This is a genomic window from Mesorhizobium sp. M1342 (genome assembly GCF_040317955.1).
In the GTDB taxonomy this organism is placed as follows: Bacteria; Pseudomonadota; Alphaproteobacteria; order Rhizobiales; family Rhizobiaceae; genus Mesorhizobium.
Map to the genome: position 1 here is coordinate 1 of NZ_JAMYLI010000019.1, position 55,174 is coordinate 55,174.

Annotated in this window: 59 protein-coding genes and 2 pseudogenes (1 of these 61 cut by a window edge); 32 read left to right on the forward strand and 29 right to left on the reverse strand. The window is 60.4% G+C overall.

Annotation, left to right across the window (positions count from 1 at the left end; all coding sequences use genetic code 11):
• From NKH06_RS19995 to NKH06_RS20020, 6 genes are all read left to right on the forward strand, one after another.
• A partial coding sequence (locus NKH06_RS19995) for a c-type cytochrome (protein ID WP_352893737.1) occupies positions 1-650 on the forward strand: 650 nt, incomplete at its 5' end.
• On the forward strand, positions 647-2,620 hold the full coding sequence (gene ctaD, locus NKH06_RS20000) for a cytochrome c oxidase subunit I (RefSeq protein ID WP_352759842.1): 1,974 nt from the start codon (positions 647-649) through the stop codon (positions 2,618-2,620). The genes NKH06_RS19995 and ctaD, both read left to right, overlap by 4 nt.
• The gene (locus NKH06_RS20005) at positions 2,617-3,222 is read left to right on the forward strand and encodes a cytochrome c oxidase subunit 3 (protein ID WP_352552141.1); all 606 of its coding nucleotides are present in this window, start codon (positions 2,617-2,619) and stop codon (positions 3,220-3,222) included. The genes ctaD and NKH06_RS20005 overlap by 4 nt, the downstream gene beginning before the upstream one ends.
• A 133-nt stretch (positions 3,223-3,355) precedes the next feature.
• Positions 3,356-3,565 (forward strand): hypothetical protein, encoded by a 210-nt coding sequence (locus NKH06_RS20010; protein ID WP_352677669.1) that lies wholly within the window; start codon positions 3,356-3,358, stop codon positions 3,563-3,565.
• Positions 3,562-4,440 (forward strand): cytochrome c oxidase assembly protein, encoded by an 879-nt coding sequence (locus NKH06_RS20015; protein ID WP_352552143.1) that lies wholly within the window; start codon positions 3,562-3,564, stop codon positions 4,438-4,440. The genes NKH06_RS20010 and NKH06_RS20015 overlap by 4 nt, the downstream gene beginning before the upstream one ends.
• Positions 4,421-4,837 carry a c-type cytochrome gene (locus NKH06_RS20020; RefSeq protein ID WP_352552145.1) on the forward strand — a complete coding sequence of 139 codons (417 nt, stop codon included), beginning with the start codon at positions 4,421-4,423 and terminating at the stop codon, positions 4,835-4,837. Before NKH06_RS20015 ends, NKH06_RS20020 begins: the two co-directional genes overlap by 20 nt.
• 80 nt (positions 4,838-4,917) lie before the next feature.
• Here NKH06_RS20020 and NKH06_RS20025 read toward each other — a convergent pair whose 3' ends face one another.
• The 5 genes from NKH06_RS20025 to NKH06_RS20045 all read right to left on the reverse strand — a co-directional run bounded on the left by NKH06_RS20025 (position 4,918) and on the right by NKH06_RS20045 (position 8,999).
• A complete protein-coding gene (locus NKH06_RS20025) occupies positions 4,918-5,754 on the reverse strand; it encodes a hypothetical protein (protein ID WP_352677666.1) in 837 nt (278 codons plus the stop codon).
• Positions 5,751-6,143, reverse strand: coding sequence for a phage holin family protein (locus NKH06_RS20030; RefSeq protein ID WP_352442894.1), 393 nt, complete (start codon positions 6,141-6,143; stop codon positions 5,751-5,753). Before NKH06_RS20030 ends, NKH06_RS20025 begins: the two co-directional genes overlap by 4 nt.
• Positions 6,140-6,745 (reverse strand): hypothetical protein, encoded by a 606-nt coding sequence (locus tag NKH06_RS20035; protein ID WP_352442895.1) that lies wholly within the window; start codon positions 6,743-6,745, stop codon positions 6,140-6,142. The genes NKH06_RS20030 and NKH06_RS20035 overlap by 4 nt, the downstream gene beginning before the upstream one ends.
• Before the next feature lie 318 nt (positions 6,746-7,063).
• Positions 7,064-7,909, reverse strand: coding sequence for a manganese catalase family protein (locus NKH06_RS20040; RefSeq protein WP_352893741.1), 846 nt, complete (start codon positions 7,907-7,909; stop codon positions 7,064-7,066).
• Between the two features lie 172 nt (positions 7,910-8,081).
• On the reverse strand, positions 8,082-8,999 hold the full coding sequence (locus NKH06_RS20045) for a glycoside hydrolase family protein (RefSeq protein ID WP_023811919.1): 918 nt from the start codon (positions 8,997-8,999) through the stop codon (positions 8,082-8,084).
• 360 nt (positions 9,000-9,359) lie between these two features.
• Here NKH06_RS20045 and NKH06_RS20050 point away from each other — a divergent pair, with 360 nt between their 5' ends.
• Together NKH06_RS20050 and glf are read left to right on the forward strand one after the other, a co-directional pair.
• On the forward strand, positions 9,360-10,532 hold the full coding sequence (locus tag NKH06_RS20050; RefSeq protein WP_352893743.1) for a glycosyltransferase family protein: 1,173 nt from the start codon (positions 9,360-9,362) through the stop codon (positions 10,530-10,532).
• Between the two features lie 2 nt (positions 10,533-10,534).
• Positions 10,535-11,677, forward strand: coding sequence for a UDP-galactopyranose mutase (gene glf / locus NKH06_RS20055; protein WP_352893745.1), 1,143 nt, complete (start codon positions 10,535-10,537; stop codon positions 11,675-11,677).
• Between the two features lie 75 nt (positions 11,678-11,752).
• On the opposite strand, the gene NKH06_RS20060 is transcribed toward glf, so the two are convergent.
• On the reverse strand, positions 11,753-12,919 hold the full coding sequence (locus NKH06_RS20060) for a beta-glucosidase (RefSeq protein WP_352893747.1): 1,167 nt from the start codon (positions 12,917-12,919) through the stop codon (positions 11,753-11,755).
• A 205-nt stretch (positions 12,920-13,124) separates the two neighbouring features.
• On the opposite strand from NKH06_RS20060, the gene NKH06_RS20065 reads away from it, so the two are divergent.
• From NKH06_RS20065 to NKH06_RS20080, 4 genes are all read left to right on the forward strand, one after another.
• Positions 13,125-14,000: an MBL fold metallo-hydrolase gene (locus NKH06_RS20065; protein WP_352893749.1), complete on the forward strand. Its 876-nt coding sequence runs from the start codon at positions 13,125-13,127 to the stop codon at positions 13,998-14,000.
• Positions 14,001-14,339: 339 nt separating this feature from the next.
• Positions 14,340-15,074 (forward strand): Crp/Fnr family transcriptional regulator, encoded by a 735-nt coding sequence (locus tag NKH06_RS20070; protein ID WP_023811914.1) that lies wholly within the window; start codon positions 14,340-14,342, stop codon positions 15,072-15,074.
• 19 nt (positions 15,075-15,093) lie between these two features.
• A complete protein-coding gene (locus NKH06_RS20075; protein ID WP_023811913.1) occupies positions 15,094-15,330 on the forward strand; it encodes a DUF6894 family protein in 237 nt (78 codons plus the stop codon).
• Between the two features lie 201 nt (positions 15,331-15,531).
• Positions 15,532-15,813, forward strand: a complete 282-nt coding sequence (locus tag NKH06_RS20080) for a hypothetical protein (protein ID WP_164893089.1) — start codon at positions 15,532-15,534, stop codon at positions 15,811-15,813.
• 598 nt (positions 15,814-16,411) lie between these two features.
• Here NKH06_RS20080 and NKH06_RS20085 read toward each other — a convergent pair.
• The 3 genes from NKH06_RS20085 to NKH06_RS20095 form a co-directional block, all read right to left on the reverse strand.
• Entirely contained in the window at positions 16,412-17,362 is a 951-nt protein-coding gene (locus NKH06_RS20085; protein ID WP_245273233.1) for an NAD(P)/FAD-dependent oxidoreductase, read from the reverse strand.
• Positions 17,363-17,462: 100 nt separating this feature from the next.
• Positions 17,463-17,747, reverse strand: a complete 285-nt coding sequence (locus NKH06_RS20090) for a DUF6894 family protein (protein ID WP_023811910.1) — start codon at positions 17,745-17,747, stop codon at positions 17,463-17,465.
• 111 nt (positions 17,748-17,858) lie between these two features.
• Complete coding sequence (locus NKH06_RS20095; RefSeq protein ID WP_023811909.1) at positions 17,859-18,107, reverse strand: hypothetical protein; 249 nt, start codon at positions 18,105-18,107, stop codon at positions 17,859-17,861.
• A gap of 249 nt (positions 18,108-18,356) precedes the next feature.
• On the opposite strand from NKH06_RS20095, the gene NKH06_RS20100 reads away from it, so the two are divergent.
• Positions 18,357-18,941 carry a low affinity iron permease family protein gene (locus tag NKH06_RS20100; protein WP_352893752.1) on the forward strand — a complete coding sequence of 195 codons (585 nt, stop codon included), beginning with the start codon at positions 18,357-18,359 and terminating at the stop codon, positions 18,939-18,941.
• The gene (locus NKH06_RS20105) at positions 18,886-20,274 is read left to right on the forward strand and encodes a phospholipase D-like domain-containing protein (RefSeq protein WP_352442905.1); all 1,389 of its coding nucleotides are present in this window, start codon (positions 18,886-18,888) and stop codon (positions 20,272-20,274) included. The genes NKH06_RS20100 and NKH06_RS20105 overlap by 56 nt, the downstream gene beginning before the upstream one ends.
• Here the strand turns inward: NKH06_RS20105 and NKH06_RS20110 are convergent.
• The 4 genes from NKH06_RS20110 to NKH06_RS20125 form a co-directional block, all read right to left on the reverse strand.
• Positions 20,221-20,565: a hypothetical protein gene (locus NKH06_RS20110; protein WP_352442906.1), complete on the reverse strand. Its 345-nt coding sequence runs from the start codon at positions 20,563-20,565 to the stop codon at positions 20,221-20,223. The two genes, NKH06_RS20105 and NKH06_RS20110, sit on opposite strands and share 54 nt — an antisense overlap.
• Before the next feature lie 735 nt (positions 20,566-21,300).
• The gene (locus tag NKH06_RS20115) at positions 21,301-21,426 is read right to left on the reverse strand and encodes a hypothetical protein (protein WP_023811906.1); all 126 of its coding nucleotides are present in this window, start codon (positions 21,424-21,426) and stop codon (positions 21,301-21,303) included.
• A gap of 50 nt (positions 21,427-21,476) precedes the next feature.
• On the reverse strand, positions 21,477-21,770 hold the full coding sequence (locus NKH06_RS20120) for a hypothetical protein (protein WP_023811905.1): 294 nt from the start codon (positions 21,768-21,770) through the stop codon (positions 21,477-21,479).
• Positions 21,771-22,058: 288 nt separating this feature from the next.
• Positions 22,059-22,304, reverse strand: a complete 246-nt coding sequence (locus tag NKH06_RS20125; RefSeq protein WP_023811904.1) for a hypothetical protein — start codon at positions 22,302-22,304, stop codon at positions 22,059-22,061.
• Between the two features lie 702 nt (positions 22,305-23,006).
• Here NKH06_RS20125 and NKH06_RS20130 point away from each other — a divergent pair.
• Positions 23,007-23,516, forward strand: a complete 510-nt coding sequence (locus NKH06_RS20130) for a ferritin-like domain-containing protein (RefSeq protein WP_128305833.1) — start codon at positions 23,007-23,009, stop codon at positions 23,514-23,516.
• Positions 23,517-23,765: 249 nt separating this feature from the next.
• Here the strand turns inward: NKH06_RS20130 and NKH06_RS20135 are convergent, their stop codons facing one another.
• Positions 23,766-24,611, reverse strand: coding sequence for an SIR2 family NAD-dependent protein deacylase (locus NKH06_RS20135; protein WP_352442908.1), 846 nt, complete (start codon positions 24,609-24,611; stop codon positions 23,766-23,768).
• A gap of 41 nt (positions 24,612-24,652) precedes the next feature.
• The gene (locus tag NKH06_RS20140) at positions 24,653-24,961 is read right to left on the reverse strand and encodes a hypothetical protein (protein ID WP_023811900.1); all 309 of its coding nucleotides are present in this window, start codon (positions 24,959-24,961) and stop codon (positions 24,653-24,655) included.
• A gap of 564 nt (positions 24,962-25,525) precedes the next feature.
• Between NKH06_RS20140 and NKH06_RS20145 the strand changes: the two genes are divergently transcribed.
• Both NKH06_RS20145 and NKH06_RS20150 read left to right on the forward strand, forming a co-directional pair.
• On the forward strand, positions 25,526-25,702 hold the full coding sequence (locus NKH06_RS20145; protein ID WP_352442909.1) for a hypothetical protein: 177 nt from the start codon (positions 25,526-25,528) through the stop codon (positions 25,700-25,702).
• Positions 25,703-25,741: 39 nt separating this feature from the next.
• Positions 25,742-26,242: a metallophosphoesterase family protein gene (locus NKH06_RS20150; RefSeq protein WP_352442910.1), complete on the forward strand. Its 501-nt coding sequence runs from the start codon at positions 25,742-25,744 to the stop codon at positions 26,240-26,242.
• Between the two features lie 267 nt (positions 26,243-26,509).
• Here the strand turns inward: NKH06_RS20150 and NKH06_RS20155 are convergent, their stop codons facing one another.
• Entirely contained in the window at positions 26,510-26,941 is a 432-nt protein-coding gene (locus NKH06_RS20155; RefSeq protein ID WP_023811898.1) for a hypothetical protein, read from the reverse strand.
• Positions 26,942-27,045: 104 nt separating this feature from the next.
• On the opposite strand from NKH06_RS20155, the gene NKH06_RS20160 reads away from it, so the two are divergent.
• Both NKH06_RS20160 and ku read left to right on the forward strand, forming a co-directional pair.
• A complete protein-coding gene (locus tag NKH06_RS20160; RefSeq protein ID WP_352775712.1) occupies positions 27,046-27,231 on the forward strand; it encodes a hypothetical protein in 186 nt (61 codons plus the stop codon).
• Positions 27,232-27,726: 495 nt separating this feature from the next.
• The gene (gene ku / locus NKH06_RS20165) at positions 27,727-28,551 is read left to right on the forward strand and encodes a non-homologous end joining protein Ku (protein ID WP_023811897.1); all 825 of its coding nucleotides are present in this window, start codon (positions 27,727-27,729) and stop codon (positions 28,549-28,551) included.
• A gap of 725 nt (positions 28,552-29,276) precedes the next feature.
• On the opposite strand, the pseudogene NKH06_RS20170 reads toward ku, so the two are convergent.
• A pseudogene (locus NKH06_RS20170) lies at positions 29,277-29,929 on the reverse strand (hydrolase).
• Between the two features lie 156 nt (positions 29,930-30,085).
• Here NKH06_RS20170 and NKH06_RS20175 point away from each other — a divergent pair.
• The 7 genes from NKH06_RS20175 to NKH06_RS20205 all read left to right on the forward strand — a co-directional run bounded on the left by NKH06_RS20175 (position 30,086) and on the right by NKH06_RS20205 (position 36,152).
• Positions 30,086-30,979, forward strand: a complete 894-nt coding sequence (locus NKH06_RS20175) for a LysR family transcriptional regulator (protein WP_352893757.1) — start codon at positions 30,086-30,088, stop codon at positions 30,977-30,979.
• Between the two features lie 188 nt (positions 30,980-31,167).
• Positions 31,168-31,962: a sterol desaturase family protein gene (locus tag NKH06_RS20180; protein ID WP_352443140.1), complete on the forward strand. Its 795-nt coding sequence runs from the start codon at positions 31,168-31,170 to the stop codon at positions 31,960-31,962.
• Positions 31,963-32,064: 102 nt separating this feature from the next.
• Positions 32,065-32,763, forward strand: coding sequence for a DUF2161 domain-containing phosphodiesterase (locus NKH06_RS20185; protein WP_352795474.1), 699 nt, complete (start codon positions 32,065-32,067; stop codon positions 32,761-32,763).
• A 56-nt stretch (positions 32,764-32,819) separates the two neighbouring features.
• A complete protein-coding gene (locus tag NKH06_RS20190) occupies positions 32,820-33,227 on the forward strand; it encodes a DUF930 domain-containing protein (protein WP_032909322.1) in 408 nt (135 codons plus the stop codon).
• A 179-nt stretch (positions 33,228-33,406) separates the two neighbouring features.
• A complete protein-coding gene (locus NKH06_RS20195; RefSeq protein WP_023811892.1) occupies positions 33,407-34,069 on the forward strand; it encodes a TerC family protein in 663 nt (220 codons plus the stop codon).
• 132 nt (positions 34,070-34,201) lie between these two features.
• The gene (gene rimO, locus NKH06_RS20200) at positions 34,202-35,515 is read left to right on the forward strand and encodes a 30S ribosomal protein S12 methylthiotransferase RimO (RefSeq protein ID WP_128305838.1); all 1,314 of its coding nucleotides are present in this window, start codon (positions 34,202-34,204) and stop codon (positions 35,513-35,515) included.
• Positions 35,516-35,750: 235 nt separating this feature from the next.
• Positions 35,751-36,152: a hypothetical protein gene (locus NKH06_RS20205; protein ID WP_352893760.1), complete on the forward strand. Its 402-nt coding sequence runs from the start codon at positions 35,751-35,753 to the stop codon at positions 36,150-36,152.
• A gap of 45 nt (positions 36,153-36,197) precedes the next feature.
• On the opposite strand, the gene NKH06_RS20210 is transcribed toward NKH06_RS20205, so the two are convergent.
• The 8 genes from NKH06_RS20210 to NKH06_RS20245 form a co-directional block, all read right to left on the reverse strand.
• Positions 36,198-37,265: a BMP family ABC transporter substrate-binding protein gene (locus NKH06_RS20210; protein ID WP_023811889.1), complete on the reverse strand. Its 1,068-nt coding sequence runs from the start codon at positions 37,263-37,265 to the stop codon at positions 36,198-36,200.
• Positions 37,266-37,315: 50 nt separating this feature from the next.
• The gene (locus NKH06_RS20215; protein WP_031213469.1) at positions 37,316-38,236 is read right to left on the reverse strand and encodes an ABC transporter permease; all 921 of its coding nucleotides are present in this window, start codon (positions 38,234-38,236) and stop codon (positions 37,316-37,318) included.
• Entirely contained in the window at positions 38,236-39,366 is a 1,131-nt protein-coding gene (locus NKH06_RS20220; RefSeq protein ID WP_352893762.1) for an ABC transporter permease, read from the reverse strand. The genes NKH06_RS20215 and NKH06_RS20220 overlap by 1 nt, the downstream gene beginning before the upstream one ends.
• Positions 39,363-40,940, reverse strand: a complete 1,578-nt coding sequence (locus tag NKH06_RS20225; protein WP_352893764.1) for an ABC transporter ATP-binding protein — start codon at positions 40,938-40,940, stop codon at positions 39,363-39,365. The genes NKH06_RS20220 and NKH06_RS20225 overlap by 4 nt, the downstream gene beginning before the upstream one ends.
• Positions 40,941-41,073: 133 nt before the next feature.
• Positions 41,074-42,051: a quinone oxidoreductase family protein gene (locus NKH06_RS20230; protein ID WP_352794096.1), complete on the reverse strand. Its 978-nt coding sequence runs from the start codon at positions 42,049-42,051 to the stop codon at positions 41,074-41,076.
• A 44-nt stretch (positions 42,052-42,095) separates the two neighbouring features.
• Positions 42,096-42,914 carry a phosphatidylcholine synthase gene (gene pcsA, locus NKH06_RS20235; RefSeq protein ID WP_023811884.1) on the reverse strand — a complete coding sequence of 273 codons (819 nt, stop codon included), beginning with the start codon at positions 42,912-42,914 and terminating at the stop codon, positions 42,096-42,098.
• Positions 42,911-43,525: a DUF1326 domain-containing protein gene (locus NKH06_RS20240; protein WP_352721485.1), complete on the reverse strand. Its 615-nt coding sequence runs from the start codon at positions 43,523-43,525 to the stop codon at positions 42,911-42,913. The genes pcsA and NKH06_RS20240 overlap by 4 nt, the downstream gene beginning before the upstream one ends.
• A 14-nt stretch (positions 43,526-43,539) precedes the next feature.
• Positions 43,540-44,478 (reverse strand): DUF2182 domain-containing protein, encoded by a 939-nt coding sequence (locus NKH06_RS20245; RefSeq protein ID WP_352795463.1) that lies wholly within the window; start codon positions 44,476-44,478, stop codon positions 43,540-43,542.
• A gap of 70 nt (positions 44,479-44,548) precedes the next feature.
• Here NKH06_RS20245 and NKH06_RS20250 point away from each other — a divergent pair, with 70 nt between their 5' ends.
• The gene (locus tag NKH06_RS20250) at positions 44,549-45,760 is read left to right on the forward strand and encodes a UbiH/UbiF family hydroxylase (RefSeq protein WP_352893767.1); all 1,212 of its coding nucleotides are present in this window, start codon (positions 44,549-44,551) and stop codon (positions 45,758-45,760) included.
• Here NKH06_RS20250 and NKH06_RS20255 read toward each other — a convergent pair.
• Positions 45,737-46,699 carry an AEC family transporter gene (locus tag NKH06_RS20255; RefSeq protein WP_352893769.1) on the reverse strand — a complete coding sequence of 321 codons (963 nt, stop codon included), beginning with the start codon at positions 46,697-46,699 and terminating at the stop codon, positions 45,737-45,739. The two genes, NKH06_RS20250 and NKH06_RS20255, sit on opposite strands and share 24 nt — an antisense overlap.
• 125 nt (positions 46,700-46,824) lie before the next feature.
• Here NKH06_RS20255 and hspQ point away from each other — a divergent pair, with 125 nt between their 5' ends.
• Complete coding sequence (gene hspQ / locus NKH06_RS20260; RefSeq protein ID WP_023811879.1) at positions 46,825-47,148, forward strand: heat shock protein HspQ; 324 nt, start codon at positions 46,825-46,827, stop codon at positions 47,146-47,148.
• 72 nt (positions 47,149-47,220) lie between these two features.
• Here hspQ and NKH06_RS20265 read toward each other — a convergent pair whose 3' ends face one another.
• Positions 47,221-47,850, reverse strand: a complete 630-nt coding sequence (locus NKH06_RS20265; protein ID WP_013531658.1) for an invasion associated locus B family protein — start codon at positions 47,848-47,850, stop codon at positions 47,221-47,223.
• Positions 47,851-48,082: 232 nt separating this feature from the next.
• On the opposite strand from NKH06_RS20265, the gene NKH06_RS20270 reads away from it, so the two are divergent.
• On the forward strand, positions 48,083-49,903 hold the full coding sequence (locus NKH06_RS20270) for an extracellular solute-binding protein (protein WP_023811878.1): 1,821 nt from the start codon (positions 48,083-48,085) through the stop codon (positions 49,901-49,903).
• A gap of 17 nt (positions 49,904-49,920) precedes the next feature.
• Positions 49,921-50,601 carry a DsbA family oxidoreductase gene (locus NKH06_RS20275; RefSeq protein WP_023811877.1) on the forward strand — a complete coding sequence of 227 codons (681 nt, stop codon included), beginning with the start codon at positions 49,921-49,923 and terminating at the stop codon, positions 50,599-50,601.
• On the opposite strand, the pseudogene NKH06_RS20280 reads toward NKH06_RS20275, so the two are convergent.
• Both NKH06_RS20280 and NKH06_RS20285 read right to left on the reverse strand, forming a co-directional pair.
• Positions 50,580-50,687, reverse strand: a pseudogene (locus NKH06_RS20280) (hypothetical protein); the annotation flags it as partial. The gene NKH06_RS20275 and the pseudogene NKH06_RS20280 sit on opposite strands and share 22 nt — an antisense overlap.
• Positions 50,639-51,076, reverse strand: a complete 438-nt coding sequence (locus tag NKH06_RS20285) for a hypothetical protein (protein ID WP_023811876.1) — start codon at positions 51,074-51,076, stop codon at positions 50,639-50,641. The gene NKH06_RS20285 and the pseudogene NKH06_RS20280, both read right to left, overlap by 49 nt.
• Positions 51,077-51,675: 599 nt before the next feature.
• Between NKH06_RS20285 and NKH06_RS20290 the strand changes: the two genes are divergently transcribed.
• Both NKH06_RS20290 and mgtE read left to right on the forward strand, forming a co-directional pair.
• Positions 51,676-53,574 carry an ABC transporter ATP-binding protein/permease gene (locus tag NKH06_RS20290; protein ID WP_164780439.1) on the forward strand — a complete coding sequence of 633 codons (1,899 nt, stop codon included), beginning with the start codon at positions 51,676-51,678 and terminating at the stop codon, positions 53,572-53,574.
• A 273-nt stretch (positions 53,575-53,847) separates the two neighbouring features.
• Positions 53,848-55,174 carry the 5' portion of a magnesium transporter gene (gene mgtE, locus NKH06_RS20295; protein ID WP_352442441.1) on the forward strand. It continues 38 nt past the right edge of the window, so the window shows 1,327 of its 1,365 coding nt (coding positions 1-1,327); it begins with the start codon at positions 53,848-53,850; the stop codon falls past the right edge of the window.

Here is a 55,174-nt window from a genome sequence, read left to right on the forward strand (position 1 = left end):
CCAACCACCCCCACCCCCGCAACCCGCCGCGCCTCACGCCGCCCGCCCAGGCTGCTCTGTTTTTCAGAATGAAGACGACGTCAAACGATATCCATATCCCTGCCGGCGAGCCGGTGCGGCTGCTATTGACCTCGACCGATGTGATCCATTCCTTCTGGATCCCAAGCTTGGCCGGCAAACTCGATCTTATCCCCGGCCACATGAACGTGCTGGATATCAAGGCGGACAAGCCGGGCGTCTACCGTGGTCAATGCGCTGAATTCTGCGGTGCGCAGCACGCCAATATGGGCATCTTCATCATCGCCGAGCCGCGCCCGAAATTCGATGCCTGGCTGAACGACCAGTTGCAGCCGGCCGGCGCGCCGGCGAGCGGCGAAGCCAAGGCCGGCGCGGACCTGTTCCTCAAACGCCCCTGCGTGATGTGCCACAGGATCGGGGGAACGCCAGCCGGCGGAACGGTGGCTCCCGACCTCACCCACATCGCCAGCCGGAAAACATTGGCGGCCGGAACGCTGACGATGAGCCGCGGCAATCTCGCCGCCTGGATAGCCGACCCGCAAGGCATCAAGCCGGGTTCCCACATGCCAGTGGCAGATCTCAATGGCGACGAGCTCAACGCAATTGTGGCTTATCTCGAGGGACTGAAATGAGCAGCGCCGATATCACAGGCGACCGCCACATCCCGGAACTGGATACCGCCTCCAAGGGCGACCTCGCTCCCGAAGGCGACGGACCCCGGGATACGGGAATGGATGATGCCAGTCTGCATCGCTGGCTCGAACGCACTTGGCGGACGCCGTCCGGTATCTTTGGAGCGCTGTCTAGCGTCGATCACAAGGTGATCGCACGACGCTATTTGATCACCGCATTTGTTTTCCTGTGTCTTGGCGGCCTCAACGCTGTGGCCATGCGTATCCAGCTCTCGGGACCGCAACGCGGCCTGATTGGGCCGGACCTCTACAACCAGCTGTTCACGATGCACGGCGTTACGATGATGTTTCTGTTCGCCGTACCTATCGTGCAGGCGACTGGCATTTATCTGGTACCGCTGATGGTCGGCACCCGCAACATCGCGTTTCCGCGCCTGAACGCGTTCAGCTACTGGATCTACGTCTCGGGCGGCGCTTTTGCCTGGGTGTCCTTCGCCCTCAACATGGCCCCTGATGTCGGTTGGTTCGCTTACGTGCCGCTGTCCGGCCCCGAATTCGCACCGGGCAAGCGCGCCGACGTCTGGGCGCAGATGATCACGTATACGGAAGTGTCTTCATTGGCCGTGGCGGTGGCGACCATCGTCACCGTGTTCAAGCAGCGAGCCCCCGGCATGTCGCTGGACAAGATCCCGCTCTATGTCTGGGCGATGCTGGTCACTTCCTTCGTCGTCGTTTTCGCGATGCCGGCGGTGATGATCACCTCGACCTTCCTGATCCTGGACCGGCTAGTCGGCACACATATCTTCAACCCGGCTGAGGGTGGGGATGCCCTGCTGTTCCAACATCTCTTCTGGTTCTTCGGCCATCCGGAAGTCTACATCATCTTCCTGCCGGCGACGGGCATGGTCTCTTCGATCATCCCGGCTTTCGCCAGGCGACCGACATTCGGCCATCTCGGGCTTGTCCTGTCACTCTTCGCTGTCGGCCTCCTGTCGTTCGGGCTCTGGGTCCATCACATGTTCGCCACCGGATTGCCGAAGCTCGGCGCAAGCTTCTTCACCGCGTCCAGCATGATGATCGCCATTCCGAACGGCGTGCAGATCTTCTGCTGGCTGGCAACATTATGGGATGGCAGACCGGTAATCCGGACCCCGTTGCTGTTTGTCTTCGGCTTCTTCTTCATCTTCGTCATCGGCGGGCTGACCGGCGTCATGCTAGCCTCTGTGCCATTGGATCTTCAGGTGCACGACACCTATTTCGTCGTCGCGCATTTCCATTACGTGCTGATCGGCGGCTCGGTGTTCCCGCTGCTTGGCGCTGCTTATTTCTGGTTCCCGAAGATCAGCGGCCGCATGATGAGCGAACGCCTTGGGCGTTGGCATTTCTGGCTGGCCTTCATCGGGTTTAATGCGACCTTTTTCCCGATGCATCTCGTCGGTCTATGGGGCATGCCACGACGGGTCTACACCTATCCGGCCGAGCTTGGCTGGGGCAACATCAACCTTTTCATCTCGGCCGGGGCGCTGCTCTTCTTCCTGAGCTTTGTGCTGTTCACCTTCAACCTTGTGCATGGCGCGTTGAAAGGCACCTCGGCCGGCAACAATCCGTGGGACGCAGGAACCTTGGAGTGGGCAACATCCTCGCCGCCGCCGAGCTATAATTTCGCACGCATTCCCATCGTCACCCATATCGAGCCGCTCTGGGCCGAGCGCGAGACGCTCCCTGTAGCGACCGGGCTCCGCGTCGATGCGCGCGAGCTCCTCATCTCCACCGTGGCGGAAGCTCATCCCGACATTCGTGAGAAATCGGCCACACCGTCGATCTGGCCTCTTTTCGCGGCGCTCGCCGTCGGTGGTACGTTTCTCTATTCGATTTTCACGCCTTGGGCCATCGTCTGGGGCGCCGCGCCGATCGCCATCACTTTGATCGGTTGGTTCTGGCCGAAGGGCGATCCGGAGGACCAGGAATGAAGCATCGAGTTGCCGCCGATCTTTCAGGACTGCCGACCTTCGGGCATGGTCCGCACAGCCCCACCTGGTGGGGCACGCTGGGCTTTATGGCGCTCGAAGGCACCGGTTTCGCGCTGGCGGCGGGCGCATATCTCTACCTTGCGCTGTCATGGCCAGCATGGCCGCTCAGCGCACCGCAGCCGAACCATTGGCCCGGAACGATCGTCACGATTTTGTTTGTCGTCAGCCTTGTGCCCAACCACATCCTGCACCGCTATGCCAAGCAATGCTCCATTGTTCCGGTGCGGATAGGCCTGGTGGTCATGTCGCTGCTCGGCATCGCTCCGCTCGTCGTGCGCTGGTTCGAATTCCCCGCCCTCAACATCTATTGGGACACCAACGCCTATGGATCGATGCTCTGGGTGCTGCTTGGCCTGCACACCACGCACCTCATAACCGATGTCGGCGACACCATCGTGCTGATGGTGCTGATGTTCACGCGCCACGGCTATAGCGGCCGGCGCTTCGGCGATGTCGGCGACAATGTCTTCTACTGGGATTTCGTGGTCCTGACCTGGATCCCGATCTATGTGCTCATCTATTGGGCGCCGAGGCTAGGCTGACATGCGAGCGTTGCGGTTTGGAACGTCTTGGGGTGGTCTTCTGTCAGGTCCGCTGGCCTGGGCGGTCTCGACACAGCTGAATTATGCGCTGGTGCCTTGGCAATGCAATCGCCAGGTGCCGGTCGTGCTTCCCGTGGCGCTGCTGCTCGTCTTATTGTCGCTGCTCGGCGGGGCGCTGTCGTGGCGGGCGAAGCGGCGAGGCGGTGCCGCATTCAAGCCGGAGCGTACGCGCGGCACAGAGCGCTTCGTCGCCAACCTCGGAATGTTGTCGGCGTTGCTGTTTGCGCTTGTGATCCTCATGCAAGGCAGCGCGGCGCTGATCCTGGATGAGTGCCTGCGATGAACCTGGACGCGCTGTTCTCTACTTCCATCTGCTACGGCGCCGGCGCACCCGAGGCCGGGTGGACGCTCGCGCTGCCCATTACGCTGCCGCTTGCCGTCCTCGGACTCGCCTATGTCGTGGGCGCGAGCCGGCTTTGGCGGCGCAGCGGCCGCGGCAGGACTTTGCGGCTGCGCCAGGCTCTGCTGTTCACGGCCGGATGGGGCGTGTTGACAGCCGCATTGGTCAGCCCGATTCATGCGCTCGGCGAGCAGGTATTTGCGGCGCATATGATCGAGCATGAACTTCTGATGGCCGTGGCGGCGCCGCTGTTGGTCTCTGCCTGCCCGGCTGCTGCCTTGATGTGGGGCCTACCCACCCGATTCCGGCGCATTCTGGGAATTGCCGGGCACGCCAATTGGCTGAAGGCGGTCTGGGCTTTCGCAACGCGGCCGATCATGGCGACCATTATCCACGGCATAGCCATATGGATCTGGCACATTCCGGTGTTATTCGAAGCCGCGCTCGAACGCGGCGTGCTGCACTATGCACAGCACGCGAGCTTCTTCGGAACAGGGCTGCTGTTCTGGTGGGTGCTCTTGCCGCGTCCCGGCCGCCAGCATGCCTATGGGAGCGCAGTGATGCACCTCTTCATCACCTCGCTGCATACCGGCCTGCTCGGCGTTCTCCTGTTGCTCTCGCCACGGCTCTGGTACCCGGAGAACGCCGAGGGAGCGGCACTGTGGAATTTGAGTCCCCTGGAAGACCAGCAGCTTGCCGGGCTGGTCATGTGGGTTCCAGCTGGACTGATCTATGGCGGCGTAGCGCTGCTGCTGGCCGCGCTGTGGATCAAGGCGAGCGGAAGCAGGGAGGCGGCGCATGCGTACGAGCTTGTCTAAACTGCTTGCCGCCGTCAGCGCCGCGCTGGTGCTGCTCGTCGCGGCCGTGGCCGGAATGACCTGGTGGTCCGATCGGGCCGCACGCGTCCGCCACGAGGCGGAGGCGGCCACGGGCGGTGACACTGCGAGGGCCTTGCCGATCATGACGGCGAACGGCTGTTCCGGCTGCCATACGATTGCGGGCGTGCCGGGCGCGCAAGGGCAGGTCGGCCCTCGCCTGGATGCCAGTCTTGCTGACCGTGTTTTTATCGGCGGCGGGCTAGCCAACAATCCAGAGAACCTGATCCGCTGGATACGATCGGCAAGGGAAGTCAATCCGCACACGGCCATGCCATCGACACGGATTACGGAGCAGCAGGCGCGCGATATCGCGGCCTACCTCTACGCTCTGAAATGACTCGAGCGGTTCACCGTTCGACGGACAACGCCGACCCCTTTCTGGAAGAGACCGACTATCGTTGATCTATGATTACCAAGCTAGGTTTGGCGCTGAGACGGATCGGAAATCCGTTCCCGCACGGCACGCTCGGTCTTGTCTGCTGTGGACTTCACAATCTCGCCGAGCTGATCGGCCATCGTGCCTGCTTCCATATGTTGCCGGCCAGCTTCCTGCTTAATGGTCTCATAGGCGTCAGCGGCGACCTGCTTGGCCTCATCGAGACCCCTGTCGAGCATGGTTTCGGCGGTGTCGCGAAGCTTGTCCCCATAGGCGCCTAGTTGCTCATCCTCCGTTGCCGTATGGGGCAGCATTGCACCTATAGCGGCACCGATGGCGAGACCGACGGCCGCTACGGCCAAGGGTTGGTCCTCCAACAGATATTGGGCGGAGCGGCTGGCCTTCGCCATGTCACCAGTCGTCGAGCTTGCATTGGCAGCGCTTCCCGTCAGACCCGCCGCAGCGGCTCTTGCGGTGCTCGATATGGTATCGCCGACGCTGGTAGCGCTCGATGAGAGCGATTCCGCGGCATCGGAGAGCGTGCCGCTGAAGCCGCCGCGCTCACCTTCATCATGTCGTGCCGGCGCTGAAGGCAATGGGTAACCAGCGGGACCGTGGGCCGTGTTTGATGTGCCGCTGCCGAACATCAGCCAAGCCAGACCCGCGCCCACCATGGTGACCGGCAAAGGATTGTCTCGGACCTGCGTCCTGAGATTGCTGAGCATGGCCGAGCTCTCCCCTCCCGAGAACAGCCCGGTGAACTCATCCAGCAATTGTCCCGGCGTCATCTTGCCTCGAATGGATTCGGCGGTCTCCATCACCCGGGCGCGAGCCGCCTCGGCCTCGCGTTCAAGTTCGGCTGCGGATTTCTCTTTCATCTCACCTGTTCCTTGATCACGCTCGCATCGCGCTTGAGCTGTTCCTGGGTCCGGTCGGGGGTAAGTTCCGAAGGCGCCATGCTGGCCATCCCGGTCCGCAGCAGGATGACGCCGAGGACCGCCACGACCACACCGACCAGCAGGGAAGACCACCCCGCGCCAAGCCCTGCCCGCGTCAGTGCGATAACGAGTGCCTGCAGCAACACCAATAGCGCGGCGAGCAGGCAGATCGCGCCGCCCAGTACTTCCGCGGCACCTGCTCCGGCTTTGGTAAGCTTTTCAGAGAGCTCTGCCCGAAACAGCCTGGCTTCGGTTTGCACAAGCGTGGTGACGTTCTGGGCCAGGTCCGTCACCAGCCCGGCAAGGCTGGTATTGTCCTGTGTGCTCATCTGTCTTGCTCCGCATTCTGAGTGGCCGGATCCTCGCCGAGAAGGTCGAAATTCTGGGAACTGTCGGCGGACCAATCGGCGGCCTGGCTGGACGTGATGTCTCCCGACGCTCCCTGAGCTGCTTCAGGACCCGCCGGCGGAGAAGCCTTGATGAACCGCCCGAGAGCCAATCCGGCCAATACCGATCCGGCAAGCAAGACACCGGGATTTTGCCGGCCAAAGGACTGCACGTCCTCCAGGACCTGGCCGAACGGCTTCTGTTTCAATGACGATGAAAGCCGCTCCAAGCCACCGGCGGCATCCAATGCGAACTTCGATGCGTTCCTTTCATCGTTGTTGGCCAGATGGTCACTGGCCGCGCGCAGTGCGCCGCCCAGCGCCGCCAGACTCGATCCGATGTCGCGCTGAGCTTCCTCCGCCTTGTCGGAAATGACATCCCTGGCTTCAGATGCATAGTCGCCAGCCTTACGGGTCACCGTGTCACGCGCGTCGTGGAGCAACTCGCTGGCACGTTCTTGTTCCAGGCGAAGCCTGTCGGAAACGTCGCTTTTCGCCTTGTCAAAATCGGTGGGCTGTCCGCCCTGATCGTTCTCACGCTGCATGGGCCACCTAGTGAAGACCGAGGAAGGAGAGGACCGCGAGCACGACAACGACAAGGCCGATAAGATAGATGACACTGTTCATGTGCACGTCCTCCGTGGCTTCCCAACTTCGTGGAACCTCCGATGTTCCATTAGGTGAAGCATTTATAGCTAGGCTGAAAATGGAGAGCTCGTCAGGCACACACCAATCACCAATGAGCTGCGCTGTCGCTCGTACACAGCGTCAATTGGCCGATATAACCGGGTGCGGCCGAGTCAGCGAGAAGCTCCAAGGGGGAGACAGCCAGTGCCGGCTGCCTTCGGTATTGCTATGACAGCCTATTCGGCTGCCTGCCTGTCGATCATCTGCTCGCTCTGGGCGCCTGAACTTGGCCTTGGCGGCGAAAGCATGGGCTCCTCGCCCATTGGCGCAGCGGCAACAAGGGAGAACTCGCCCCTTCCGTCTATCGACGGTCCTTCGCTCCAACGTCCCCGCGCTGGTTCGACACCTTCGACGAAGCAATTGATGAAGGCATAGGATACGTCCTGATGCTCCTTCTCCTGCGGAAAGGAGTTGGGGACCGGCAGAGACGCGTTCAATCCGCCCATGTCTTCGATCGCCGCGAGCCACTGCTGTTGATGCATGGTGTCGCGCGCAATGAGGAAGGACAGCATGTCCTTCATGCCAGGGTCGTTGGTCATGTTGTACAGGCGGGTCGCAAGCACGCGGCCGCTTCCTTCCGCGGTGACGTTTGCGACCATATCGGCGGCAAGATTGCCGCTGGCATAGACATGCGAAGCATTGAAGGGAACGCCGTTGGCGTTTTCAGGCAGCGCGGCCAGGCCGGTCGACAAGATATGGCGGAAGTTCATCCCGTTGAGGACCGAGCCGCCGACCGTGTCCGACGAGATGTCCTCCTGCAGCGAAAGTGGTGCACCCTCTAGATTGAGGGCGACCGCAGTCGCCAGCATTTCGATATGGCCGAGTTCCTCGGTCGCCGTGTTTAACAACAGGTCGCGGTATTTGGCCGGTCCGCGGCATCCCCATGCCTGGAAGAAATACTGCAAGGCGACGCGGATCTCGCCTTCTACTCCACCTATGGCCTGCTGCAACGCGCGGGCAAAGACTGGATTCGGCGTTTCCACACGAACCGGGTACTGCAATTTCTTGTCGGTGTAATACATGGCTGACTCCTGGTTTGAAGTCAGCCGAACCTCAGCTCGGACGCATTGTTCCGTAGGAGAAACGTTTAATTCCGGCAGGCTTCCCGACGGAACGTCTCGAGCTACGGAAGCTCATTGCGCAATGCGAGCCGTCCAGTCGGTCTACGCCGTGGGTGCCCATTGGCACCGGGGATCATGCGACCTTGGAAAACAGGGCGACGTCGCATCTGGCCAGGCCGTAGCGCCACCGATGATCGGTCGTGGCGACCCGGCTTTGGTAAAACAACGATAGTTGGCTGCCTTCGATCATCACCGTCGAGTGGCCGTTCTCTCCCGGCTGGCCTGGCTCCAGCACCGGGCCGATCGATACGTAAGGTCCAGCAACGTCATCAGCGATAGCGAAGAACACGCGTTGCCGATTCCCCCGAAGTCCATTCGGCAGAAAACAAGTGGCATTGAGAAGCACCCGACCGTCCGGCAACTCGACCAGCTGTGCGCCTTCTATGCCCCATTCATAGTCGGGATCCTCTCTCGTATTATGGTGAGGGACATCATTATGGTCGAGGATCTTGCCGATCCGCTTCCAGGGACCGAACCACGAGTCGGATTGGCTCCGTGCGAGGTAGATGTCGGGTTGCGGCACCCTGGTGAATTTTGGCATGGCTGAATAGACGAGATAGCGCTTGCCGCCAATGACTGCGGGATGCGGATCGTAAATGCCGTCCTCCTCGGTGTCCGGGATGGCAAGGATCGCCGGGCTGAGAACCACCCACTGGAATCCGTCATTGGAAACCGCGTGCTCGCACCGGCCGCCAGACTTCATGAACTCGGTCTGGATGAACATATGAAAGACGCCGCTCTCGTGGATAACACCGGGCGCCGCAACACCACTCCCGTTGATAGGAAGTTCGATCGGCGGATGCTCGGTCCACGGTCCATAGAGGTCGGGCGCCGTGGCATGAAGGATCCTCCACGTCTCGGTGGTCACCGTGCCACCTGAGCCGAAGACGTGCCACAGACTGCCATCGAAGACAGGGCACGGGTCTTTGAGATCATCGACGCTTTGCGGATGAAACAGCGGAAAAACATTGGTCGCAAAGTCGATCTTCATATCAGCCCCGGAATCTTGCCCTGCCAAAACCGAATCGCCAGTCGTGCAGGCGAATCAACGTGATGTTCTGCACATTTTATAGCCGACAAGTTCAACGCAAATACGGCAATGCCGTTCTCCACCAGCATTCCCCAGTCGCCCCGCGCCTCAAAGCCCGCCGACACACGATAGCCGTTCTCGACTCAGCGAGCGGATCTCGTTTTCGTCTATCGAGCGGCGACTGAAGGCGCTCCATTTCACCTTGGAACAACTCACCTCGTTGAAAGTTAGGAGACGGGAACGAAGTTTAGTTCTCTCCCGTCCGCGACTAACAAATGTTAGTCGGAACATAAACGACAGACTAAAGGAAGGAAATCTTCAATGGAAGCAGCCTTGGGTGGGGCAGTCGCCAGTAACCGCGCTGGCAGGGAAAATCTACTGGTTTGCTTCTCCCATTTGCGGTGGAATTTCGTTCATCAACGCCCGCAACATATCCTCAGTCTCGCCTCCATGCAGCAGAGAGTGGTCTACTTCGAAGAGCCTGTTTTCGAAGACCTGCCACAGCCGCTGATGCGGACGAGCGAGGCAGCGCCAAGCATTCTAATTGTGACGCCAGTGCTTCCGCTCGGCATGTCGGCCGCGAAAGCAGATGCCGTCCAGCGGAGATTTGTCCAGCAGATCATAGCTTCAATGCCGCACAGCCGGTTGATCGCTTGGTACTACACACCGATGGCTCTGCGCTTCACCGAGCACCTCGACCCAGACATATGCATCTATGACTGCATGGACGAACTCTCCGCATTCAAGAATGCGCCGCCCGAGCTGGGGCAGATGGAAAAGGCCCTGCTGCGCCGCGCCGATCTCGTTTTCACCGGAGGCCTAAGCCTGTTCGAGACCAAGCGTCACCTGCATCACGCGATCTTCCCTTTTCCTAGCAGCATCGATGTGAAGCACTTTCACACTGCGAGACGCCCAGGAAAGGAGCCAACCGACCAGGCCGGCATTCCTCATCCGAGGGTCGGATATTTCGGAGTTATCGACGAGCGGCTGGACGTCGAGCTCGTAGCGCAGGCGGCGGAGACTATGTCGGACGTGCATTTCGTGATGCTTGGCCCGGTCGTCAAGATCGACCCCGCAACCCTGCCCAGAGCCGAAAACCTGCATTGGTTGGGCGCAAAGGCCTACTGCGACCTGCCCCACTATATGCGCCATTGGGATGCCGGTTGGATGCCGTTTGCACTCAACGAAGCGACCCGCTTCATCAGTCCGACCAAGACGCCAGAGTTCCTAGCGGCCGGTCTCCCGGTGATCTCGACGGCAATCGTTGACGTTGTGCGCAGCTACGGCGCTGCTGGACTGGTGGAAATCGCCGACAGTGACGATATGGAAATCAAGCTGCGCTCCATTCTATTGCGACCTCGTGAGACGTTCCTGCCGCAAGTCGACGCCTATCTTGCGGACATGTCTTGGCAAAAGACATGGAGTGGCATGACCGCTCACATCGAGCGTGCCTATCGAGGTAAGAAGGTCATCCCTCTCCGCAGGAGTGCATAGCCATGTTCGATTGGCTGATCGTCGGCGCGGGATTTGCCGGCAGCGTGCTTGCTGAAAGGATAGCCTCCCAGCGCCACGAAAGTGTTCTCCTGGTCGACCGCCGCAGCCATGTCGGCGGCAACGCCTATGATTGCTATAATGAAGCCGGCATCCTCATCCATCGTTATGGGCCACATATTTTTCACACCAACAGCCAGTCGATCGTGGACTACCTCTCGCAGTTCACGGAATGGCGCACATACGAGCATAGGGTGCTGGCGGCCGTGGATGAGAAACTGCTTCCCATCCCGATCAATCTCGACACGGTGAATCGGCTTTATGGTCTTGATCTGAATTCCGCACAATTGGAGGAGTTCTTCGCGTCGCGGCGCGAAACCGTAGAGAACGTACGAACGGCCGAGGACGTCGTCGTCAGCACAGTGGGACGCGAACTCTATGAGAAATTCTTCCGTGGCTACACCAGGAAGCAATGGGGCGTCGATCCTAGCCAACTGAGCAAATCAGTGACGGCACGAGTGCCGACCAGAACCAACCGTGATGACCGCTATTTTAGCGACAGCTTCCAGAAGATGCCGGCCGGCGGGTACACGAGAATGTTCGAACGCATGCTCGACCATCCGAACATCAAGGTCATGTTGCAGACCGACTTCCGCGAAATTCGTGACGAGATACCATTCAACCGCCTGATCTATACCGGCCCGATCGACGAATACTTCGGCTGGCAGCTCGGGCGTCTTCCTTATCGCTCGCTCCGTTTCGAGCACGTCACCCTCGACCAAGAGCAGTTTCAGCCGGTTGCCGTCGTCAACTACCCCCAGACGGAAGATTACACCCGCATCACCGAGTACAAACATCTGACCGGCCAGCAGAACGCGCGGACCAGCCTGACCTACGAGTATCCCACCGATATCGGGGACCCGTACTATCCGGTGCCGCGGGCCGAAAACGAAGAACTCTACAAGCGCTATGAAGCGCTCGGCGCAACCTGTCCCGACGTGTGGTTTGTCGGCCGCCTGGCAACCTACCGCTACTACAACATGGATCAGGTGGTCGGGCAGGCTCTGGCTACTTTCGCCCGCATCCAAAAGAGCGTCCCGGAATGGGCGGGCGTGGGGAATGCGTCGTTGGCCGAGGGCGCGCTGTAGCTCCACCACCTGGACCCGGGAGCATCGGCGCGGCGCCAACAGCGCTCGCAACAGTCCCTCGTGCCGCTCATGTATTTATCGCGTCAGGTTCGCCGCGAACAAAGTTTGCTGGCGGGCCAATTCATCCGCGATGGGCTTGCGGACGTGTCGGTTGCCGTCCGCCTGGACGACCGAAAACAATCCCACTTCCGCATGCCGCGAATTGTCCCAGCCCGGATAGGCCGTTATCGGGTATAGACAAATACCTTCGATCGGCGCTTCGAGACCGATTGCGGCACGCACCTCGTCGCAGACATAATGGAGCCAAGCCGCCCCGCCCGATCCTTCGGAGCCGGTCTCGGCGATGAATATCGGCTTGCCGTATCGACGTGCGACCTCGATCAGCATCTCCGATAGGGCACGGTACTCGTGATGCCCCATCGGAATCGTCGGCCCGTTTAGGTACCACTGATTGTGTGGGTAGAAATTCAGGCCAACGACATCGACAACTTCTTCGCTCCCACCCAGCTCAGGTTCTGCCCGGCCCAGCAGCATGTCGTAAGCTTCGAACTGTCCGAGACGGGCATTTTCGGCCCGGCGCCGCTCGGTCCGCGTTCGGTCCCGAGGAGCAATGTGGATAAGCGGCTCGGCCCAGACAAATCTGCAAGCGGGATCGACCTCCCGCATCGCGCGAACGCCAGCTATTGCAGCTTTCACGAGGTGCCGCTTGAACCATCCCCGCTTTTTCGGGCCGACGCGCGGGAAATAGCCAACCTCAACAGCCCAGGCGAAAAACGAAATTTCGTTGATCGGACACAACAGAGGCGCTGTACCGGCGATTGTACGATGAACCCTCACAGCTTCCGCGGCGAACGAGGCATAGGCATCGATGAAATGCGTCGACCCCTGATCAACGTGGTCTGGAGATCCGTAGTGGAAGATGTCCCAGATGACCTGGACACCTGCCGATTGCGCTGCTTCGACCATCGGCGTCCAACTCGACCAGTCATAAGTCCCAGGAGCGGTTTCGATGAGGTGCCAGCGCAACCCGTCGCGGACGGTACGAAGACCGAGTTCGGCGCAACCGCGGTAGTCGCCCAGGGCATGCAAATAATGCGACGTCGCGCGGATAAGATCGAGGCGAACGCCGTCCTTGCGCCGGTGCGACGAGCACTCAAAGCCAGCCATGAAAAAACTGGCGAACGCCGACGTGCCCGCAATCGAAGTCAAGCCATCGCTATCGCTTTGTGCTGCTTCGCTCATGCGGCAACCCCTTCTCATTTGCCATGCTGCACCATCGTCCAGTGTATTACTCAGGGCCAAACCCGGATGGTCGAGCCTTTGTTCCCCGATCGAGCCCACCGAGCCGGTGGAGCAGACAGGAGCCAGGGAACAAGGTGCGCCGAGGCAAGTTCGGGACCGAGCCGTCATCGATTGTCCAGCGGTTACAACGGAGGCAGGGAACAGCATGACCGTTCAGATTCGACTTTCCGACATCGACCATGCCAGGCGCGAGAATCGTGGCGACGGCGTCTGGAGCATCGCGCCGGATTTGGCCTATTTGCGGCTGACAATCGTGAATGTCGTGTTCTTCGGCGCTCCCGGCAGCGGAGATCGAAACTGGGTCCTGATCGATACGGGTTTGCCGACGTCGCGAAGCAGCATCCTGGCGGTCGCGGAAAAGCGCTTTGGAGCCGGCGCGCGGCCCGCCGCGATCATCTTGACCCATGGCCATTTCGACCATGTGGGAGCGGTTGTGGATCTGGCCGGCACATGGGATGCGCCCGTTTTCGCGCACCCGCTCGAGCGTCCCTATTTGGACGGAACCGGGTCCTATCCACCGCCTGATCCTTGGGTGGGGGGCGGCCTGATAGCGCTGCTTTCGCCACTCTTTCCTCGTGGCCCAATCGATCTCGGAGATCGCCTGCAACTCTTGCCGGCCGACGGATCGGTCCCCGGCATGCCCGGATGGCGCTGGCTGCACACGCCCGGGCATGCGCCGGGGCATGTCTCTCTCTGGCGCGAAGAAGACCGCTCGCTGATCGCTGGGGACGCCTTCATCACCACGGGTCAGGAGTCGGTCTATGAAGTCGCCGTTCAGGACTTGGAGATGCATGGTCCACCGCGCTACTTCACACCGGATTGGGATGCGGCGGAAAAATCCGTGAAACAACTGGCTGCGCTGAAGCCGCAGATGGTGATCAGCGGACACGGAGCGCCAGCTGCGGGAGTTGGCATGCGCCAAGCCCTCGACAGACTGGCTGAGCGGTTCACGGCATTCGCCGTGCCGCCGCGGATGAAGTTCGTGCGTGAGCCAGCCACTGTTTCAAATAGCGGAGCTTAGCGGAGCGCCAGGAGCTGTATTGCCGCTCCAAGGTGCTTGCAGATTGTCTCGGCGGAACAACCTCGTAGCGCCAGTTGGGGCATATGTTCCGTTGCGGACGTCAAAGCCTTGCCGAATTGGCGCCAATGGTTATCTCAGCGACAATTTCGAACACAGCCCATGTCATAGGTTAATGCGTGGCTCCGCAGGCTCCCCTATGGGCGGCATAACTGCGGGTTCGATTGTGCGGCGGTCCAATCACCCGCCGAACCGGGCCCGTTCTCCGCCGCCGCTCTGTAATGTCACGGAACTTTCAGCGCGATTGCAAGTTCGATAAATAACATAAGCTAGGTAGCCAATTTGTCTCCCACCTCATCCTCGGATGTACTTATCCGCAAACTCCTGAGCATCTCGGATGTTCGACAGACCGACATCGACGTTTTGAAGAGCATCCCGATCCAGGAGAAGGATTTTTTGGCCAACTATGACTTGGTGCGTGAGGGGGACCGTCCTGTCAGTTCGTTTGTCGTTTTGGATGGCCTGCTCGGTTCCACCAAACATACCGGCGACGGGAAACGGCAGATCACATCCTTCTTTGTGGCTGGTGACATTCCGGATCTGCACGGCCTGCATCTGTCGGTCATGGATTGTAACTTTTCGACCCTCACGCCGGCCAGAATGGGCTTCATACGGCATGACGCTCTTCGCGCCATTTGCGAACAGCATCCTCGAATCGCGACGGCTTTTTGGCGGTCGACCCTGATCGATGCAGCGATTTACAGGGAATGGGTCACTAATGTGGGAAGACGTGAGGCATACACGCGCATGGCTCACATATTGTGCGAACTGATTTTTCGCTTGCGCTCGGTTGGACGCATCCAGGATCACGTCGCGGATCTTCCCATTACCCAGGCAGCCCTTGGCGATGCATTGGGCTTGTCCACAGTCCACGTCAACCGAATGCTTCAGGAACTTCGACGTAGAGGCCTCATCGCCACCACAGGATCAAGAGTGCATGTTCTGGATTGGCTTGGCCTCACTCATGCAGGTGATTTCGACACGACTTACCTGCACCAAAGGAACCCTGCAGTTTAGTGGTGACGGAAGCTCTCGGATGGCACGGTTTTTCTTTGATAGTGGCGAACACGATGTGGTCATCAAGGACCAAATCGGCATCGAATGTGCCGGCTTGGAGGAGGTGCGCCGCGTGGGCTTCGAGGGCCTTATCGACCTTACGAGAGATGCACTCGCTGAGGTGGACGGGCAGCAGGTGTTTGTTGAAGTGCGGAACGAAAACGGCGACAGGATTCTGAGGCTGAGCATCTCGCTTCAGATCAAGTTGATGAGGTGAAGTGCGCACCGGACTTGCCGCGTCAGAAAGCTGCCGAGCGACGGCACATCGAATGGCATGAACGGCGAGGAAACCCGAACGCCGCGTGATCGCACAGTCGCACGAAGATGCCGCCGCCATTTGCGACCGACAGGCAAGCTTCGGTTCCCCACAGGGAAGAAATCGGCAAGGCACAGCAGAAGGCCATGGCCCGTCCCCTACTTGGCCCAACCCGAGCGATTTAATCGGTGTCGCGCATTTTTTGATGAAGTTCTGGAACGCGCACTTTCGGCGCTCGTTCATGTTGTCTCAGCAGTGGGTGTCGAAGTGCAACGAAAAGCGAACGAAGCAAGCCGGGTAGCGAAAGGCCAGGAACTTGAGGTCGAACATCTGGTCGAGCTCACGGACATTGATCCCAAGCAGGCCCGAACGCTGCTTCGCAAGCACGGCGCCGATTGGCCGAAGCTCAAAGATGAGGCGGAAGCTCTGAAGAAGGAAGACTAATCGTCACCTTCCCAGCGGTTGGCGAGAAAGCTGTTCTAGCTCATCCTCATCCGTGATCCCCGCTTGGTAGTAGGCCAGAATACGTGATGCGCGGCGTTCCCTCTCGGTTGCGGTTTCGTTTTTGATTTTGCTGCGTGCGAAGACGCGACTGAGTAGGGCAACTTCTGATGGCGTGAAGGCGTCTCTATGCATCGCATCTCAACTCCGCGCGCCGCCCGTCTCGAGAGGGGCCGAGCGGGCTGAAGCTATGGTTGCAACCTCTGATGCCGGCCAGCAAGAATCGCAGAACAGGTCGTCCGGCGCGCGCTAACGCTGGACGAGAAAGAATGTTCCACGTGTTTTCTTAGATGGAAAGCCCGCCCCGGACAAAGCCGAGACGGGCCGAAGCTGCTTCGGCAGCCTCAAGGCCCAGACACTGAGGGAGGATTGTAGGCCTGCAGCCAAAACCTCGTGCCGCAGTGAATGTTCCGCGGCTGTAACTGTTGGCGGGATCATCTGCTGCGATTGCAGGGCGCGGCAACTTCTTGTCGGCCGGGCTCGAGACGTTTCGACGCGCCGTCAAGCGGCCGACATCCCGATCAGCCGCGTGGTCTCATGTTCATTGAGAAGGCTGATCTGCAAATCCAGCCCGCTCGGCGCTCTCCAGCTCTATATGGGCATGCGACGCGGCAATGGCAGCCTGTCCAAAAGCGACGGCTATCTGGTTCAACGCTTTGACAACGTCACCGATGGCGTACATGCCGTGGATGGAACTCTGCTGATGCTCGTCGACTGTGACATAGCCGTCTTTACAACATCTTGCGCCAACGGCCTCGGCGAGTTGAGAACGAACCTTGCATCCCAGTGCCAGATAAATGGCATCGAAGCGGTATGACGTCCCATCTTTCAAAATCGCCTCGCAGCCGTCTGCTGCCGGACAGAGCGTGTCGAGAGCGTCACCGACGACTATGCCTCTGGCGCTCGCCGCACGACGAGTGCTGATCGAAAAGTCGGATGCGTCGCTCCCAAGCATCGTTATGAGCGGTGTAAACCGACTGAGAAAAATGGCCTCTTTCAAGGCTCTCACGTCGTGCCCGACGACCGCAATCTTCTGGTCGATCGCCTCATACCCATCGCATACCGGGCAGAGTCGAATGACACCTGCGGCAATTGCCTCGCGTAGACGCGGAATGACGGGTGTCGTGTCGGTGATCCCTGTCGCCAAAAACACCTTGCGTGTCCGGATTGCGCCAATCGAGGTCTCAGTGACGAACCCCCCATAGGCAGGGGCGAGGGAATAGACCTGCCCTCCAACCAGAGTGGCTCCATACAAGGTGGCGTGACGTCGAAGGCGATCCAGAATATCGGCTCCACTTATCCCTTCGGGAAAGCCAGGACAGTTATGGCTCGTTGGGATCAAGGCGGCGCGAGGATCGCCGGCATCGATCACCAGCACGCGATGGCGAAAACGGGCCAGATATTGAGCGGCGGTGAGTCCTGCCGGCCCGCCTCCGACGATCAGGACATCTTCGGTCTCGGCGGCCGGTCGACTGACGTGGCTATCGTGCATGGTTCGGCGCATCACCGGCGAACGATTTGGTTCGTACGATGTTCCAAGGGCGGTGTTCGGGACATCCGGCTCGATGGCGACAGCGTAGAGACACCAGGCTTCAACCCGACCGCAAGACGCCAGGCTCCTCTGTTTCCTTGAACTCTTCCGTATCCTTGGGCGCAGCGACCAGATCCTGGAATCCGACAGTGGCGACGAGATAGCCTGCCTCATCGTAAACCTTCGTCACCCAACTGGTCGGGTCCACGCCGTCGACAATTCCGTCGAGCATGGCCTCTTTGGCAGCGCGCTTCGCCTCCCTGACAGCCTCATCTCGATCAGCCATATCGGCGAAGATTGCAGGCTGCGACATGCCTTCGATAAACTCGAAGCGAAATTTCGGCATCGGTTGCTCCAGTCGGTGTGCCAGCGGATCGGCCATTTCTGGCAGGTTTGACGGTCAACGCGGCGGTGTCGAAAAGGATGCAGCGGGTGGTGTTCGCATGACCATCCAACGTCAGGCAGCGTTGCTGCGTCCCATCTCCCAATCGTCCCGCCAACGTGCGCGCACGGCAATCATCAGCGTGGCCGCTTCCGTCATTCCTGTTTGGAACAGCCTGATCAACTCTCTTGCGACGGCATAGGCCGCCGCCGTGTCAGGCAAAATAGCAAATTCCTGGCACAGCGCGTCAAATGCCGCGCGAAGGATGTTCAGGTCACTGGGGTAGAGAGCTTCTGTGTTCACGCGGATGGGTCGGTTAAGCATCAGGCTCCTCCAAATGGGCGAGAGTGGGACAGTCGCTCCCAAGCAGCGAAACCCGTTACACAGCCGCTGACCACGGCTTTATGCGGGACAGCCCACCAGCTGTCATTAAACTATGATGCACTCGGCCGTTGTTCATGCGTGAAGATGCTCCACGGCCCATTCATCGCTTAACCTTCGCGCAAGGTGTAGACGGCGAAGCGCTATACTCCAGCGACTATAACTCTTCACGGCGCGATGATGGGGCACAACGTGCAGAGAATTTACCAAGCGCAACCGCAGGTGCCGAAGCGGCTGTCCAAATCGCCTCGTCGCCGATATGAGCTTTTGCTGAACCGAACGCTTGGCGAGACTATCCAAATCGAGACCGTTCTCGATGCCGGACGGCATGTGGAGGCCGACGCAGGACACCTGGAAAGCGCGCGCTGCTCAACTGTACCTTTTGTTGATTCATGGCGGGGCGATATAATGCACCGCGGGAACCAGGGGCACTGCCCCGAGTTCTTTGGAATGGCAAATCATCCGGTCACGAGCGCCCTTACCTCAATCGGCACATTGACTTCCCGTCCTGCAGCGTTCCTGGTGTTGCTGGCCTATGCAATCCTTTGGATGATTTTCGAGCGACAGAGCTTGGATTGGCATGGAGCCGCTACATTGTTTACTTGGGCGATGACGCTGTTCATCCAGCGCGCGGAGCACCGCGACACTCAAGCGATCCACGCCAAGCTTGACGAGATTCTGCGGTCAGATCACGCGGCTTCAAACATCACGCGGATCGACGATGAAGAGCCCGAGGAGATCGAGAAACATCGCCATCGCCAGCAGCGGGGCGATTGACGTGCAGCCTTTCGGTTCCGTTGCGTCAGGCGCCCGCAAGAAGACCCCCGGCATTGAGTTCTGGCGAAAGGTGCTCATCTATCTGGCCATTGCCGCTATCGCCAGCCTGCTCACGGTGTTGATCATAAATCTCACTCCAGAGCCGCGCGTTTTACGATCAATCGTTCCCCACCGGTTTGACGCTACGGATCCCCAATTTTCCAAGACGATGAGCAGCTATTCGCAAGGGCAGATGTTCGGTTCCAATGCGGTCCAAACTCTCATCAACGGGGACGAAATATTTCCGTCAATGCTGCAAGCAATCGGGGCGGCTCGATCCAGCGTCGACATGGAGACATATATTTATTGGTCAGGAGCCATCGGCTACGAGTTCGCGATCGCATTGGCGACCAAGGCCAGCGAAGGCGTCGAAGTCCGCGTGAACGTCGACGGGGTTGGCAGCCTTCCCTTCGACGAGGACTTGATCCACATCATGACCACGGCCGGTGTGAGGTTCGAACGCTATCGGCCGCTACGCTGGTATACGTTGGACCGTGTAAACAACCGAACTCATCGCAAGCTGCTGATCGTCGATGGCCGGGTCGCTTTCACTGGCGGGGTCGGCATTGCCGATGATTGGCGCGGGAACGCACGCAACTCAAATGAATGGCGCGACACGCATTACCGGATCGAAGGACCCGCCGTGGCCGCATTCCAAGCGGCGTTCGCCGAAAACTGGCTTGAGACGACCGGCGAGACATTGCAGGGCGCGAAGTTCTACCCTGCAGTTGCGCCCGCTGGTGGGCTCGATGCCCAGCTAATACTTTCTTCGCAGCCAAACGGCTCGGAGAACATGGAGTTGATGATGTTGGCGGCAATAGCCGCGGCCAAGGATCATCTGCGCATCGGCATGGCCTACTTCGTACCGGACGACATAGCCCTGCAGCAGATTCTTGATGCAAGGAGGCGAGGCGTCTCGGTCGATGTCATCGTTCCCAATTGGCTGACGGACGTGCCTATAGTGCGAAAGGGTTCACGTTACTTCTGGGGCGAATTGCTCAAGGCCGGTGTGCGCATCTTTGAGTTTCAACCCACAATGTACCATCCGAAGCTTTTGATCGTCGACGATGTCTGGGTGAGCTTTGGCTCGGCTAATTTGGATGAGCGTTCCTTGCGCCTCAACGATGAGGCCACTCTGAATGTCTACGGCATGGAATTCGCGCGGACGCAAATAGACGTTTTCAACGAGGACTTGAAACGATCAAGGCAGGTCAGTGTGGAAGAATGGCAAGCTCGTCCGCTAAGCGAAAAGGTCACCGACTACTTTGCGAGCAGGCTTCGCTCGCAGCTTTAATGGCGAGGTGCGGAGATGCAAAGTCCCCGCGATTGCTCGCCATTGGTATTGATAGACGTTCTCGGTCGAATTTAAACGCCGCGCCGCTTTACGGCTTCTCTTTTTGAGAGCCTGAATGGATTTGCGATGAATTTGCGGTTGCGCCGGCGACGACTCCACCAGATGCTGTGCAAGCCTTGCTTGTCTCAGCCGCGCCGTCTTCTCGGCGCGTTCGGCTCGTTCAGCGTCCAGCATCTCTTGGCTGATACGTTTGGCGCGGTCGTATCTTTCCTTGTCGTGATTGCGAGTCACGGACACCTCCTAGCCAGCAACAAAAATCCTGCGAACCTTTTGGTGACACGCGGCTTGCGTTGGCTGGGACCGGGCGTGATGGCTTGTGCGAGGCGAGGCTCCTTCAACCGCGCCGTCTTGGCGGCGCGCTCAGCACGTTCCTTGTCGACAATGAGTGCTGCAGCCGATGTGGTATTCTCGTTGCGACCGTCATCATTGATCCGCGGCATCTCAGTGCCTCGCCCCGATTCTCGTTGCCCGTGGTGCCATTTTGCACCTGCGTCCCGCCCTAAACTGGTCTATCGCCGCTTTGAGTGAGATTTCGGTTGCATGTTCCGGTTTCTCGCCCGGCTGGTGGTTGTCGTTGGCGGCTTGTGCGATGGCCATCTTGGTTCTCCTATGACACAAGTGTTCCAAGGCAGCTCGCAAGCTGCAGGGCTATTTTCGATGTAGGGACACGCGCGGATGCTCAGGCGCGTGATCGGAGCATGGTGTTGGGGGCCGTAGCTGGAACTATGAGAGCGCAGATAGCGTCGGCGCCTGAACTGAACGGCGGCCTTCCCCCCTCTCGCAAAAAGCTGTCAACGCGATATTGTTACCGGGAGCAAAGGAGCCTAGTGTCGACGAGAACTTTTCTCGCGACGAGATCGTTCAGACTTTGCTGCAGCACAGGGCCCCCGCAAGCGCATCAGCTCGGTATTGTAGGGAATTCGGGCGTTAGAGCCATTGAACCGCTACGGGTGTGTCAGTAGCAAACTACAGGCAGCCGCAGGTCCAAACGAGCAGCACCGTTCCAAGCGCATACGGGACCAGAAGCAAACCAATCGTCACCCAGAAAGCCGGCTCTGCCAAGGCGGCCATGTCCTTGCGAAACTGCTCCATAGGGCTACCCCGGCAACTTCGACAAACGAATAGAGCTAATCTGGTAAGGCCTACGGCCCGCTTTTGGCATCTTCGACCTCCAGCGCATCCATGAGGGCTGCCACATCGGTGGGTTCGCCATCGGCGTCACCATGCACCCTAGTTCGGGCGTTCTTTAGCGCTTGTTCGATCGCATCTTCAATGTTACCGAGCTCGTCCTCACGCACCTCGCGACCATAACCGGCCGCTTCGGCATCCTGCTCGAATTGCTGGACAAGCACGGCGAAGCTCACTTCCTCTTTGCCAGCAAGAGTGCCGACATTCTCCTGCAGCCAGGTTTCAAAAAACACTTTGGTCGCGTTCATCGGATAACTCCTCCGCCGGATTAAGCGCGGCGGCGATCCGAAGTTCCGCAATGTCGTCACTTTCCCAATCAGCAAGGGGATATGCTCATGGTGGGCTTGGCTGATGATCGCGATAATGGCTCCAGCCATCCCCATCTGCGTATCGGAGCAAGGCCGCCGGATGCCAGTTTGCGCCCACCGAGCGCTCGTCGATCCGCATGCTCCCATCTTCGATCGGTCTGCATGGAACTATTGCCCGCTCCGTTGCGCAAGGCTGCCCCGGCGGTCGTTGTTCGCCTTCCCGCTATTCTATCCCGACATTCCGGATTGTATCACCTCATCAGCCGACAACCGGTCAGACATCGCTGCACTGTTGGTCTGGTCCATCCCGAACTGAGCGACTTGAATCATCATAGCCTTGGCCTTTGCGATGAGTTCGTCGTCGGGAAGACTATGCCCGGCCTGCAGGGTGACTGTAATCCACTCGCCGCCCTCCCCGCGGAATTCCACGACCGGAGCCTGGTCTCGGCTGACGACAATTTCCATCATCTGCATAAGAACCTCCTCGTGCTTCGACTATGGCGGCCAGCCGAAACTCAACGCAGCTCGGCCGTCTAATCCTTGACATAAGCCCCAGGCTGACGACCGCCTTTGGGCGCCTTGGCGTCTTTCGAATGCTCGGCCATCGCAGGACCTGCTCCAGAGGTTTTCTCTGCGGCCGGTGAAGGTGTCGCCTGCTTTGGCGGGCTCCTGCCACCCGATTTTTCGGGACGGGGTGATATGCCAACTGAAGAATTGTCTGAAGAAGTCATGGCTCGTTTCCCTGGCTGCGAAATTCCATTACCAACCTGCGAAACGCCGTGACGTTCCATTGCAATTCGTTCGTGAAAACAAGAACTCCGCTGGTGAACCCGGGGCCTCGCTGAGCCAACGGGCTGTTTCGCAAGACAAACGGCAAATGCCAGCCAGCTCGGGCAAGACAGAGCTTAGCCTGACACATGGCAGCGTGGCAGCAGAATACGAGCCAACACGAAACTCGTAGAGATACCCATCGCCGAACGCGGTGACGGCAGCAGCTTCGGTCATTCTGCAGAATGCGTTTCCAGCGCCGCGGCAATGCCCATCGCCCGAGGTCCAGGAGCCTGAATCCAGCGCCGACCAGCAAAAGGCTCGCGATACAGGCCGAGGCCGCAGTCAACCGATGAGGAACAATATCTCCCTTTGAAAGTTCTGGCCGACCCATGAAGGAGATATGAAATGTCAGAATCGCGCGAATGGCTTGTCCAATGGCTCAGGGATGCTCACGCCATGGAAGAGCAGGCCGAGACCATGTTGAATGGGCAGTTGAACCGAATTGAGAACTATCCTGAGCTCAGCGAACGGATTCGCCAGCACGTCCAGGAGACCAGGCAGCAGGCTGCTCGGCTGGAAACCTGTCTCGACCGCATCGGACAAGGATCTTCCACACTGAAGGATGCCGGCGGCAAGCTGACGGCGATGGCGCAGTCGCTCAGCGGGGTCTTCGCCGGTGACGAAGTGATGAAAGGATCGCTTGCAAGCTACACGTTCGAGCACATGGAAATCGCCTCCTACACAATCCTTATCGCCGCTGCCAAATCTCTGGGTGAAGCAGAGGTCGCCCAGGTCTGCGAAGAGAACCTGCGTGAGGAAGTCGCAATGGCGGACTGGTTGAAAAGCCATATTCCAGCGACAACCGAGCAGTTCCTGGCGCGGGCCGACTCGGAGAGTGAGAACGCCAAGCGTTGATCAGCCGGTAGCGTCATTGCTAAACAAGCTCGCGCCTTGCGCTGAAGCTCGGCGCAAGGCGCATCGAGGTTGAGCCGTTACCGCTGTGAAAGGCACTTCAAAGTAGGCAGCGCGTGAGTAAGTTTTCCGATTAGCTCTCCGTGCCGCGATAGTATCCTTGACGCCAATTGAACTTGAAATTCCGGACGGAATTCTCTGCCATGTGCCGCTCCTTGAGAGCCCGCCGAACTGCCCATCATACGGATGTTGCTATCGCCCACTTTTTGGCGACAGTTCCCCATCCCCAACCATCTCCGCCAGCCGGCTGAGGAAGTCCACCAAAGCAGCTTGCGGCTCGTCGATTTCGCCGACGACGACCGAAATGCCCCAACGCCCAAGAACGGCCTCCTCCACAGGGTTTCGGCTGGTCATGAGGATGAACGAGGGCGGGCGATCTTTCTCATAGCCGGACCGATGCCACGTCTGCCAGAGACGGTGCAACAGCAACCGAATATTTGGGTCGGAAAGGCTATAGCCAATGAAGAGGATCGTGCTGCCGAGTGCATCCGAGCGAAAACGCACGTCCAGCGGAGAATTGAAGGAGAGGCGATCGAGGTAGTCCGTTTCGGTGAGGACGAGGGACGAATCCTCGTCGAAATCACCATGGAACTTGACGATGTGGGTAACGCCTTGGCGGGCCTGCGCTACATCGCGTGCATTGGCCACTTTCACGTAGTCCCGGCCGTATATCTCATAAGCCAGTTCTAGGTTCCGGTCATAATTAGTTGTGTAGATGACAGGGAAGTCGAGCCTCACGATGAGACGATGCAACTCGGATTTCTCGATCCGGTCCTTGGGGACGGACCAGTTTCTGTCCATCCAACTGCGAAGTGGCCCGATGCTGCCATGCTTGATCCGATAGTACTCGGCCAGGGTTTGAAAACGATCGCGTCGCGTGGAAAATTCGTCGTCGACGCCGAGCTCCTTTGCCATTCGCTCTATCAGCTTCTCCCAGGAGGGTAGTCCAACACTGATCGACACCCCTGCCCCAACAAACAGAATTGCGCTGCGATGGCGAATTGCGTTGGCGAGCGAATCTACAGGGTCATCGTTCATCAAGTCTTTTGAGGCCACCCGCGCAGGTCGACCTTCCTCCCTCACATCTGGTCGTTGTTAGGCTGCTTGGTGATCCCCACCTGCCTGGCCAGCTCGGAAAACGGTGGCACACTCGCTTCGAACTGCTTGGTGTTAGCCAGCCGCAAAAGACGCAAAGGGAAACACACTGCGTCGCGGTTAGCAGGCGACATATCCTCGAAGAGGCGCTCATCAACCGTGAACGAGGCTTCGGCGTTTTTCAACGCCGTGTCGATATCATCGACCGAGAGAAGGCCTCTGCGGACCAAGGCGTTATTGACGGCCGCGACCGCCATGAGCAAACCTTCCAATTGCAGGTTGGCGACGTTCATGGGCCATGTCCTTCATATCGTTGGAAGCCCGTCGATAGATAATCCTGCTCCGGAGGCCTTGTGCCGTGCCGGTGATGGGGTTGTCGCTTGCCAGAGCGTTTTGGCTGCGCGGCGGCGCCGGGATTGGCATCTGGTGGCGCCATGGCTTGGATCTCCGCTGGGCTGCTGGACAACTCTCCACATGCCTCGAGGTTCCGGATCGCCATGGCACTACCGTCGGGTGCACGAGGTGATCGAGGTTTGGTCTTCAGACTACGATTCAACAAGCGCGTTACATGGTTCCTCCGCGAGCGCGAGCCGCCTTCGGCAGAAGATGCCAGCCGCGTCCCGCTCTAGCCAAAAGCAACCGTCTGCAAGGCGTTCGGCAACTTTAGAGCTCCGACTGTGCCTCCCAGATGGGCCATATAGAGCCATATAGAAACGACCAAGCTGATGCCTGCTAAGGTCTCGGGATCTCGTTTTATCGGCGACATCAGGCTGCCGCGCTCGGCAGGTCAGCAGATCCGATGGAGGGAACAACCCGGCACGGTGATGGTTCGGTGGCATCAAAGGTGATAGAGAACGATGGGTAAAAAGCCCAAACAGCACACAGAAGCCACGGCGGATCGTGAAAAAGCGATCGAAGCGCTCTACTTTGCGCGCAAGTGCGGCCTCACCAAGGAAGAGGCACTCAAGATGTTCAGGGAAGCCCAAATCAGGATCGATGATGGACCCAAAAGGCACTCCGGCAAGCGAACTTAGAAGCGTTCGTCGAGCGCTCGTCTCAGCCAGCGGCGGCGCATGATCTTCTTCACCTCCGACACGCATTTCAACGATCCCCGCATTTTGCGGCTCGACCCCCGCCCCTTCAGTTCATTGGCGGCGCATGACCAGGCACTGACTGAACTTTGGAACGAGACTGTTGCTCCAAACGACGAGGTTTGGCACCTCGGCGACTTTGCCAGGGGATCGGCCGAGACAGTGTCTTCGCTGCTGTCCTGCCTCCACGGCACCAAGCACCTCATCATCGGCAACAACGACGGCGTGGTAACGCTCCGCGCTTCGGCTTGGGCTAGCGTGCAACACTACAAGGAGCTGACTGTCGAGGGCCGTTTCTTGGTTCTTTGCCACTACCCGTTCCGCACCTGGAACCAGATCGGCAAGAAATCGATAAACCTGCACGGCCATTCTCATGGCCGGCTGAAGCCGATGACGCGCCAGCACGACGTCGGCGTAGACGCCTGGGATTTTCGCCCAGTCACTTTTGCTGCCATACAGGCCAGGCGGCGCCGCCGAGGTTAGCGCAGCAGATGGTCGAACGATCGACGTCTTTACGTGGTGATGCTAGCCGCAAACAGGAATCCAGAAATCCTGCCCCTGGGGTATTGCAGCCTTGCCTGGAACGCACCGCGAGTAAACCGGACCAAGGAGCGCCCCACCCGTCTGCACAGCCGTCACAACCTTTGGGACAGGCGCCGACCCCCGTCGTCACCCCGGCGGCGCGCCACTGGCGCCCAATCGTTCATCCACCTCGCTTGAAACGAGCTTCAATCGCCGTCCTTGGCGATCTCAGTGCCACATTCTCTCTCTAAGCCACTTAAGAAACCTGTTCCCTCCAATCGACCGGCGGACTCTAGCGGCAGCCCACTGCCCTCTGAACGTGGTTCCGACATGGCAACTGCAGACGATGTCATGCAACTCACCGTCAGACAGTTCGAAGAAGCGCTTTGCTTCCCCATAGGTGTCATCCTTCAGGCCTAACGCACGCAGTAGCGGGTCCTCGAAGGCCACTGTAATTGGCGAGCCCTCACCGCGTGCTGCGTCGCGGGCTTCCCGCTTCAGATACTCAGTGCCGGTAAGGGCTCTCAGGCGTCGCTCGGGATGTTGTGCCAGCAACTCTGCCCAGCGCTCAATACGCTGTTGCCGGGTCATGATCGGGTATGTCGAGAGGGGTTCTACTTCTGCAATTGTCTGCAATTGACTTAGAGTTTGGTGTTCCATCGTCGGCTCCTTTTGATCGAAGTCCCTTCCCCACAAAAACTATCGCGCGCCTACGCACTGACAAGAGCCGGTAAGGCGGCCACTTGCCCGACATGGATTGCGAAATGACAAAAAACAGCGCATTGCTCCGCCGGCGCGCGAAACGATATCTCATCCCAAATCAGACCGAAGCCGTTCAGAACGAACAGCTCGCCACCCGCCCACAACAACAATTTAAATTAGTAACGCCTTATGGAACTTTGGGGTTGGCGTTTCATTTCATCGGCATGGAGGCCACTGTAATCCAGTGAATTGGATCTTGAGACAGGCACAAGGCCGACAAGGCGCCCCTTCCACGTAGCTTGAGCCAACCAAAAGAAAGACCTGCTTCGCGGTTCGGCGCGTCCGCCATTTCTGACAAAATCGATGTCCGCTTCCAGGCCGGCAAACACACAACCCAAACGACAGGAATGAGGGCGCTTTGCGGACATTCGCATAAGCCCAAAACTGGACCTACATCGAGCCGGCCTATCAACCTGCTGCTGGGCATATTCAACAGCCTGTCGGAGCGCGTGCAGGGCAAGATCGGCGTCCCGTGCCGAAGGGCTTAAAGAAAGACAAGGCCGAGAGGACCAAGCCAGGCTTGGTCGGCCGGGTCAAGTTTTTCTGAAGGGCGAAGAAACTGCGCCATGCAAAGCTGCTGGACTACCGTGAAGAATAACTAACATTGGCGAGGGTACTGCCAACGTTGAGGAACAGAACCGTGTGCCTGACGTTGTGCCGGATCGACGTCTAGGAGAAACGGCATGGTGGCGCCACGCGCGGTCTGGAAGGGCTTTCTGAGGGTCGGTTCCGTGTCATGCGGGGTAAAGATAGTGGGTGCCACAAGCGAGGCAACCAAGATCGACTTCAAGATTTTGAACCGCAAGGACGGTTTACCCGTTAAAAGCGCCTATGTCGATGAAGAGACTGGCGACGTTGTCAAAGCCGAGGATCAGATCAAAGGGTATGAGGCGGACAAGGATGATTTCATCCACGTCGAGCCGGACGAGTTAAAGAAACTGAAGCTGACGTCACAGCATACACTTGACGTCGATTCCTTCGTTCCGGTTGCCGAGATCGACACACGTTATCTCGAGAAACCATACTACTTGATCCCGGCAGACGGCGCCTCCCTGGAGGCCTTTGCCGTCCTGCGCGATGCGATGGCCAAGAAACGCGTTGCGGCACGCTCCTGCGTCGTACTCTATCAGCGCGGGCGCGAAGTGTTGATACAGCCCCTTGGAAAAGGGATGTTGCTGACCGAGCTACGGACCCACAATGAGATGACATCGGAAGACACCGTCTTCGACGATGTGAAGAGCGCAAAATATGATTCGGATTTGCTCGAAATCGCGGGGCTTCTCATCGACAAGAAGGTGACAAAGTTCGATCCTTCGAAATTCGAGGACACCTACGAGGACGCGTTGATTGCCATGATTGACGCCAAGCGCAAGGGCAAAAAACCCCCGAAACCGGTACCGAAACCCAAGGAGAACGTGGTCGACTTGGCCTCAGTTCTTCGAAAGAGCCTCGCCAAGGAAGGGATCGGCCAAGATCGGCCAAAGGCCAATAGCCGCAAATCAGCTTAGGTGCTGGAACCGGCACTCGTTCGTTGCTCATCCATATCGCTTGCCGAGAAGCGGAGCCTTGAGCGCGTCTAGCTGATCCTGAAGGCGGCCTTTCTCCACGATCATTTCCTCAGGGCCTTCGCAAACGGCACCGTGCACTGCTCCGTTGCCTCGCTCTAGACAGATTCACCACTAGCATTTTCGGGAAGAGCCGCGCTCGTGTCCGCACCGTCTGACTGGCGCGTAACATGCTGTGTAACAATCGATTCTTAGATTTCTTGATTTGCTTGGATCGGAGGCAAGAATCGAATCCCACTTTCTCCGCCAGACGTCGAATTGTCCAGCCCGGAGACATGGGTAGCAGTTTGTACCTAAGACACGATGACAACCTCGTGCTCGGTTGCAAAGTCCTCTGTTCCAAGTCGATATATCCGAACTGCGAGTCATCGCCTCGATCACGAGCGCCCGGTTGCGTCAGGCTGACTTTGAAGTTCGGATGGATGACGGTCATTTCCTCTCGGGAGCGCTCCGCCGAACATCTCCATGGTCCTTTCAATGAGGCGATAGATAGTCAGGCTGCGCCGGCTGCAGTCGCGGTCAATGGCTGGAGGAAGTGATCGTTGAGTGACACCGGCCGCCCTGCATTCAGGCATGGGCGGCCGTCTTGTGGAGCGGGATGACGCGGCTCGATAAGCAGTCAGCGTGTTGGCGCTGAATCGCTCAAGCTTTCGTCACCTCCGCCCAGATCAGCCCGCGGCGCTCGGCACCGGCGTGTTGAGCAGCTGCTGTTCCCAGAGGTACGCGATGCCGCTGCCGCCGAAGTGCTGAATGAGAATCTCGGTCAGCTCCTCGACATGCTCGGTGCGCGCCCAATCGCGTTGCCATTCGCCAGCGAGCGCCATCACGGTCATCACGTTCGCGCCGGCCGCGATCATTCGCTGGATGGCAACTTCGTGAGACTCCTTCGAAATCCCGCCCGACGCGTCGGTGATCACGGTCACGTCCCAGCCTTCGCCGGCGGCCTGGATCACAGGCATTGCGACGCAGACCTCGGTCCACAGGCCGGCGATGATCAGCTGCTTGCGGCCGGTCGCCTTGACGACGTTCACCACGTTCTCGTCCTGCCAGGTGTTCACCCAGGTGCGATCGAGGACTTCCTGGTCCGGAAATACGTCGGTGATCTGCTTGAAGAGAAGTCCTCCGCGCGCCGCAATCACGCTGGTGAGAATGGTCGGAACATCGAAGGCTTTGCTAGCTTCGCCAGCGCGGTCGTGTTGTTGACCACCATGTGCGGGTCGTGGCTGTTCAGATTGGCCAGCTGATAGGGCTGGTGGTCGATCAGGACGAGGACCGAGTCTTCGGGACGAAGAAGCGAATCAAGGCCGTTACGAGGGGTCATCAAGACTTCCTTTCTCTGCCGCTCTGGAAGGCAATGGGTTCATGGGAGACACACGCCAGTGGGCGGGCGTTGCCTGGGACGTAATTTGCCGTTCCTTTTGGTGATGCGGTAGTGCCATAATCGGACAAGCTGTGTCGCGAAATGAGGAACGCTGGAGTGGACATCGAAGATCTGCAAACATTCGTCGCAGTGGCCGATGCCGGGGGCGTATCGGCCGCCGCGCGCCGGCTAGGCGTCTCCAAGTCAATCGTCAGTCGGCGGCTCTTTCGGGTTGAAGCAGAACTTGGCGTCCAGCTGCTTGCACGAACGACCCGCGGCGCCTCGCTTACAGAAGCGGGCATCACGTTCAGAGACCATGCGGCCCGAGCCAGCGCCGAGATTGATACGGCCAGGGAAGCGATCCTCCCCACCGGTGAGTTGCGCGGCCGCCTGAGGGTTGCCATGCCGCTTACTTTCGGCGCGACCCATTTTGCTCCCGTGCTCGCGGAAATGGCGCGTCTGCACCCGAAGCTTCACATCCATACTTCTTATAGCGATCGCTTCGTCGATCTCATCGCAGAGGGTTTCGATTGCGCGATCCGGGGCGCCTACCTTCAGGACTCCAACCTGATCGCGAAGCGCGTCGGGCCTATCCATGGAAAGCTTGTCGCGAGCCCGGATTACATCAAAGCGCACGCGTCACCCGAGACTCCGGACGAACTCGTCACCCATCAGGCCCTCATGCAGGGAACGGAAGCCTGGCAGTTCATGGATGGCGACAAGATTGTTACGGTCCAGCCGCAGGGCAGGTTCAAGGCCGACAGCGCCACGGCGCTTGCCGCGACGACGGCGGCAGGTCTCGGCATCGCCTGGCTCCCCGATTGCATTACACATGAATATGTAGCCTCCGGCGCGCTGGTCCCGATCATGACACGCTATCCGGTACCTCCGGGAGCTGCGTATGTCGTACGCCCGCCGGGGCAGCATCCTACGCGGAAAGTGCGCGTGCTCACCGAGATGCTGATTGAGTATTTCAAACGCAACCCGGATCTTTGGGGTCTTGACGGCTAGGACACGAACGGTTCGAAGCCGTGTCAAAGAACCGCGTTCGACGGTCCCATTGCTCCGAGCCGTTGCGTTCGGCGACATTGCTTGCACGTTCCGTGCGTCGGCGCCCTTACAGAGCCTTTAGCCTTTGGAAAGGGAGATGTGTTTCTTCTCGAGGGAGCAGGCGGCGCGCCGGCAGCAGAGGCGAATCGATGGATATCTTCGGCATCAAGGCACTGTTGATCTGCGCGCTGATCTTCATTCCGTTCGAACATCTGTTTGCCGAGCGGCCGCAGAAGATCTTCCGCAAGGGCTTCGCTGTCGATCTGATCTATCTGCTGTTCAACGGCTTCATCATAAAGCTGGCCATCGTCATGATGGCGGCAGGCGCGCTCGGTGCCGCTGCGCTCCTGGTCCCGCCGGCGATAACGAAGGCCGTCAGCGGCCAGCCCGTCTGGCTGCAGGTTGCCGAAATCATCGTGATCACCGATATCGGCGTCTACTGGACACATCGGGCCTTCCACAAAATCCCCGCGCTTTGGAAGTTCCATGCCGTTCACCACGGCATTGAGGAACTCGACTGGCTCGGGGCCTTCCACAATCACCCCGTCGACGCCATCGTCACAAAGGCAATATCGCTGACGCCGATCTTTTTCCTCGGCTTCTCGGAAGCCTCGATCGCCGTCTTTTCGACCATCTACCTTGGACACACGCTGCTTGTGCATTCAAACGTGCGGATTCCGTTCGGCCCCTTGAAGTGGCTGATCGCCAGCCCGCAGTTCCATCGCTGGCACCATGCCAACCAGCGCGAAGCCTATGACAAGAACTTCGCCGGGCAGTTGCCTTTCCTCGACATGCTGTTCGGCACCTACAATCCCACCGGCGACAAGGTGCCGGACAAGTACGGCGTCGACGATCCGATCCCTTCCACCTATTTCGGTCAGATCGGCTATCCGCTCCTGCGCCGCAGGAAGCTGAACCGAGCAGTGCCGAACACCGAAGCCTGACAGCTGGCCCGACGGTGCGGTATCCACCCCGATCCGCTTTCGGGCCGTAGAACGCCGAACCACGGGAAGGCTTTTCGCGTCGAATCGGCTAAACCCTGAGGCATGAACGAGACGTCTCTCTATGCGCCGGTGAAGCGGTTCCTCGAAAGCCTCGACTTCGTCGTCAAAGGCGAGATCGGCGGCTGCGATGTTGTTGCATTGCGCGAGGGGGAGCCGCCGGTTGTCGTCATCTGCGAGTTGAAGCTGCAGTTCAATCTCGAACTGGTGCTGCAAGGTGTCGATCGCGCGGCGGCCTGCGACGAGGTGTGGCTGGCCGCGCGCATGTCGGCCCGCGGCAAGGGCCGCGAAAGCGACGCCAGATTTCGCAATCTCTGCCGCCGTCTTGGCTTCGGCCTGCTCGGTGTGACCGCGACGGACCGGGTCGAGGTGCTTCTCAGCCCGATCGCGCTGGCGCCGCGCAAGAATGCCCGCCGGCGCTCTCGTCTGGTTGACGAGCACCAGCGCCGTCGCGGCGATCCCGTTGCCGGAGGAGGATCGCGCAATCCGATCATGACGGCCTATCGTCAAAGCGCCCTCGCCTGCGCTGCCGCCATGGTGGACGGACCCAGGCGACCGCGTGATCTCAAGGCGGTGACGCCGATCGCGCCCAAGATACTGCAGCACAATGTCTATGGCTGGTTCGCGCGCGTCGACCGCGGCCTCTACGATCTTACGGATGCAGGCCGTGCCTCTTTGGTCCGTTGGCCGCAGGCATCGCACGACGACTCCCGACACGCAATTTTGAACGCACCGGCCATATGATTGAAGATGCCGGCGGCGCTCGCGGCGGTCCGCTCGGTTGATTTCTCCGACAAAATGTGTTGCTTGTCCCGCCCATGAAGAAGCTCTGCATGACCGCCTTGGCGTCAGTGACACTGAGTTTTCCAGCCAGCGCAATGGACAATGCATTGCGCGCCGGTCTGATGAAACTCGATCCCCAAACCCGTCTTGAACAGCGTTGCGACGCCGAAGTGCTCGACCGCATCACCCATGACGATCGCAAGTTCAAAGCCGATCGCGTCGTCGCCTACGCCTTCGCCACGCCCGAGATGGGTGCCGATGCAATCAAGAGCCCGGGTGCTGCGTTTCGCAGCAAGGGGCAGTGGTACCGGCTGAAATTCAAGTGCCAGACCGCGCCGGACCATATGGAAGTTTTGCAGCTCCGCTACCGGATCGGGGACGAAATTCCAGAAGCCGACTGGGCAAAGTACAATCTCTACGATTGATTTGTGATCTGCCATGGTTTGCCTGGCTGTCGCGAGTGCCGCGAAGCCGTGATCCGGCTTGACGCAACGCTGCTTCGGTGATGCAGCCACGCGTGATCCCTTGACGCCAGGGGACCACCAAGTTAGGGCCTCTGGATAATCGACGAACACTCGGCAAAATCAGCAAGGGCTTCCTGTCGATGGACATTTTTTTCAGCGCTGCCAGTCTGACCGCCCTGCTGCAGGTCATCGCCATCGACCTCGTGCTGGCCGGAGACAATGCGATCGTCATCGGCCTCGCCGCGGCCGGCTTGCCCGCCGAACAACGCAAGAAGGCGATTCTTCTCGGCGTGGTGGCGGCAACGGTGCTGCGCATCGGGTTTGCCGCAATTACCGTCAAGCTGCTGGCGATCGTCGGCCTGCTGCTCGCCGGCGGCATCCTGCTGCTGTGGGTCTGCTGGAAGATGTACCGCGAGTTGCGTACGTCGCATGCCGATGAATTGGAAGCGACCGAGGCACTGTCGAATTCGGACCTCAACAGCGACCAGGCGGTCGCTGGCAAGACCAAGCGCAAGACCCTTGGCCAGGCTGCCTTGCAGATTGTCGTCGCCGACGTGTCGATGTCGCTCGACAATGTGCTGGCGGTGGCTGGAGCGGCGCGCGATCATTTTCCGGTGCTGGTCATCGGCCTTGTGTTGTCGATCGCCCTGATGGGGCTGGCCGCGACTTTCATTGCCAAGCTGCTGCATCGCCACCGCTGGATTGCCTATGTCGGCCTTCTGATCATTTTCTATGTGGCTGTGGACATGGTCTATCGTGGCGCGGTGGAGGTCTGGCCGCATGTAAACGGTGCGGTCGGCTGAGGCTGGCGGACATCGGCATCTTCACTCCGTGGAAGACCGCCGTGCGTTTTGCCGCATCGGGGGTCTGCCCATACCAATGCCGCAATAAGTGTGGTACTGCGCCGGCAATCCTGAAAAGCCCGGAAACGCTCTATGTCCGCTCCACGCGTGAGTTTTGTCAGTCTTGGATGCCCGAAGGCCCTTGTGGATTCGGAGCGCATCATCACGCGCCTGCGCGCCGAAGGTTACGAAATCGCGCGCAAGCATGACGGCGCCGACCTTGTCGTCGTCAACACTTGCGGCTTTCTCGATTCCGCTCGCGACGAGTCGCTCAACGCCATCGGCTCCGCGCTTTCGGAAAACGGCCGGGTGATCGTCACCGGTTGCCTGGGTGCCGAGCCGGACGTCATTCGCGAAAAGCACCCCAATGTGCTGGCGATCACCGGGCCGCAGGCCTATGAGAGCGTGATGGCTGCCGTGCATGAGGCTGCGCCGCCTTCGCACGACCCTTATGTCGATCTTTTGCCGCCGCAGGGTGTCAAGCTGACGCCGCGCCACTACGCCTATCTGAAAATTTCCGAAGGCTGCAACAACCGCTGTACCTTCTGCATCATTCCGGCACTGCGTGGCGACCTCGTCTCGCGGCCGGCGGCCGATGTGCTGCGCGAGGCCGAGAAACTGGCCAAGGCCGGGGTCAAGGAACTTCTGGTCATCTCGCAGGACACCAGCGCCTACGGCATCGACATCAAGTACCAGACGTCGATGTTCGGCGACCGTGAGGTGCGCGCAAAATTCCTCGATCTGTCCGAGGAACTGGGCAAGCTCGGCATCTGGGTGCGCATGCACTATGTCTACCCCTACCCGCATGTCGCCGACGTCATCCCGCTGATGGCAGAGGGCAAGATCCTCCCTTACCTGGATATCCCCTTCCAGCACGCTTCGCCGCAGGTGTTGAAGAACATGCGCCGGCCGGCACACGGCGAAAAGACGCTCGATCGCATTCGCGGCTGGCGTGAGGTCTGCCCGGATCTGGCCATCCGCTCGACCTTCATCGTCGGCTTCCCCGGCGAGACGGACGACGATTTCGAGATGCTGCTCGACTGGCTCGACGAGGCCAAGATCGATCGCGCCGGCTGCTTCAAATACGAGCCGGTCCGGGGCGCCCGCTCCAACGATCTCGGTCTCGAACAGGTTCCCCAAGAGATCAAGGAGGCGCGCTGGCACCGCTTCATGCAGCGCCAGCAGAAGATTTCGGCGACACAGCTGGCCAGGAAGGTCGGCAAGCGCCTGCCGGTGCTGATCGACGAGGCGCACGGCACGTCGGCAAAGGGCCGCACCAAATACGACGCGCCCGAGATCGACGGCTCGGTGCACATCCAGTCGCGCCGCCCGCTGCGCCAAGGCGACATCGTCACCGTCAAGATCGACCGTGCCGATGCCTATGACCTCTATGGTTCGGCGGTCTGACGGTCCGTATTTACTACATCTGGCGATAATTCAGCCGTCTTAACCCGCACAGCCGCGATCCGCTCTATGGTTTGCGGACCGTAGATGCGGGAAATGCGGATGAACACCAGACCTGCGGAACAAAATTACATCGCGACGCTGGACCTGCTCAGGCTGGCGGCAGCACTTGCCGTCGTGTTGCCGGCCCTGCTGCTGCTTGCCGCCGCGTTCCTGATCTCCTGCGGAACGGCTATCGGTGACGCAGCACTGGATGCTTGGCCACTACGGCATTGCCGTTGCCTCGGCCAATCTCGTCGTCGCCAACGTCGTCATGCACGCGGCCTTGATCGGCGCGGTGCTGCTGCGCGACCGTGTCAGGGCATCGGGGCTCACTCTGGCGCTGGGCGGGCTGACCTATCCGCTCTATTTGCTGCACCAGGACATCGGCTATCTCGCCATCAATGCGGCAACGCCCCTTGTCGGCAAATGGATTGCCGCTCTTGGTTGCGTCGTGCTCATGCTTTTCATTTCGTGGGCGATCTGGCGCACCTGCGAACAACCGGTACAGCGGTTGCTCAGGTTTTGGCTCGGCCGCGCGGTCGATGCCGGACGAACGCGGTTTCGTCGCCCCTCTGCCGGCGCACAGCCCGCCGAATGAAGAAGGGCGCCTCGCGGCGCCCCTCCGTCTCATGTCTCGCGCTGCTTATTTCGGCAGCTTGTCGTCGACGCCTTTCACATAAAAATTCATGCCGAGCAGCGTGCCGTCGTCGGCGACTTCACCATCCTTCAGCCACGGCGTGCCGTCCTGCTTGGCAACCGGTCCGGTGAAGGGATTCCAGCCGCCGGCGATCTTCTTTTCGGTGGCTTCGGCCATCGCCTTCACGTCGTCGGGCATGTTGGTGTAGGCCGACATCTTGACGGCGCCGTCCTTGATGCCGAGCCAGACATTGTCCGGCTTCCAGGTGCCGTCGAGCGCGGCCTGGACGCGGCTGATGTAATAGGGACCCCATTCGTCGGTGAGCGAGGTCAACTGCGCGTTCGGCGCGAACTTGATCATGTCTGAGGACTGGCCGAAGCCTTTCAGCTTGCGCTCCTCGGCCACCTGCAGGGCAGCGGTGGAATCGGTGTGCTGGACGATGATGTCGGCGCCCTGGTCGAACAGCGCCTTGGCAGCGTCGGCTTCCTTGCCCGGATCGAACCAGGAGTTCACCCAGACGATCTTGGCCTTGAAATTCGGGTTGATCGACTGCGCGCCGAGCATGAAGGAGTTGATGCCCATCACCACTTCGGGGATCGGGAAGGAAACGATATAGCCGGCGACCCCTGCCTTCGATTCCTTGGCGGCGATCTGGCCAAGAATGTAGCGGCCTTCGTAGAAGCGCGCATTGTAGATGCCGAGATTGTCAGCGGTCTTGTAACCGGTGGCGTGCTCGAACATCACTTTCGGGAATTTCTTGGCGACCTTCACTTCCGGGTCCATGAAGCCGAAGGAGGTGCCGAAGATGATCTTGCAGCCTTCGCGTGCCAGGCGCTCGAAAGCACGGTCGGCATCGGGGCCTTCCGAGACGTTTTCGAGATAGGCGGTCTCGACCTTGTCACCGAGCGCCTTCTCCACCTCGAGACGGCCCTGGTCGTGCTGGTAGGAGTAGCCGAAGTCGCCGATCGGGCCGGTGTAGACCCAGCAGGCCTTCAGCTTGTCCGCGGCCTCGGCCGTCGCTGCCAGCGACATGGCGGCGGTCGTGGTCATCAGGGCAATAAGCAGTTTTTTCATCGTGTTACCTCTCTGAGTTAAGCCTTGGAGCTTCCCGTTTGTTTTTATTGTCAACGATCCGGAACGAATGGCTGCCCCAAGGAAGCCGGCGTGTTCATCATCGTCAGACGCTTGTTGCGCGAGATTAGAACGAGAACCACGACGGTTGCCAGATAGGGCAGCGAAGAAAGGAACTGCGAGGGCACTGGAATGCCAAAAGCCTGTGCATGAAGCTGGCCGATCCACACCGCGCCGAAGATGTAGGCGCCGGCCAGCACCCGCCATGGCCGCCAGGAGGCGAACACCACCAGCGCCAGCGCGATCCAGCCGCGGCCGGCACTCATGTTCTCGACCCATTGCGGCGTGTAGACTAGTGAGAGATGGCCGCCGGCGAGACCGGCACAGGCGCCGCCGAAGATGACCGCGAGGTAGCGATAGCGGATCACCTTGATGCCAAGCGCATGCGCCGAGGTGTGGCTGTCGCCAATCGAACGCAGCGTCAGCCCGGTCCGGGTCTTGAACAGGAACCACATGACGGCCGCGGTCAGCGCAATCGAGATGTAGAAGATCGGATCCTGCCCGAACAGCAGCCTGCCGACCACAGGGATTTCCGTCAGGCCGGGAATGTAGAGGTTGGGCAGCCTTTCGCCGGGTTGGCCGACAAAGCTGGTGCCCATCATGCCGGACAGGCCAAGGCCGAGCAGCGTCAGCGACAGACCGGTCGCCACCTGGTTGGTGGCCAGCGACAGCGTCATGACGGCAAACAGCAGCGAGAATACCGCGCCCATGGCGATTGCCGCCAAAAGGCCGATCCAGGGCGAACCGGTGAGATAGGTCGCGCCGAATCCGCCGACGGCGCCCATGATCATCATGCCCTCGACGCCGAGATTGAGCACGCCGGAGCGCTCGACCACCAGCTCGCCGATTGCCGCGATCAGCAGCGGCGTTGCCGCGGTGGCGATGGTCAGAAGGATGTTTACGGTGATGTCCATCAACGGGCTTCCTTCAGCTTCGGTGCGGCTTCGAGTTTGGCCACGCCTTCCGGTTTGGTCAGCGCCAGGCCGATCACGCGGATGCGGTAGTGGATGAGCGTGTCGCAGCCGAGCACGAAGAACAGCAGCATGCCCTGGAACACCCGCGCCACCTTGTCGGAGATGCCGAGCGCGCTTTGCACCGCTTCGCCGCCGAGATAGGTCAGCGCCAGCACCAGTCCGGCGGCAACGATGCCGAGCGGGTTGAGACGGCCGAGGAACGCCACGATGATGGCGGTGAAGCCGTAGCCGGGCGAGATGACGGGCTGCAACTGGCCGATGGCGCCCGAGACCTCGGAGATGCCGGCGAGTCCCGCCAGCGCGCCTGACAGCAGGAAAGCAAAAAAGACCATGCGGTTGAGGCCGAAGCCGGCGAAGCGCCCTGCCCGCGGGCTTGAGCCCAGCACGCGCACCTCAAAACCTTTCAGCATGCGGCTCATCAGGATCCAGACCAGCACCGCGGCGATCAGCGCGAAGACAAAACCCCAGTTTGCCCGCCCGGCATCCGGCATCAGCTCCGGCAACACGGCCGAATCGTTGAACTGGATGGTCTGCGGGAAACCATGACCCTGCGGATCGCGCCAGGGTCCGCGCACCAGCCAGTCGAGGAAGAGCTGCGCGACATAGACCAGCATCAGGCTGGTCAGTATCTCGTTGGTGCCGAAGCGAGTCTTGAGCAGAGCAGGGATCGCCGCATAGGCCGCGCCGCCGACCATGCCGAGCAACAGCATCAGCGGCAGCACCAGCGGGCCTTCGAACTGCGGAAACAGCACCGGCACCATCGAGCCGACGATGCCGCCGAGGATGAACTGACCTTCGGCGCCGATGTTCCAGATGTTGGCCTTGTAGCAAACAGAGAGGCCGACGGCGATCAGGATGAGCGGCGCGGCCTTGATCGCCAGCTCATGCAACTGCCAGACCTGGCTGATCGGCTCGATGAAATAGATATTGAACGCGGTAAGCGGATTGACGCCGAGCAGCGCGAACATGACGGCGCCGGCAATGATGGTCAGCGCAAAGGCAATGAACGGCGACAGGGCCGAAAACAGCATGGAACGCTGCGGGCGTTTGACGAGTTCGAGGCGCATCATGCCGTCTCCAGCGTGTGTTCGGCGTGGCCTGGTTCGGCGCCGCCCATCAGCAAGCCGACCCTCTCGAAGGTGGCTTCAGCGATCGGCATCGGCCTCGACAGCTCGCCATTGTGCATGACCGCGATCGCATCCGATATCTCGAACAGCTCGTCGAGATCCTGGCTGATCACCAGCACCGCCGATCCGCTGCGCGACAACTCGATCAAGGCCTGGCGGATGTGAGCGGCAGCGCCCGCGTCGACGCCCCAGGTCGGCTGGTTGACCACCATGACGCTTGGCCGTCGGTCGAGTTCGCGGCCGACGATGAATTTCTGCAGATTGCCGCCCGAAAGCGCTGCGGCCTCCGGATCCGGCGCACTCTTGCGCACATCCATCGCCTCGATGATGCGTTGGGACGCGGCCTGGATGGCAGCGCTCTTGACCATTCCGCCGGAACCGACGAACGCCTTGCCGTCGGTGGCATGGCGCGACAGCAGCAGGTTTTCGGAAAGCTTCATGCGCGGTGCGGCACCGTGGCCGAGGCGCTCTTCCGGCACGTAGGCAGCGCCCAGCAGGCGGCGTCCGGTGATGGTGAGGCCTCCCGCATCCTTGCCACGAATGCGCACCGAGGCGGCATCCTGCTGCAGCACCTCGCCGGAGACGGATTCAAAGAACTCGCCCTGGCCGTTGCCGGCGACACCGGCGATGCCGATCACCTCACCGGCGCGGACATTCAGGTTGATGCCCTTGAGCGGTATCGAGAACGGCGTTGCCGGTTTGCGATTGAGATTGCGGATTTCGAGCAGCGGCTGCGCCTTGTCGATGCCCTCGACCGGCGCGCGCACCACCGCCTGCACCTCGTTGCCGACCATCATGCGAGCCAGCGAAGAAGCAGTTTCCTCACGCGGATTGCAGTGGCCGACCACTTTGCCGTGGCGCAGCACGGTGGCGCGGTCGCAGATGCGTTTGACCTCTTCGAGCCGGTGCGAAATGTAGAGGATGGATTTGCCTTCCGAGCGCAGGCGCTCCAGCGTCTCGAACAGCTTGTCGGCTTCCTGCGGCGTCAGCACCGAGGTCGGTTCGTCCAGGATGATGAGCTGTGGCGTCTGCAGCAGGCAGCGGATGATCTCGATGCGCTGGCGCTCGCCTACCGACAGGTCGCCGACCAGCGAGTCAGGATCGAGCGGCAGGCCATAGCTGAAGGAAAGCGCCCTCGCCTTGGCAGCGATGCTGCTGATCGGCGAGCCGTCGTCCAGCGACAGCGCGATGTTTTCGGCCGCGGTCAGCGCCTCGAACAGCGAAAAATGCTGGAACACCATGCCGATGCCGAGTTTTTTCGCGGCGCCGGGGCTGGAAATCCTGACCGCCTGGCCGTTCCAGAAGATCTCTCCGGAATTGGGCTCCAGCGAGCCGAACAGCATCTTGACCAGCGTCGACTTGCCGGCGCCGTTTTCGCCGAGCAAAGCGTGGATTTCACCTCTGGCGATGTCGAGATCGATGTGATCGCACGCCGTCAGCGTGCCGAATATCTTGGTGAGGCCACGCACCTCGAGCAGGTTCGTGCCGTCCTGATTTGCACTCACAGTGCCTCCCATCTGGTTAGCCAGACATGTTCTGTGTTCCCGCAGGCATGGTAGGCGCGGCCGGCTCTCATCGGAAAGCGGCACGCGTCTTGAAAGAGCTTCAAGAATTTCAGCGGAAATTCAAGGGATAGCAAGGCAGAACGAACTAAGGGATGAGAATGGTCGTCCCTGTGGTCCTGCGGCCCTCGAGGTCGGAATGCGCCTTGCCGGCATCCTTAAGCGAGTAGCGCTGGTTGATCTTGATTTCGACCGCGCCGCTGAGCACGACCTCGAACAGAGCGGCGGCAGAAGCATCGAGGTCCTCGCGTTTTGCGTTGTAGACGAACAGTGTCGGCCTTGTTGCGAACAGCGAGCCCTTCTGGGCCAGCAATGACATGCTGAACGGCGGTATGGGTCCCGATGACTGGCCAAAGCTGACGAACATGCCAAGCGGCCGCAGGCAGTCGAGTGAAGCCGGAAATGTGTCGTTGCCGACCGAATCGTAGACGACATCGCATTTTTTGCCGCCGGTGATGGCGGCGACGCCGGCAACGAAATCCTGTTCCTTGTAGTTGATGACATGGTCGAAACCATGCGCCCTGGCGAGCTCGATCTTGTCGGACGAGCTGGCGGTGCCGATGACGGTCGCGCCGAGGTGTTTTGCCCATTGGCCGAGGATCAGCCCGACGCCGCCGGCCGCGGCGTGGAACAGGATCGTGTCGCCTGCCTTCACCTTGAACGTCCGGCGCAGCAGATATTCCGCCGTCATGCCCTTCAGCATCATCGCGGCGGCCTGTTCGTCGCTGATGCCATCCGGAACCTTGACGACCCGGCTGGCATCGATGACGCGCTCTTGCGCATAAGCCCCCGTCGTCACCGCATAGGCGATGCGATCGCCCGGATTCAGCCAGTCGACGCCCTGGCCGACCTCCAGCACCACGCCGGCGGCTTCGCTGCCTGGCACGAGCGGGAAGCCGCCGGGCGGCGGATAGAGGCCAGAGCGATGATAGACATCGATGAAATTGAGGCCGATCGCGGTGTGCCGGACCAGGATCTGCCCGGATCCCGGCTGACCGAGGTCGGCGTCCTCGTAGGTCAGGACTTCCGGGCCGCCATTGGCGTGAATGCGGATCGCTTTGGACATTGCTAAGCTTCCTGTGGGGCTAGGCTCTCTGTGGGAGTGGCTGATCAGGCCTTTTTGGCACCGAGATTGGGAAAGAACTGCATGATGCCACCGATGCAGGCAAGGTAAAGCCCGGTGATGGTGATGCCGATCTTGGTGAAGGTGCTGACCTGCTCGCCCAGCACGCCGATCTGATCGTAGAAGGCAGCGAGTGCCGCCTGGGCCAGGGCAAGCGCGCCGAAAGCGCACCACAAGAGAGTCATCCCAAGGTTGATGCGCCGCAGCCGCACCACCCGCACCGGGTGGATGAAGTTGATCGGTACGAAAGTCAGGACGCCGGCCACCACCACCACCGCGAACGAAACCCATTGTCCGGGCTCGATGACGAACAGGGTGAACACCACCATGTTCCAGACCACGGGGAACCCCTTGAAGAAATTCTCCTTCGTCTTCATGCCGGTGTCGGCATAGTAGATGGCGCTGGAGACGACGATGATCGCCGCAGACAGGAATGACAGGCCCTCGCCCATGAAGCCGCGCTGATAGAGCGCGAAGGCCGGGATCAGCACGTAGGTCACGTAGTCGATGATGTTGTCGAGCAGTTCGCCCGACCAAGTCGGCAGAATTTCCTTGACCTCGAGCTTCCGCGCGATCGGCCCATCGATGCCGTCGACGAACAATGCCAGCCCGAGCCACCAGAACATCGCCGTCCAGCGCTCTTCGCTTGCCGCTACCAGCGACAGGAAGGCCAGGAACGACCCCGAGGCGGTCAAGAGGTGGACGGAGAACGCTCTCGCCTGTGGCCAGGTGACCTTCTTCTTCGGGCGCGGAATCCGGTCCGTGATCTTTTTGGCGGCTTTTCGGGCCGTTGTGTTCTTGCTCACGGGCCCCGCCAATCCAGCTTGCAGATTTCGGCCGAACGGCCGGCGAAATTCCAGTTGCGGCCGAAAGCCCGCATCTTGCTCTTGTCGGACCGGGCCACGATGATCTCAGGCGCGATCCAGTATTCCGAATTGCTGATCACCGTGTCCTTGTCGCGGTCCTTGCCGGGGATGGGTGTCACCGCTCCGTCGATAATCTTCGGTATCTGGAATATACGCGTCTTGTCACGCGTCTCATAGGTGATCGGCACCTGCTCGACGCCGAGGAATTTGCCGACGAGGATGGAGAGCAGCGATGTGGTTCCGCCTGCCTTGCCGGTGAAGATCTTGGTCAGCGCCTTGACCGCGTAGACAGAGGCGCGGCTGTCGATGAACAGGCCCGCGGTCCAGTTGCCGCGGCTCATGTAGCCGGGAATTTCCATGACCAGCCCGAGATTGAGGCCGGACAGATCTACTTCACCGAAATGGCCGGCATCGATGCGAAATCCCGCCCAGGTCTGGCAGTAGCCTTCGGTCGGCGGATGATTGCCAAGCGACAGCACGCAGGGGCAAAAAACCGTGCAATTGCAGGAGAGTACGAGCTCTCCCTTCATCGCCCAGCTCTGGTCTGCCATCGATTTTCCCCCACTCACAGCGAGACTACTAGCAGCGCGGCTGCCCAGACAAGCAGTATCGCACCGGCCAGCCGGGTTGGAACCCTGCTGGCGGTTTGTTTTTCGATCAGGGTGAACAGCCCGATCAACGCCATCCAGAAAATGTTCATGACGCCAACGGCGAACATCACCAGCATCAAGGCCCAGCAGCAGCCGAGACACCACAGACCTTGAGCGACACCGAGCCGAAAGACGCTGGCCGGCCTGGCGCTCCAGTTCGCGAAAAGGATCGAGAACGGGTTCTTGCATTTCTTCAGGCAAGCTTCCTTCAGGCCGCTGAACTGGTAGACACCGGCAATCAGCAGAGCGAGCGCAGCGGCAAGGCCGACGACCGGATCGAGCATCCCGGCTGACGAGGCGAATGCATGGGCGGCCAAGGTCAGCGCCGCGAACATCATTGAAGCGGCGAGCCAGACGCTGAGGTAACCGGCGACCAGCACCAGCGGGTGAACGACCGGTTCGCCCTTGATGCGAGCCGTGTCAGTGATTTCGCAATAGGTGCGGATCATCGGCGCCGCCGAAGGCAGCATCGTCGCGATCGCCATCAGGAACCACATGAAAACGAGCGCGCCGGCCTGCAAGCCGAGACTTGTGTCCAAAGGCACCGGTGAGAGGCACAGCACAAAGAACCGTTCCAGGAAATCGGGCAGCGGCAGTTGCGGCAGGCTGCGCAGCATCGTGTCGCCGGGGGCGCTGACGCCTGCAATCCCGCCTTCGGCGCCGCGGATTGCCATCGCGGCAAGGGTCAGCCAGGCAAGCAGGATGCAAGCGCCGACAACGACGTTTACCGTGACGCGAGGACTGCGCGCGATGCCGGCCATGGCGCGGCCGGCGCGGTCGAGATGCCTGAAGTCGTCCTGCTGGCCGGTCATGACATCCGAATGGGCCGAATCGCCGCGTTGATCAAGCGGCATGATCTGACCTATATGCTCATCGAACGGCAGGTCGGGTGGACCGCCTCGCATTGCAAGCCGGAAGCCGATCTTGGAGCATCAGCAAACTGCGCGGATACTGGTTGCCGGCACGGGGCCGGCAGGACTGATCGCGGCGCTCGGTTTTGCCGCCGAGGGTTTCCCGGTGACACTGGTCGGGCCGGAGGCCACCGCCCCCGATGGCCGCACGACGGCCCTGATGAACCCTGCCTTGAAAGTGCTCGACCGGCTTGGCGTGCTCGAAGCCGTCAAATCCAAGGCGGCGGCCCTGAAAGTGATGCGCATCGTCGACGCCACCAGCCGGCTGATCCGCAGCCCGGTCGTCACCTTCCGTGCCAGCGAGATCGACGAGGACCAGTTCGGGCTGAATCTTCCCAACAGCGTGCTCAACCCGGCACTCGCCAGCGCCGTTGCCGCGCATGCCGGCATCGACCGGCTGATGCCGATGGTGGCGAACTGGCATCTCGATGCCGAGCGCGCCCGTGCCGTCCTGTCCGACGGCAGCACGGTCGACGCAGCGCTGGCGGTCGCCGCCGATGGGCGGTTGTCACCGGCGCGCCAGGCGGCCGGCATCTCGACCTCGGCCCGGTCCTACCCGCAGGCAGCTCTCGTCCTCAATTTCGGCCATGGCGGCGACCATGCCTTCACCTCGACCGAATTCCACACCGAGACCGGTCCGTTCACGCAGGTCCCGCTGCCCGGCAATCGCTCCAGCCTGGTCTGGGTGGTCAAGCCCCAGACCGCGACCGACCTCGCCGCACTGGACGATGCGACGCTTTCTCAGCGGGTCGAACAGCAGATGCAGTCGATGCTGGGCCGGGTAACGGTCGAGCCGGGCAGGCAGATCTATCCGCTTTCGGCGGTGACGCCACTGCGTTTCGCCCGAGATCGGGTGGCGCTGGTCGGCGAAGCCGCCCATGTGTTTCCCCCGATTGGTGCGCAAGGCCTCAATCTCGGCATCAGGGACGTCGACGATCTAATTGGAATCGCTTGTGAAAATAGAGCCGATCCAGGTGCAGCCAAGGCGCTTGCAGCCTACGATTTCAAGCGCCGCCCCGATATTCTGGCGCGCAGCAGCGTGGTCAACCTGCTCAACATGTCGCTGCTTTCCGACATGCTGCCGGCGCAGATGGCCCGCGTTGCCGGGCTCGGTGTGCTCGGAGGCTTCGCGCCGCTTCGGGCTTTTTTCATGCGCGAGGGACTTCGTCCCGGCAGCGGTTTTGCCGCGCTTGCTGGCGGGTTAGGGAAACAGGTCCGGCGCTAGGATATTGTGCCGGATCAGGTAGAGCAGCCCGGTGACGGTCACGACCGACAGGCAGGTTGTGATCAGCACACTGGCCGACGCGCGCTGTACCCAGACGCCATACTGCTGGGCGATGACGAAGACGTTGGTGGCGGTCGGCAATGCCGCCAGAAGCACCGCCGAGAAGACCCATGTCTCAGAAAAATTGCCGATCCAGCTCAGCACGACATAGCAGAGCAACGGGTGCAGGATCAGTTTCAGCGCCGCAATCGGAACCATCTCATGCGGGACGCGATTGAGCGGCCTGAGCGCCAGGGTGACGCCCATGGCAAACAGCGCGCAAGGTGCGGCCGCCCGGGAAAGATATTCCAGAAGTCGCTCCACCGGCACGGGCGGTCGAAAGCCGATATAGGCGGCGCCGACACCCAGGGCGGTTGCGATGATGAACGGGTGCAGCACGATCTTGCGCACGACACCCAGCGCAAGCCGGAGAGGAGTGGTCTTCTCGTCGCCCGACAGCGCCATCATCATGGGTGCGACGGCGAAATGCATGATGTTCTCGAAACAGAAGATCAGGGCGACCGGCACGGCAGCCTCCTCGCCGAAGGCCAGCAATGCCAGGCCCGGCCCCATATAGCCGATATTGCCATAGGCGGCCGCGAGCGCCTTGATGGTCGATTGCGCTATCTCGCCGCGCGAGGTCAGCACCGACCCCATGAACATCAAGGAAAATATCATGAAGGTCGAGACGACCGAACCGAAGATGAAGCGCCATTCCGTCAGGTCTTCGAACGGCGTCTTGGCGAGCAGTTGGAAGAAAAGGGCCGGCAGCGCGACATAGACGATGAACGTGTTCATCCAGCCGAGCGCCTCCAGCGGCTGCCTGGTGATGCGCGCCACCAGAAACCCGACAAAAATCAAGCCGAAGAACGGAAGAACAAGACCTATGACGTCAGACATTTTTATGCTGGTCCGAAACCTTGGCGCCGGGCTAGCCCGTTGCTTAATAGGGCGTCAAGCGCCTCGGGATTGAATTGATGCGCGGTCTGCGCCAAATAAGCCCAAGGAATTCAGTGGTGAGTACGATGAAAACAGCCAAATTCGCAATCGGACAGGTGGTTCGCCACCGGCTGTTTCCATTCAGGGGCATCATTTTCGACGTCGACCCGCAATTCGCCAACACCGACGAATGGTACGAAGCCATCCCCGCCGACGTTCGGCCGCGCAAGGATCAGCCTTTCTATCATCTGCTCGCCGAGAATTCGGAGACCGAATACATCGCCTACGTCTCCGAGCAGAATCTGCTTGAGGATCAGTCGGGTGAGCCGGTCCGGCATCCGCAGATCAAGGAGATGTTCGACAAGAGGCCGGACGGCGGCTACCAGCCGAAACGGCAGTCAAGGCACTAACCCGCGGAGAGACGGGCACAAAAAAAGCGGGGCATGACCCCGCTTCTTTGTTGGCCGGACGATATCGGCCGATCAGTTGGCGGTCTTCGCCTTGTCCTGCTCTTCCTTGAGCTTCTTGGCGAAATCCTGGTTGTTCTTGGCGACGAAGTCCTGAAGCTTCTTCTGCCGGTCCTCGATGTCCGACTGCTGCAGCGCCGGGCCGTCATAGGCGCCGCTGAAGCCCTGCAGGGCGATCTTGATCGGATTGGGCTGGTTCTGGAAATTGACGGAAGTCAGCGTGATCGCCTGGCCTTTCTTGAATGCCGCGACGAGTTGATCGGTCAGCGGCACTTCGGCCACGCAACGATCCGGGAAGCAGATCACATAATCGAGCTTCTGCGCCTTGCCGGTGTCGATCTGCAGGCCGATTCCGGGAGGCACCAGACGGCCGGTCGGCACCGTCACCTGGAACACCTTGCGGTTCACCTTGCCCTTCAGCTCGATCAGGCTGACGCCGGTGACCAGTTGGCCGTTGCCGGCGGTGGTGATGTTCTGGACATTGCAGATGTCGACGTCTTCCTGCTTGGTGCAGGCCTTGAACCAGCCTTGCGGAATCTGCTGTTGCTGCTGTGCGGAAGCGGCGGGAAGTCCTGCGCCGAGAAAGCCGACCACGCCAGCGGCCATGACCGACAGGCGGTACGCGTTGCTGTTCAGGCTCGTCATGTCGTGCACTTCCTCTCAAATGATCCCGGGACCGGCTTCTTCGTGCCGTGTGGTCCAGCTACCTGTTGCCGAAATGAGGCAACAGAATGACTTCGGAGGGCGTGTTACACTGCAAGCGAGGCCGAATCCAGCCCGGCGTCAGCAATTGTTGAACGCGCGGTTGGCCGGCGCGCAGCCGCCCCATGCTAGGGTGCACACCGAATCATCAAGCCGACCCAATAAGGAGACGGTCATGGGCCGCGTTGTTGTTTGGCTGATTACCGGGATATCGTTTCTCGCCCTTTCGCATCAGCCGGCCGCATCGGAGCCGAAGCACGCTATCGCCATGCAGGGCGAGCCGGCGCTGCCGCCCGGCTATACGCATTTCGATTACGTCAATCCCGATGCGCCGAAGGGTGGCTCGATCACGTATTGCGTCGTCGGCAGCTTCGACAACCTCAACCCTTTCATCCTCAAGAGCCTGCGCACGACGGCGCGCGGCATGATGGACACGATCTTCGGCAATCTGGTCTTCGAGCCGTTGATGCAGCGCAATGCCGACGAGGCTTTCACGCTTTACGGTTTGTTGGCCGACAGCGCCGACATGGACCCGGAGCGCAAGAGCATCGAATTCCATCTCAACCCGAAGGCCAAATGGTCGGACGGCCAGCCAGTGACGCCGGAAGATGTGCTGTTCAGCTACGATGTCTACACCGAGAAAGGGCGACCGCCCTACAGCGACCGCATGGCCAGGGTCGCCAAGCTCGAAAAGACCGGCGATCACAGCGTGCGCTTCACCTTCAACGACAAGGCCGATCGCGAATTCCCGCTGATCATCGCGCTGACCCCAATCATCCCGAAGCATGCCTTCGACAAGGAGACTTTCGACAGGACGACGCTCAAGCCGGTGATCGGCAGTGGCCCCTATACGATCGCGCAGGTGCAGCCCGGCCAGCGCATCGTGTTCAAGCGCAACCCGGATTACTGGGGCAAGGACGTCCCGGCCAAGCGCGGTTTCGACAATTACGACCAGATCACTATCGAGTATTTCCTCAACGCTAACGCCAAGCTCGAAGCGTTCAAGAAAGGCCTTTGCGCCATCGACGACGATAGCGATCCGGTGAAGCGCGAGCGCGATCTCGATTTTCCGGCCTTCCACAAGGGCGATGTGGTCGCGCAGACCTTCGACACCGGCATTCCGCCCGTGGTGACTGGTTTCCTGTTCAACACGCGGTTGCCGAAATTCGCCAACCCGGTCGTGCGGCGCGCGCTCGGTATGCTTTATGACTTCGAATGGGCCAACAAGAACCTGTTCGGCGGCAAGTACGCGCGGACAATGAGCTATTGGCAAAACTCCGAGCTTTCCGCGCTCGGCCATCCAGCGGACGACAAGGAGAAAGCGCTTCTGGCGCCCTACCCCGGCCGCGTGCCGGCCGATGTCATGGACGGTACATGGCGGCCGCCGGTGACCGACGGATCGGGCCAGGACCGCCGCGTGCTGAAGGCAGCCTTCGATCTTTTGAAAAGTGTCGGCTACCACGTGCAGAATGGAACGATGCTCGATCCCGAAGGCAAACCCTTCAGCTTCGAAATCCTGACCGCGTCGCAGGACGAGGAGCGCCTTGCCGGCATCTACCAGCGCACGCTGGAGAAGATCGGCATCGATCTCACCATTCGCAGCCTCGACGGCGATCAGATCCAGTCGCGCAAGCAGCGCTTCGACTTCGAGGTCCTGGTCGGATCGAGCGGCTTCAACAATTCGTTGTCGCCCGGCATCGAGCAGAGCGGGCGCTGGAGTTCCGCCGCGGCCAGGACGGAAGGCTCGTTCAATCTCGCCGGCGTCGCCGATCCGGCTGTGGACGCGGCGATCGAGGCGATGCTGCGCGCCCGCTCCAAGGAGGATTATGTTGCCGCAGTTCGCGTTCTCGACCGGCTGCTGATCTCCGGCAACTACATGGTGCCGATGCAGTACAACACGCAGCAATGGATCGCCTACTGGAACTACCTGGAACATCCGCAAAAGACGCCCATATTCGGGTATCAACTGCCAACATGGTGGCGCAAGCCCAACTGAGGGATCAGGAGGTCGAGATGAGCGAATTGAGCGCCATCACCGTCGATGTGGTGTCCGATGTCGTCTGCCCCTGGTGCTTCATCGGCCAGAAGCGGCTCGACAGGGCGATTGCCGCCGTCGGCGATGTCGACGTGCATGTCCGCTGGCGGCCGTTCCAGCTCGATCCAACCATTCCGTCTGATGGCAAGGACCGCCGCGAATACATGCTGGCAAAATTCGGCAGCGACGAGCGCATCCGCGAGATTCACGCCCGCATCGAGCCGCTGGGCGAAATCGAAGGCATCTCGTTCGCCTTCGACGCCATCAAGGTGGCGCCGAACACGCTGGATGCGCACCGGCTGATCCGCTGGGCAGGTGCCGCCGGCGAAGCCATTCAGAACAGGCTTGTGCGCCGGCTGTTCCAGTTGAATTTCGAGGAAGGCGCCAACATTGGCGATCATGCCGTGCTGGTCGAGGCGGCGCGCGAGGCCGGCATGGATGCGTCCGTGGTCGCCACGCTTTTGCCGACCGAGGCCGATGTCGAGGCGGTGCGCACCGAGATCGCCACCGCGTCGCGCATGGGCATTTCTGGTGTACCGTGCTTCCTGCTCGAGGACAAATACGCGGTCATGGGCGCGCAGGATGCCGACACGCTGGCCGATGCCATTCGCCAGGTGGCGGCCGCCAAGGCGCGCGGCGAACTGGAAAAGGCCGGCTGAGCCGACCGCCCTCTCCTCTCCGCGACAGCAGCAAGCGTTACTTCACCGTCGCCTTGGCCTTGCTGATGAAAAATCCATGGCCGTTCGTGGCCGTGCAGGACAGTCCCTTGCTTGACGACTGGCACGAAAACGGCCCGGCGCTCCAGCTGTTGCCGTAGCCAAGCTTGTCGACATCGCTGCAGCAGCCCTGCTCGCCGGGGTTCTTGATCAGCGTGGCTGGCCCCTTCGGACCCAGGATAATCGTGACGTAGCTTGGCTCGACGCGCGAGCAGCTCAGCTCCGGGCCACCATCCCTTGGTTCATAGGTGCCGGTGCCGCCTTTGGGTGTGTAGATGCAGCCGATGTTGCCGGACGGCGTGTTGAACTCGATCTGGCCTTCGGCGCTGGCCGGGATGCTCTGCTGGCCGGCATGCGCCAAAGGTACGAGGGGCAGCCAGGCGAAGAGGGACAGGATTGCGGCCGCGCGTGCAAGCATTGGGAGCTTCCTTGTTGGAGAACCGAACATGCATGAGTGTCGACGATGCCAGGCAAGGTTCAATCCCAAGCGGATGAATTGTCAAACACAGTCCCTCAGCCGATCCGACAAGGAAGCGCCGCTCGGCCGATTCTCCGGTCACCTCCTGCCTCCGGCAAGGACGACAACGGCACGCCCGGCGAGGTCGCGAACGGCAAATTTTCGGGTGTTCGGGTCAACCTGCTTTGAGAAAAGCGCTCGGTCCGGACGATTTTGAGTTCACAAAACCGTGTGAAAACCTTCCCTAAGGGAAGCCGCGCTAACGTCACGCCCCTATGTATCAGGCATTTGAAATCAAAAGCAATATTCGGATTTTTGCCTATCGTTGTCGCTATATTTCAGCATGTAATCTGTTGCCTCACGGCCACGGCTGCCGGCGCAATCCGGTCGGCCCGGTTTTAAATTAATGGAAAATGATCAATTGGTGTTACCATCCGTAACAAAAGAAAAAAGGTTTGGGCGGGATCGTGATTCGGGTCGGTAGACCATCGCAAGAGTCAGTACCGGAAAAAACACCTCGCGATGCCGCAGGGCGATCGCTTCTGACGCCGGTGTCGTCGATGCGCAGCTTCTGGGGCCTGATGCGGGCCTACTGGGTTTCCGACCGCTGGAAGGAAGCCTGGACGCTGACGCTGGTGATCGCACTGCTCACGGCGCTGTCCAGCAAGGCCGGTGTTTGGTTCGCCGAAGCCTCCGGCGAACTGGTCAACTCGATCGCCTTCTTCCATGACGCCGCCAACACCACGCCGCTTCGCTCGCTGCTGGTCAATGCCGGCGTCCTGGTGCTGCTGGTCGTGCTCAAGGACGCCGGCTTCACCGGCATCCGCAGTCTCGTGTCAGCGACATTGCACCGCAAATGGCGCGGCTGGCTGGACAGCCGCTTCAACGAAGCGCTGCTCGACACCAATCATACGCATTTCCACGCCCAGCATGGTTCGTCCGGCAATGCCGCTCCCGACAACATCGATCAGCGCGTCCAGGAATCGATCAAGGACATGACCGGCGGAGCCATCGGCCTCGCCATGGGCGTCCTGGGTGTTGCCACATCGCTTTATTTCGTCGGCCAGAAATTGCTTGAAAACTCGGCGGAAGTGAAAGGGCTGGAATTTCTCGGCAGCTACGGCAGTGCGGTTTTGGCTTTCCTGGCGGTCGCCACCTACGTGCCGCTGAACACTTGGATCGCGGTCAAACTGGGTCGTCTGCTGGAACGGCTCAACGTCAGGATGCAGCAATCCGAAGGCAGCTATCGCGGCGAGTTGACCACTTTCCTGCGTCGCAGCTTCCATGTCGCGGCCTCGCAAGGCGAGGATGTGCAGAAGACGATGCACAATCGACTTTATGTCGACATCGACCGCACTTGGGCGCGGCTGAATATCGTCAACACAGGCTACAATTCGTTCGAGCTGATCTATAATTTCATTGGCGCCCGCATTGTCGCCTATGGACCTGGCCTGGTGCCGTTCATCCACAACGGTTTCGATCTCAAGGGCTACATAACCGGCTCCGAGCTGGTCAATTCGCTGATCAGTCAATGCTCCTGGTTCATCCACGTCATGCCGAACATCGCAACGTTGCGCGCCAACAGCCAGCGCGTCATCGAATTGGCGCAGGCGATCGAGAATGTCCAGCATCCGCAGGAATTCTACAGCCAGACCGGCCGCTCCGATTTCCACTACACCAGCCAGAACCCGGTTTTTGGCCTGACCATCCAGAAGCTCGAACTGGCGCATCAAGGCGAGGATGCGACGCCCTTCCTCAGCGCCGCCAATCTGCGCTTCCGGCGCGGCGAATGGACTTTCCTGAAAGGCGAGTCCGGCTGCGGCAAGACTTCGCTGATCAAGGCGATCAACGGCCTGTGGCCCTATGGCCGCGGCACCATCGTCTTCCCCGAGGGCGTCAAGAGTTTCTATGCCGCCCAGGAGGTCAAGCTGCAGCAGGTGACGCTGAAGCAACTGGTCTGCCTTCCGGGCTCCGAGCGCGACCATGGCGACGCGCAGGTCGCGTCGGCGCTGCACAAGGCGGGGCTCGGCGACTTTATCGAGCACATGGCCGACGAAAGCCGCGAAGGCAAAAGCTGGGACCAGGTGCTGTCGGGCGGCCAGAAACAGAAGCTGGTGGTGGCCCGCATCGTGCTGCAGCAGCCGGGGCTGCTGTTCCTCGACGAGGCGACCGGCGCGCTCGACCCCGACGGCAAGGTAGCCTTCCACCAGGCCATCAAGGACAACTGCCCCGATGTCACGGTGATCAGCGTCATGCACGAGGCGGTGGCGCCGAGATCGATGACGGGCAGCGAATTCTATCACAGCATCGTCGCGATCGCCGACGGCGTCGCCACCAAGAAGCCGCTGGTTCCGACCCTGCCCGCCGAACTCACCACCATTCTGGTGCAGCCAAGGCCGGTCCCAAGGCCGGTCGAAGACAAATGGCTGCGCTTCTCGCGCCGGCTGAAGCAGAAATAACGGTTAATCCACCCCGGTCTGCCTAGTCGAACGGCGGCCGGCAATCACAGTCTCGCGATCTCGGCCGCTCGTCGGCATTTTCCCTCCTCACCGCGATTGACACGGCAAGGCGCGCTCCTATGTTGCGCCCGCTTGCAGATAGTAAAAAAGCGAACCCGCAAGCGGAAAGGTCACCGCGCCATGCCTGGCGACAGTCACAGTCGAACGCAACAGCCGTCCGCCCTGACGTGACCTCACATGGTTCATGTCCTGCCGGACGGCAAGGAGTGAGCCATGAACGAATTTACCGCCGTAGCCAGCGACGAGGCCGTCGCGATTGCCCGTATCCTAGCCAACGATCACGTCGCCGACATTGTCGAGGCCCTGAACAGCGAGCCTCGAGAGACCGCGACGGAACTGCTCTGTGAAGTGACGTTCGAACGTCTGGTCGAGATCTTCGATCAGCCGGAACTCGACGGCGCGTCCGAACTCATGGAGGCGCTGCCGCGCGCCAAGGCGGGCAAGCTGCTCACCGCGATGTCGGTCGACCGTGCCGCCGACATCCTGCGCGAGCTGGAAGAGCCGGCCCGTTCCGAGCTGCTTGGCGGGCTTGCACCGCCGCTGCGCGCAACGCTGCTCTCCATCCTCGGCTATCCCGAAGGCAGCGCCGCATCGATCATGACGACGGAGTTCGTCAGCGTGCCCTCGGACTGGACCGTCGGGCAAACGCTAGACTACATCCGCAAGGTGGAGCGGACGCGCGAGACCGTGTATGCGATCTATATCGTCGATCCGCAAACGCACCTGCTTGTGCGCTCGACGGGCCTGCGCCGGCTGATCACCGGGGAGCCCGACGATTCGATCATGACGGTGGCGCCGGATCATCTTCCGGTGACGGTCGGACCGCTGACCGATCGCGAAACCCTGGCGCAGACGATCTCCAAATACGATCTGCTCGCCGTTCCGGTCGTCGACCATGGCAAGATCCTCGGCATCGTCACCATCGACGACATCATCGACACGATGGTCGCGGAGACGACCGAGGACGCGCACCGTTTCGGCGGCATGGAGGCGCTGGACGAGCCGTACATGAAGATGAGCTTCCTCGCCATGATCAAGAAACGTGGCGGCTGGCTGTGCGCGCTGTTCATCTCGGAGATGCTGACGGCCAACGCCATGCAGAGCTATGAGGGCGAGCTGGAGAAGGCGATCGTGCTGACGCTGTTCATCCCGCTGATCATGAGCTCCGGCGGCAATTCCGGCTCGCAGGCGACCTCGCTGGTCATCCGCGCGCTGGCGCTGCGCGAGATCGGTCTTGGCGACTGGTGGCGGGTGGCGCTGCGCGAGCTGCCCACCGGTCTCGTGCTGGGCGCCATGCTCGGCGTGGTCGGCGTCTGCCGCATTGCGCTGTGGCAATATATGGGCTTCTACGACTATGGCCCGCACTGGCCGCTGATCGCCACGACGGTGGGTGCTGCACTGGTCGGCATCGTCACCTTCGGTTCGCTGTCGGGGTCGATGCTGCCGTTCGCCTTGAAACGTATCGGCTTCGACCCTGCCAGCGCATCGGCCCCGTTCGTCGCCACGCTGGTCGATGTCACCGGGCTGGTGATCTACTTTT

Coding starts and splice junctions, on each gene's coding strand:
- ctaD (WP_352759842.1), top strand. CDS start 647: ATGAGCAGCGCCGATATCACAGGCGACCGCCACATCCCGGAACTGGAT.
- NKH06_RS20005 (WP_352552141.1), top strand. CDS start 2,617: ATGAAGCATCGAGTTGCCGCCGATCTTTCAGGACTGCCGACCTTCGGG.
- NKH06_RS20015 (WP_352552143.1), top strand. CDS start 3,562: ATGAACCTGGACGCGCTGTTCTCTACTTCCATCTGCTACGGCGCCGGC.
- NKH06_RS20020 (WP_352552145.1), top strand. CDS start 4,421: ATGCGTACGAGCTTGTCTAAACTGCTTGCCGCCGTCAGCGCCGCGCTG.
- NKH06_RS20025 (WP_352677666.1), bottom strand. CDS start 5,754: ATGAAAGAGAAATCCGCAGCCGAACTTGAACGCGAGGCCGAGGCGGCT.
- NKH06_RS20030 (WP_352442894.1), bottom strand. CDS start 6,143: ATGAGCACACAGGACAATACCAGCCTTGCCGGGCTGGTGACGGACCTG.
- NKH06_RS20035 (WP_352442895.1), bottom strand. CDS start 6,745: ATGCAGCGTGAGAACGATCAGGGCGGACAGCCCACCGATTTTGACAAG.
- NKH06_RS20040 (WP_352893741.1), bottom strand. CDS start 7,909: ATGTATTACACCGACAAGAAATTGCAGTACCCGGTTCGTGTGGAAACG.
- NKH06_RS20045 (WP_023811919.1), bottom strand. CDS start 8,999: ATGAAGATCGACTTTGCGACCAATGTTTTTCCGCTGTTTCATCCGCAA.
- NKH06_RS20050 (WP_352893743.1), top strand. CDS start 9,360: ATGGAAGCAGCCTTGGGTGGGGCAGTCGCCAGTAACCGCGCTGGCAGG.
- glf (WP_352893745.1), top strand. CDS start 10,535: ATGTTCGATTGGCTGATCGTCGGCGCGGGATTTGCCGGCAGCGTGCTT.
- NKH06_RS20060 (WP_352893747.1), bottom strand. CDS start 12,919: ATGAGCGAAGCAGCACAAAGCGATAGCGATGGCTTGACTTCGATTGCG.
- NKH06_RS20065 (WP_352893749.1), top strand. CDS start 13,125: ATGACCGTTCAGATTCGACTTTCCGACATCGACCATGCCAGGCGCGAG.
- NKH06_RS20075 (WP_023811913.1), top strand. CDS start 15,094: ATGGCACGGTTTTTCTTTGATAGTGGCGAACACGATGTGGTCATCAAG.
- NKH06_RS20085 (WP_245273233.1), bottom strand. CDS start 17,362: ATGCACGATAGCCACGTCAGTCGACCGGCCGCCGAGACCGAAGATGTC.
- NKH06_RS20090 (WP_023811910.1), bottom strand. CDS start 17,747: ATGCCGAAATTTCGCTTCGAGTTTATCGAAGGCATGTCGCAGCCTGCA.
- NKH06_RS20095 (WP_023811909.1), bottom strand. CDS start 18,107: ATGCTTAACCGACCCATCCGCGTGAACACAGAAGCTCTCTACCCCAGT.
- NKH06_RS20105 (WP_352442905.1), top strand. CDS start 18,886: ATGAAGAGCCCGAGGAGATCGAGAAACATCGCCATCGCCAGCAGCGGG.
- NKH06_RS20115 (WP_023811906.1), bottom strand. CDS start 21,426: ATGGAGCAGTTTCGCAAGGACATGGCCGCCTTGGCAGAGCCGGCTTTC.
- NKH06_RS20120 (WP_023811905.1), bottom strand. CDS start 21,770: ATGAACGCGACCAAAGTGTTTTTTGAAACCTGGCTGCAGGAGAATGTC.
- NKH06_RS20125 (WP_023811904.1), bottom strand. CDS start 22,304: ATGCAGATGATGGAAATTGTCGTCAGCCGAGACCAGGCTCCGGTCGTG.
- NKH06_RS20130 (WP_128305833.1), top strand. CDS start 23,007: ATGTCAGAATCGCGCGAATGGCTTGTCCAATGGCTCAGGGATGCTCAC.
- NKH06_RS20135 (WP_352442908.1), bottom strand. CDS start 24,611: ATGAACGATGACCCTGTAGATTCGCTCGCCAACGCAATTCGCCATCGC.
- NKH06_RS20140 (WP_023811900.1), bottom strand. CDS start 24,961: ATGAACGTCGCCAACCTGCAATTGGAAGGTTTGCTCATGGCGGTCGCG.
- NKH06_RS20145 (WP_352442909.1), top strand. CDS start 25,526: ATGGGTAAAAAGCCCAAACAGCACACAGAAGCCACGGCGGATCGTGAA.
- NKH06_RS20150 (WP_352442910.1), top strand. CDS start 25,742: ATGATCTTCTTCACCTCCGACACGCATTTCAACGATCCCCGCATTTTG.
- NKH06_RS20155 (WP_023811898.1), bottom strand. CDS start 26,941: ATGGAACACCAAACTCTAAGTCAATTGCAGACAATTGCAGAAGTAGAA.
- NKH06_RS20160 (WP_352775712.1), top strand. CDS start 27,046: ATGACAAAAAACAGCGCATTGCTCCGCCGGCGCGCGAAACGATATCTC.
- ku (WP_023811897.1), top strand. CDS start 27,727: ATGGTGGCGCCACGCGCGGTCTGGAAGGGCTTTCTGAGGGTCGGTTCC.
- NKH06_RS20180 (WP_352443140.1), top strand. CDS start 31,168: ATGGATATCTTCGGCATCAAGGCACTGTTGATCTGCGCGCTGATCTTC.
- NKH06_RS20185 (WP_352795474.1), top strand. CDS start 32,065: ATGAACGAGACGTCTCTCTATGCGCCGGTGAAGCGGTTCCTCGAAAGC.
- NKH06_RS20195 (WP_023811892.1), top strand. CDS start 33,407: ATGGACATTTTTTTCAGCGCTGCCAGTCTGACCGCCCTGCTGCAGGTC.
- rimO (WP_128305838.1), top strand. CDS start 34,202: ATGTCCGCTCCACGCGTGAGTTTTGTCAGTCTTGGATGCCCGAAGGCC.
- NKH06_RS20210 (WP_023811889.1), bottom strand. CDS start 37,265: ATGAAAAAACTGCTTATTGCCCTGATGACCACGACCGCCGCCATGTCG.
- NKH06_RS20215 (WP_031213469.1), bottom strand. CDS start 38,236: ATGGACATCACCGTAAACATCCTTCTGACCATCGCCACCGCGGCAACG.
- NKH06_RS20220 (WP_352893762.1), bottom strand. CDS start 39,366: ATGATGCGCCTCGAACTCGTCAAACGCCCGCAGCGTTCCATGCTGTTT.
- NKH06_RS20225 (WP_352893764.1), bottom strand. CDS start 40,940: ATGGGAGGCACTGTGAGTGCAAATCAGGACGGCACGAACCTGCTCGAG.
- NKH06_RS20230 (WP_352794096.1), bottom strand. CDS start 42,051: ATGTCCAAAGCGATCCGCATTCACGCCAATGGCGGCCCGGAAGTCCTG.
- NKH06_RS20240 (WP_352721485.1), bottom strand. CDS start 43,525: ATGGCAGACCAGAGCTGGGCGATGAAGGGAGAGCTCGTACTCTCCTGC.
- NKH06_RS20245 (WP_352795463.1), bottom strand. CDS start 44,478: ATGCCGCTTGATCAACGCGGCGATTCGGCCCATTCGGATGTCATGACC.
- NKH06_RS20255 (WP_352893769.1), bottom strand. CDS start 46,699: ATGTCTGACGTCATAGGTCTTGTTCTTCCGTTCTTCGGCTTGATTTTT.
- hspQ (WP_023811879.1), top strand. CDS start 46,825: ATGAAAACAGCCAAATTCGCAATCGGACAGGTGGTTCGCCACCGGCTG.
- NKH06_RS20265 (WP_013531658.1), bottom strand. CDS start 47,850: ATGACGAGCCTGAACAGCAACGCGTACCGCCTGTCGGTCATGGCCGCT.
- NKH06_RS20270 (WP_023811878.1), top strand. CDS start 48,083: ATGGGCCGCGTTGTTGTTTGGCTGATTACCGGGATATCGTTTCTCGCC.
- NKH06_RS20275 (WP_023811877.1), top strand. CDS start 49,921: ATGAGCGAATTGAGCGCCATCACCGTCGATGTGGTGTCCGATGTCGTC.
- NKH06_RS20285 (WP_023811876.1), bottom strand. CDS start 51,076: ATGCTTGCACGCGCGGCCGCAATCCTGTCCCTCTTCGCCTGGCTGCCC.
- NKH06_RS20290 (WP_164780439.1), top strand. CDS start 51,676: ATGCGCAGCTTCTGGGGCCTGATGCGGGCCTACTGGGTTTCCGACCGC.